Genomic DNA, 55856 nt, shown 5'->3' with positions numbered 1-55856 from the left:
GCCTTTTAAATAAGCAGCTTAATTTACTTATTTGAAGCATAGATATTGATACTGAAAGAATATTCATCAGCTATTAGCTTACTTCTATTCTAAGAGCTAAAGTGAGCTAAAGTAAAAATCATGTATTATAAGGAACCATCTTATAATGATGATATAATAAATATAAAATGTCTTAATAGAGCTTATATTATAATATAAATTAATATAATTTTATATGTTATAAAGTAATTTTAATGATTACACTTGTTACAACCAAAGAAAAGATATATAATACTTTTAAATAAGAATGTATGTTCGGAAAGATAAATGGAGAAAAAATGAGTGCTAGGAAAAACATCTTTGTTAAGCCGTTTGTTAAATGGGCAGGAGGGAAAAGACAATTACTTCCGGTTATAAAGAAAAATATGCCTTCAAAAATAAAAACATATTATGAACCATTTGTTGGTGGAGGGGCACTTTTTTTAGACCTTCAGAGGAAAAAAGTTGTAATTAATGATTTTAATGAAGAACTAATTAACGCATATAAAATAGTTAAAGATGATGTTTTAGAGTTGATAAGTTTACTTAATGATCATCAAAAAAATAACAGTAAGGAATATTATTATCAAATTAGAGAATGGGACAGAAATGGAGAACTTCAAAAGCGTTCCTCAGTAGAAAGAGCTGCTAGGTTTATTTATTTGAATAAAACTGGTTTTAATGGATTATTTAGAGTTAATTCACAAGGACAAATAAATGTGCCTTATGGAAGATATAAAAATCCTGCAATAGTTAATAAAGAAGTTTTAATGGCGGTTTCAAAATATTTAAGTAAAGCAGATGTGACGATTCTGAACGGTGATTATTACGAATCAATTAGAAACGCTAGCAAAGGTGACTTTATTTATTTTGACCCACCGTATGCTCCACAATCTGATGATAAACAGAGCTTTGTTGGATATACACTTAACGGGTTTAATAGTGATGAACAAATTCGTTTAAAAAATACTTTAGATGAATTAACTGAAAAAAGTGTAAAAGTCATGATATCTAATTCAAATGTACCTTTAATAAATAGCCTTTATGAAGCTTATAACATAAAAGTGGTAGAGGCAAACAGAAATATAAATTCAAATAAAGCTGGACGAGGTACAGTTGAAGAAGTGCTGATTATGAATTACTAATAAAGAGGGAAAATGGAAAGTAAAATAGATGAGGTTTGGGAAAAACTATTTGATGAATATAAGATTTTAGAAAAAATAGAAAAGCATGATTTTTTTTCTATATCTGCCAAAGAAATTAAAGCAAAAAGAGTTGAACCCAGGATAATGACAAAGTTTGATTCAAAAGACGTTTTACCTAAGATCTTTAAAAAGAATCATTTGACTATATTACCAAATTCTAGGGGAAGTTATCTAATAGGGAAATTTGATGCCTATAAAGATCTGGAATATAAGGAGATAAAACCTGCGATTGTCCATTTTCCAACTTGGATTAAAACATTCCCTTCGTTTCAGGTTTCATCAGAAGCTGTTGCTTTAAATGTTGCTCAAATGACTGGTATGATTGATTTAGTATTAAATAGTGACGGACTGGAGGAAGGACGAGCTGTAAGTACAATAACTGGTAGACTAGGATCGGGTAAGTTTCAATATCGTATTAATTTGCATTGTAAACCTAGAAAGATTTTTGAGTTTAAAGTAAATAATAGTCAAGTTGAAATTGATGGAGGATTTGAAAATCTTAATAAATTAGCGGTAATAGAGGCGAAAAATATTCTTCCAAATAGTTTTATAATTAGACAGCTTTATTATCCTTATAGAATATATCAAAATTTAGGATCCAACAAAGAAATAATCCCAATTTTTTTTACTCATGTTGATGATATATATACTTTTTATATTTACAATTTTAGCGAACCTATGAATTACTCGAGTATTTATTTGGTAAAGCAAATGAGTTTTATTATTGATGAAAATCTAAATATTAATATTGATGCAGTAAAGGAAATTAGTAACTCTAGCCCTAACAAAGATGATAATGATAGTACTCCTTTCCCACAAGCAGATAACTTCACTAGAATTTTAGATATTTTACAGAGAATAAAGAAACCTAAAACTAAGGAAGAGCTTGGTGATGAATATGATTTTGATCCGAGACAAGGTGATTATTATGGAAACGCACTAGTTTATTTGGGCTTTGCTAAAAAAGAAAGCTCTAAATATAAATTGACGGCTCTTGGAGAAAAAGTTGCTAATTTACCAAATTCAAATATAAGAAATAAAACTATAATCGAACAAATTTTATCAAATAAATGTTTCAATGAGGCATTCAAAGAAAGTATTAAATGTATGAATCTTGACCTATATGTAATACAAAAAGTTATGAGAAATATTTTTGACTCAAAATATTCTGGTGAAACTATAAAAAGAAGAAGTCGTACCGTTAAAAGCTGGCTCTCATGGATTATTAACATAGCAACTAGTGAAGATTAGATAATTGTTATTGAATATTTTGGGGAAATACTTTAATAAAAAATAATTAATAAGTTTAATCAAACTAATGATAAGTATAAGCTTTAAGAGACTAATTTATTAATCTTTTAAAATATAATCTAAGATCTGAAGTTAAATATAAAAAAATAATATTAATAATGAAGTGCTCCTAATAGTTAGACGTTGATCTAACTATTAAAAGCACTTTTTAATGACTAAATATAATAGAACATTAAAATTTTTGATCGTCATAAGCAAATGCTATCTATAATAAATCAGCGTATTTTTTATTCAAATCAGGTTTTTCAATAATTCAATTAAACTATCAGGTCAAGCTTAGGCAGATTATGCAAAACACCTCGCGAAAAGGTAATTGTTACCATAATGCACCAGCAGTGGCTTAAGAGCATAAAAATCTGTTCACTACCAGCAATGTTGTAAATACTGCGTTCTTTTTTACTGATTCAATTATATTATCAAACAATCAAAAATATATTACTCTGATCGAATATCGGAATCGTGCATTGGAACTTTTGTAATAATAAAATGTCTAGCTTTATAGCTGCAATTCAGCATTAAATTCCGAAGCTTTTATTTTATAATTTAAAAGTTTGTTTTTTTAACAAATTGGTTTTTGCTAACGATGTAGTATAGTTTCTTGTGAATTTATATTGCACCATCCTATGTGGTAATCTTTTTGTTTTTCTTCAATACCTTTCGACCTACGACCCTGACGTTTAACTTCTTCTTTTCTTTTTTGGTGTAAATGAACGCATTATACTTTAATTGCGCTTATTTCCAGATACACTTGTGGCTTTTACGAATTGATCATTTCCAAGATCATAATACTTTTTATTATTGATGACTTAGTACCGTAAGTAGTGATTAATATAATGGGGCACACCATATAAACATGATGGTAAAAGCAAAGCTGAGAATAAAAAATTTTTAATTTGTTATGATTTATTAAATTCTCCCTATTTTTTAAATAAATGCCTATATAGTGCTTTTTTAGCTAACTAAAAATTTTTGTTTTGGCAATTTTTTTAGCACTTGATACTCTATTTAGAATGGAAGTATAAAATAAAAGGAAGTTAATATGGTGATATGAAATTTAGTTTTAATTATGATTATTTTTGTAAATTAAAATTAATAAAAACAGAAAGAATACAAAGAAAAATATTATCTTTAAGTGAACATTTATACTAAGTCGTAGCTGAAATTTGGTATGATTTTATACCAATAACAAGGCATAGACTCGATACAAGTTTTGCAATTTTATTATCGTTAAGCTATAAAATTGCAGAACTTGTCTATATAAAATGATGAACTTAAAAATAATCTTTTTAAATTCAAATACATAACTATTCTAGCTTTTTTTCTGACCTCGATTTCTTTTTTGCACATAAACATATACCGGCCAACCGCTCAGTGTAAGCAGAATGCCAATAAGTGCCAGGACCGGTTGAGTTAATGTGGTTGTGATGACGATGAATAACGCTCCACAAATGGCTAATAAAGGTGGTAAAGGATACCACGGCATTTTATATGGTCGCAAAATATCTGGTTGCTTTTTACGTGAAATAAGAACACCTAAAAATAATAAGATTGAAAATATCCAGGAAACATAAACAAGCATGTTAGTTAATGAGTCAAACGTTCCGGAAAAGATCATTACTGTAGCGATTGCGCATTCAAAAATCATACTGTTTGTAGGAACAATGGTTTTACTATTCAACTTGCTAAAAAATTTAGCAGCAGGTAATTTGTTCTCTCTGCCCAAAACATACGGCATTCTGGAACCAAGAAGCAGGTGACCGTTGATCGCGCCAAATACAGAAACTAGAATTCCAGTGGCAACAAGCGTACCGCCCACACTACCAAAGAGTTTCTTTGCAGTAAGTAAGGCAGTTGTTTGATTACCCACAACTTTTGACCACGGAATAACCCTAACATAACTCCAATTAAGAAGAGTATAAAAAATAGTGACGCCAAAAAGTCCCCAAATGATAGCTTTCGCTAATGTCTTTGCCGGGTTCTTAATTTCACTAGCCAAATTACCAATACTTAGCCAGCCATCGTAAGCAAAAAGAACGGCAAGCAATGCTTGGCCAAAAGCCATTGCACCGGAAGAAGAAGTAATATGCGGTGCCGGCGCTCCCGCTAACTGATTGGGGCCCCTATAAAACAAAGCAAAGATAATAATGGCAGCAATCGGCAGTAACTTAATGACTAAAGTGATTTTTTGTACTTGACCACTTAATTTTGATCCTATCCAATTAATTAACAGAATAGTCAACATGACAATTAAAGCAATCACAGTAGTTGATAAGTCCTTAAAGTGCGGTATTTCCTTTAGTTGCGTAGCGAAAACAATCGAAAGGGCTGCAATATTAGCAGGGTAATAGATAATTATTAAGGACCAACCGAAAAGAAAAGCTACTTTAGGACCGTAAATTTCTTCCAAGTATCTGACTGGGCCACCATCTTTAGGATAAACTGACGCCAGCTCGGCTATAGTTAAGCCAGCCATCAGTGTGATAAAACCCGCAAGAGGCCACACGATTATACTTAGCCAAGCATTATGTGTTAATGCTGATACATTAGCGATTTTAAAAAAAGCGCCTCCGCCTATCATGGTGCCCATGACTGTGGCTAAAGCGGCGAAAAAGTTAAGTTGTCTTTTCATATTTTTACCTTGCTCATTTAAATATAAGAAATATTATATTCTTTCTCCGTTAAAATAAAAAGTTCAGTTAGGGTGGCTTAACTAATTTTAAATAAAAATTTGCTGAAAAAGTGCAATAGCCAGATGTGGTTGAAAGGCAGTTTGAATATGTTATTATTTGGTTTAAAAAGTCCAAAATTGTCTTTAAAGGAGTAAAAAAATGAATAGAGTCACTGTTATTGGCAGTATCAATTTAGATACCAATTTACGGGTAAGGAAAATGCCTAAACCGGGAGAAACGATTCACGCCACTGGTCATTATTCAGCAGCCGGGGGTAAGGGTGCCAATCAGGCAGTAGCGGCTGCCAGATCAGGTTGCAAAGTTAGTTTTATTGGTGGTGTTGGCAATGACGCACCAGGCAGTGAAATGCTTAATTTGCTCAAAAAAGAAGGCATCAACACCTCTGGCATCATTACTGCGCCTCATGAATCTACAGGTCAAGCTTTTATTACTGTTGATGATAATGGCCAAAATTCAATTACTATCTATGCTGGCGCTAATTATGCTTTTGGGCCCAATGAAGTTGTTCAAAACAAGGCTTTAATCGCCAATTCTGATTTTCTCATCGCCCAGTTTGAAACGCCACTAGAAGCAACAATTAAAGGGTTCGAAATTGCTCATGCAGAAGGTGTCACAACTATTTTAAATCCAGCACCAGCGCTGACTGAAATTCCAGCAGACTTGTTAAAATTGACCGACATTATTACTCCGAATGAAACTGAGGCCGAAACAATTACCGGCATCAAAGTAATTGATGAAAAAACCGCCCAAGAAGCAGCTGCAAAACTACACCAGCAAGGTGTAGCAACAGTTATTATTACCATTGGAGCCAAAGGTGCTTTTTATGATTACCAGGGACAATACGCATTAATACCAGCATTTAAAGTTAAGGCTATTGATACCACTGCTGCTGGAGATACATTTATTGGCGCTATGACTAGTGTCCTCAAACCGGATTTGACCAATTTAAAAGAAGCAATTCTTTTTGCAAATAAAGCCTCATCCCTGACAGTGCAAAAGTTTGGTGCCCAACCTGCAATCCCTTTTGCTAAAGATATTAAGCTCGTTAAGTGAGCGCAATTCTTTTGGTAAAAATTAAGTTTACAATATTTTACATATATACCTCTGTTATTGAAAGCCCTATTTCTATATAATATAAATGTAGTTTAGATTATGTTAACTGCTATGTTAGCAAGTTGATTTTTAAGAAGAAAGGCTCTTAATTATGACAACTAAGATTGGTATTATTGGTGATGGACACGTTGGTTGTACCGTTGCCCATGAGTTAATTATTTCGGGTTTGGTTGACGATTTGGTAATGATTGATGTTAACGAAGGTAAAGTTAAGGCAGATGCGATTGACTTTGAAGATGCAATGGCTAACTTGACTAATCACGTTAATATTATTGTTAACGATTATAGCGCATTGAAGGATGCTGATATCGTTATTAGTACTTTGGGCAAAATATCCTTGGAAACAAAAGGCGATCGTTTCCAAGAATTGGAATACAACAAGAAACAACTAGAGCCAATTACTGATTCAATTAAAAGCAGTGGCTTTAATGGCATTCTGATTGTCATCTCCAACCCAGTAGATGCAATTACAAGTCTTTACCAACAATTGACAGGTTTACCTAAAGAACATGTTTTAGGTACAGGTACACTACTTGATACTGCCAGAATGAAGAAAGTTGTTGCTAAAAAGTTCAATGTTGACCCTCGTTCAGTAAGTGGTTTTGCCTTGGGTGAGCATGGTGATTCACAATTTACAGCTTGGTCAACGGTTAAAGTATTTGAAAAGCCGTTAGCAGAATTAGTTAAGACAGAATCATGGAAACCTAGTGACCTTGAAGATGAAATTAAGTTTGGTGGACAAACTGTCTTTATGGGCAAGCATTACACTAATTATGGGGTTTCTGCCGCTGCTGTAAGAATTGTCCGTGCCGTTTTGACAGATTCCCGCACTGAATTGCCGGTTTCAAGTTTCCAAGATAAGTATGGTACATATATGTCTTATCCAGCCATTGTTGGGCGTGAAGGAATTGTTCACAAAATTGATTTACAGTTAACTGCCGAAGAAGAAGAATTGCTGCAAAAGTCTGCTGAAGCAATTAAGGAAAAATCCCAAGCCTAAATATCTGAAATATAAAAACACGCTTGTATGCTAATACCCCCAATTTGTTCAAAAATTGGGGGTATTATTGTGGTTAAATTAGCAACTGCATTATAAATTTATTGTCAAATCGTTACTAATTTTTTAATTAAATTCTGCTCTAAAAATACTGTTATATATTAAGCTAAAGCCTGAGCAGCTTGCTTATTTTTACTAGGTATATCTTCAAAGCCTAAAACTAAAGTCATAACAAAAGACACAGCTGCGGCAATAATCATCGCAATGATAGCGGTCCATAAATTACTTAAGTTATTAGGATTTGCTGGATTAATCCACATTGGTAGGGTAATTAGTCCCGGCGTCATAAAAACATAGGCGTTTAGTCCCTTAAAGCCGGCATATAGACCGCCACAAAATCCGCCAATCATACATGCATACATTGGTTTACGCAAACGGAGTGTAACACCATATAAACATGGTTCAGTGATACCAGCAAAAAGTGCTGTTAAACCTGCTGAAATTGCAGTACCTCTAAGTTCTGGATTCTTGGTCTTGAACGCAATGGCCAAAGTTGCAGATGCTTGGGTAATATTATGCATAAGCGTTAAAGCTCTAGTTAATGGATCTACACCGTTTTTATTAATTGCTTCGATACCAGCAATTGCCAGTGCTGAGTGCATACCAGTTGTAACTATCCAAGGATATACTAATGCTAATAAGGCCAATGACAAAGGTCCTAATTTGCCACTTAGGAAAAAGACAATTTTAGATAAAGCAAATGACACTGCTGTCATTGCCGGTCCTATAACCACTAATGTTAGCGGAACTATGATTAGAATGGTTAATAATGGTGACATAAACGGTTTAATGGAGTTCCACAAGTGTTTATCCAAGAAATGTTGGATATATGACATTATCCATATTGCCATAATTGCGGGAATAATGGTGCTGCCATAACTGATGGACATTACTGGTAGTCCGAAGATAGATAAAGGCTTACCGCTTGCTACCAATTTAATAAAAGTTGGATTTAATAATGCACAGCCAACTAGTGCTGCTAGATAAGGATTGGCTTTAAATTGTTTTGCTGCCGCTAAGGCGACAAATATTGGCAAAAAATAAAAGGCAGAGTCAAATATTAGCAGTAGAATTTGATAAGTCATATCTTTATCAGATACGAGATGTACCATTTTAGCAATCAAAATCAAACATTTTCCCATACCACCAGCAACTAGTACTGGTATTAAAGGAGTAATGCAACCTACAATAGCACCTAAGACTTTAGAAATTATATTTGTATGTTCTTTAGTTTTTGTTCTGGGTACTTCTTGAGTTTCGGAATTGGTGTCATTTTCATTTGCTATCAATTCTTGAAAAGCATTATAGACATCATCAACACGATTTCCAATGACTATTTGAATTTGGTCTCCCTGTTTAACAACACCTATCACTCCGGAAATTAATTTGATTTTTTCAATATTTATTAATTCTGGGTTTTTGGGAATTACTCGTAAGCGAGTTGCACAATGCCAAGTTTTTTCTATATTTTGTTTCCCGCCAACTAGTGGCAATAAAGCTTGAGCAATTTCTTTGCTATTCATGATCAATTCCTTCTTTCTCAAACAAATTTTTTCCTTGAGAATCAATTACTCGACGATACCAATAAAAGCTTTTCTTGGGCCAGCGTTGTTGGGTTCCTTTGCCTTTATTATCTCGATCGACATAAATAAAACCATATCTTTTAGCCATTTCTGCAGTGGAAGAACTGACAATATCAATCAGCCCCCATACTAAATAGCCCATTACTTCAATGTGATCTACATTAATTACTTTTTCTAGTTGGACAAGATGTTGTTGATGATAGCTAATCCGATAATCATCATTAATTTTTTTATCATCATTTACAACATCTCGTGCCCCAAGACCGTTTTCAACAATAAATAGGGGAACTTGAAAACGATTGTATAAATCTTGGCAAAGAATTCTTAATCCCAAAGGGTCTATTTGCCAACCCCAATCGCTTTGTTTCAGGTAGGGATTGCTTTTACCCTTAATTGTGTTACCTTCTACTTGGGCTACATCATTTTCTGTTCCAACTGTTACCGACATGTAATAGCTAAAGGCTAAGTAATCACAGGTGCCCGTAGCAATTGCTTTTAAGTCCTGATTAGTGATATCTAAATTTAAATCTTCTGTTAACATCCTATAAGTTGATTTAGGATAGTGTCCCTTTATTTGAACGTCTCCAGACAAGTAAGTATAATGTCTTAATTGTTGCGCCAACATGTCATCTTCCGGTTTACAAGAATAAGGATACGCAGTCAAGCCTGTAATCATACAGCCAAAATGTGCTTGGGGATCAATTTTTCTTCCGTATTCTACAATCTTTGCACTAGCAACATACTGATTGTGCATAGCTTGGTACTCATTCTTTTTGGTAATCAAGTTAGATGTTAATCCTGCGCTAACAAAAGGATGCCTTAGTACACTATCAATTTCATTAAATGGTATCCAATATTTTACCAAGTCATGAAATAAATCAATTGCTGTTGTCGCAAAATGGATAAAACTTGTCATAACTTCACGACTAGTCCAACCGTTATTTATAACTACTAGTTTAATTGGCATTTCATAATGTGATAATGTAACAACAGGTTCAATATTGTGATCTCGTAAATTTTTAAATAAGTTACGGTAATAACTAACAGCTTTATAATTAGGTTTAGACTCACTTCCAGTGGGAAATAATCTAGTCCAAGCAATTGATGTGCGAAAAGCATTAATGTGCATCTGGGAGAGTAAGTCAATGTCATTCTGATAGCTATGATAAAAATCAATCCCAGTCCTTTTAGGATAATTTTGATCATTATGATCTTTTAAAAACGCATTGATTTGTTCAACTGATAGATGATTCAGATCAGTAGCATTACATTGCATAATATCAGCGGTTGAAGGACCCTTTCCGTCTTCATTCCAAGCTCCTTCAGCTTGATTAGCAGAAATGGCACCGCCCCATAAAAATTTTTTAGGAAATAACTTTGTTCTTTCCATAGTAAAAACCTCTAAACTTTTCAAATATTTGTTAACGCTAACATCCTGGCTAAACTTTATCATTAAATTCAACCATGTGCAACGGCACAATAACTAAAAATATTTTGTGCAAAAAATCAATTAGGAGAAAAATATGCTTGACTTAGACACCCTGATCAAATTAAATTACCAAAAACTGACGCCACAAGAACGAAAGGTAGCTGATAAATTAATCAAGTATCCCAGGTTTGCTCTTGAAAAAAACATTGCAAAATTAGCATCGAGCATTAATGTCTCACGTAATACCATTACAAGGTTTTGCAAGGCACTGGGATTTAGCGGCTACACGGAATTTAAATATGAATATATCAAATTTATCAACCGCAGAATGCGGAATAAGGCCACTTCCAGTAATAATTTTATTCATGAGATAATCACTACGTATAAGGATAAAATCGGCGAAATTGAAACAAAAGGAAAACTAAAAGATAACGATATTAAGCAGTTAGCAAACAGTATTGTTGAACACAAACCACTTAAAATTATTGGCACTGGTAAATCCAGTCCGGTAGCGCAACAATTGAAATATAGTTTGCAAACACTGGGAATTTATGCCCAAATAATGGATTCGATCTATTATGCTAATGATTTTGGGTATTTATTTAATAATGATGATGTAGTTATAGTTTATACAGTGTCTGGTCACAGTATTTTAACTAATGCTGTTATGAGAGGTGCAATAGAGAAAAAGGCTAATGTCTACATGGTTACGACCAATGAAAACATTGATGTACCGTTAAACGCACTTTTCGTACTGCCTAACGTCGGTGCTGACAACTCTTTTTTGTTTAGCAACCACACCTTTTTCTACATTTTTAATGATATTTTGTGTAATTATGTTGATGTTTTGCTAAATAATGACAGTTTATAGATAGCAACAAAAATTTTATTCTGACAAAGCACAAAAGCGGTTTTTCGTCATTTGAAAAAGAGCTAAAAATCATGCTGTTAAAGCGTTAAGCACATCTTAAGATTATTTGAAAATGCTTAACGCTTTTTTTGTGTACAAACTTGAATATTGTGAAGGAATAGGCAATTCAAATAATTGACAAAAAGTAAGTAAACGCATAGCATTAGAGACATTGATAGTTGCTAACAAAAAGGAAGTGAAATAAAAAAGGGCGAGACCAAATACTAATAAGGAAAAGTAATGGTTATTCCTGATCAAACTAGTTGGGTCTTTGTCGTTCACTTGTCGCAATAGTGCTAGCAATTATGACATTTAATCTACGAAAAGATAGTTCGTAGATTTTTTATTTTTGTGACTGTGCTTGATGCTCTTTTTCTGAGATCAGGCCGTCTGCATAAAAGTGGGAGGTAAAAAATGAGTTGGCAGATAATTACACAGAGTTTGCCTATTTTTTTAAAAGCCTTTGAATTAACCCTTTGGCTATCGTGTGTAGGCATTGTGTGCTCAATCCTTGTTGGTATTATCACCAGCTTGGTGCAGTATTTTAAAGTGCCCATACTGGGTAGAGTTTTGACAGTTTACGTGGAGCTTGCACGCAATACTCCGCTCTTGATTCAATTGTTCTTTTTGTATTATGCCTTTCCGGTCATTGGCTTAAAAATGTCGGCCCAAGTTTGCGGTATCATCGGTCTGGTATTCTTGGGCGGAGCCTACATGGCTGAAGGTTTTACAGGTGGTTTTGCTGGGGTTAGTCCAAGTCAAATTGATGATGGCAAAGCATTAGGGATGAATGATTTGCAACTAGCACGCTACGTTGTTTTTCCACAAGGCTTTGCTTTGAGTATGCCAGCCCTAACGGCTAATATTATTTTTTTGATAAAAGAAACATCGATTTTTTCAGTCATTGCAATTCCTGAACTGACTAACACTGCTTTGGATTTGATCGGAATGTATTATCGCTCAAATGAATATCTTCTCGTGTTGGTCATTGCCTATGCCATTATTTTGGTGCCAGTAATCTTACTATTAAATTTTGTGGAAAGGAAAGTGCGTTATGGAACATTCGGCAATTAACGTCTTCTTTGCTGGTAATAATTTTGCGCGGATTCTGCAAGGTCTGTGGACTTCGGTCTGGATTGCTGCACTCAGTTTATTAATCGGTTTAGTACTGGGAACCTTGCTTGGCATTTTAAGAACACTGCCTAATAAAACAATTCGCTTTATTTTACGGGCTTACCTGGAATTTTTCCGTATTGTTCCTACTATTGTCTTGCTGTATCTGGTTTATTACATTTTGCCGCGGAGCTTGCATATCAATTGGCCGGCTAGTTGGATGGCAGTCTTAGCCTTTTCATTATGGGTGTCAGCTGAATTCAGTGATATTGTGCGCGGAGCTATTGAGTCAGTACCAGTTACGCAAAAAGAATCCGGTCAAGCATTGGGCTTGAGCGCTAATCAATTATTTCGTTATATCTTGCTACCGCAAGCAATGCAATTAGAATTACCAGCGACCATAAATTTAGCTACGCGGGTGATTAAAACCACATCGCTACTCATGCTGATCAGCATCATGGATGTGATTGCAATTGGGCAGCAGATTATTGAAGCCAACAACCAGCAGTATCCGAGTGCAGTTTTTTGGATTTACGGCTTGATTTTTATTTTGTACTTTGCAATTGATTATCCGTTGTCCCTTTGGGCTAAGCGCCTAGCTGCCAAGCAAAAGAGGTAAGGAAAAATGACAGAAGAAATTTTACGAGTTGAAAATTTGAACAAGTATTATGGTGATTGGCAGGCTCTGCATGATATTAACCTGACATTGCACAAGGGTGAGGTGCTGACTTTATTAGGTCCATCTGGTTCTGGTAAAAGTACACTAATCAGGTGTTTAAATGGACTTGAAACATTTAGCAGTGGTGCTATTTACTTTAAAGGCAAAAAAATAAATGGCTCTAGTAAAACTTGGCAAGCTTTGCGGCAAAAAATTGGCATGGTCTTTCAGAGTTACGACCTCTTTCCTAATTTAACTGTGATTGAGAACATCATGCTCGCTCCGGTCAAGGTGCAGAAACGTTCTGAAAAAAAGGTTAGGGCTGAAGCTATCAGCTTGCTAAAGCGGGTGGAACTAGACGAATACGTCGATACCTACCCCCGAGAATTGTCAGGTGGTCAAAAGCAGCGTATTGCAATTGTTCGCGCTCTAGCCCTTCACCCCGAAATCATGCTCTTTGATGAAGTGACTGCTTCACTGGATCCGGAAATGGTTCGTGGCGTTTTGCAGATCATGGCAGACTTGGCTAAAAAAGACCATATGACTATGATTATCGTCACTCATGAAATGAACTTTGCGCGGCAAATAGCGGACCAAGTGTTATTTTTAGAAGACGGTAAGATCTTAGAAAATACTTCTGGCAAAGAGTTTTTTGCACACCCACAAACTGATCGTGCCCGTGATTTTCTCACGAGTATGGATTTTTAAGGAGTAGAAAATGAAAAACAATAGAAATAGAAATATCATCATTGGAATTTTAGTAGTTTTAATCATAGCTGTGGCAGCATTTTTTGGTATCAAATCAGGAACAAGTAACAATACTAGTGCCAACGAAAGCAGTGTGAGCGCAATTAAAAAACGGGGAGTTTTACGAGTTGCCGTATTTGGCGATCTGCCACCTTATGGTTGGGTTGATGATCACGGCAATCGCGTGGGTTACGACGTTCACCTTGCACGTCAAATGGCTAAAGATATGGGCGTTAAAGTGAAATTTACCCAAGTTAATGCCAACAACCGCGTTGACACCCTGAATTCAAATAAGGCCGATATAATTTTAGCCAACTTCACTGTGACACCCGAGCGTAAACAAGTAGTTGATTTTGCTAAACCATACATGAAAGTATCGGTTGGTGTAGTTTCTCCTAAGAATTCCCCAATTACTAGCGCAAGTCAGTTAAAGGGTAAAAACTTAATTGTCAACAAGGGTACAACAGCAGAAAATTATTTCACCAAAAAAGGCGGCGTAGACTTGTTGAAATTTGATTCCAAAACGCAGCAATTTAATGCTTTTAAAAACAACCGCGCTGCTGCTTTAGCAGATGACAATTCTTATCTCTATGCTTGGGTAAAAAAGAACCCTAATTACACGGTTGGAATTAAAAACATTGGGCCTAATCAATTTATTTCACCCGCAGTTAAAAAAGGCAATAAGTCGCTTTTAAACTGGACTAATAAAGAAATTACTAAATTAACTAAGAAAAAGTTCTTTATTGCTGATTATAATAAGGAATTAAAACCTTATTTTGGTAAAGAGGTTAAACCTAGCGATATTGTTTTAAATTAATCCAGCTGCTATAATAAATAAGTCTTGAAATTTACCTTTAAAGATGATAAGGTATTAAACGTTAATCGATTAATCTATGACTTGCAATAGGAGTCATGGCAAAGGAGTAATAAATTATGAAACAAGGTATTCATCCAGATTACCAACAAGTAGTCTTTATGGATTCAGCTACAGGTGCAAAATTTGTCGCTGGTTCAACTTTAACATCAAAAGAGACAGTAGATTACGAAGGTAAGACTTACCCATTAATCCGTGTTGAAATTACTTCAGATTCACACCCATTCTATACTGGCAAGCAAAAGTTTGCTCAAGCCGACGGTCGAATCGAAAAGTTCAACAAGAAATATGGCATGAACAACAAGTAATATCTTCAATCTGGTGGAAGGCAGCCCCATTGGGGCTGCTTTTTTATGTGAAACTTAATTGATATACTACTTTATTAAGGAGTATAATTACTTCTTTAGCAAAAAAATTCTTTTTTGGCTAGGAGAGACAAGATGAAAATGCAACTGGCAGAAATAGCCAAAGCAATTAATTCAAAGTGTGAGGGTAACGAGCAAACTGTTATTACTTCTGTTGCCTTTGATTCAAGAGAGATCGCTGCGGGTGGCTTGTTTGTACCGCTAAAAGGTGAACGGGATGGTCATGACTTTATTAATAGTGCCATCAGTAATGGTGCTAGTGCGACATTATGGCAAAAAGGTCATCCGAACAAGCCTGATAATATCGCTGTCTTAGAAGTAGAAAATCCTCTCAAGAGTATGCAGCAATTGGCACAGTACTATTTAAATAAGGTAAATCCTACTGTTGTTGGCATTACCGGTTCAAATGGTAAAACAACTACTAAAGATATGACAGCAGCAGTTTTAGCTAAAAGGTTCAATGTCCATAAAACTGACGCTAACTTCAATAATGAAATTGGTGTACCCATGACTATCTTAGATATGAAACCAAATACAGAAATTCTGGTTTTAGAAATGGGTATGGATCATGCTGGGCAATTACACCAATTGAGTGAATTGACTCACCCTGATGTCACTGTTATTACCATGATTGGCGAGGCTCACATTGAATTTCTTGGTTCACGTGCTGGAATTGCAGATGCTAAAATGGAAATTACGGATTTTTTACGTGAAGACGGCGAATTAATATATAACGGTGATGAACCGCTTTTACGTGAAAGAGCTGCTAAAATAAAACAAGCAAAAGTTACATTTGGTTTTGCAAAAAATGATACAGTTTATGCAACAGGTTATCGCAGCTATAAGCACCATGCTACTTTTACAGTCAATAACTCTGAACGTAAATTTTCCATTCCAATGATTGGTAAACATAATGTTTCTAACGCGCTGTCTGCTATTTGTGTCGGACGTCATTTTGGTGAAAGCGATGAAGAAATTGCTTGCGCTTTAGAAAAATTTACCCCGACCGCAAACAGAATGGAATGGGAAAAAGGCGATGTAGGTGAGGACATTATGAGTGATGTCTACAATTCCAATCCTACTGCCGTGCGTGCTGTGATAACCAGTTTTGGGCAGATTCAGGTTCCTGCTGGAAGCCGTAGAATTGCCGTTTTGGGTGATATGCTGGAACTAGGGCCAAGATCAGCTGCACTTCATGCTGGGTTAGCAGATTGTTTAGACCCGCAGGTAATTAATGAAGTTTACCTGTTTGGTACAGAAATGAAACATCTGGCTGAAGCATTAAAAGGCAGTTACGATCCCGAAAATTTGCATTATTACACCCAAGACGAAATGCAACACATGATTGCAGATTTAAAAAATGATATTAAGCCAAACGACATAGTAGTCTTAAAAGGTTCGCACGGAATGCACCTTGAAAAAGTAGTTGAACGGCTTAGGTAAGGAGAATTTAGTGAAATTTTCAGAATTAGGTTTAAAAGATGAGCTTTTAAAAGCAATTAAGCGTTCAGGCTTTGAGGAAGCCACGCCAATCCAGGAACAAACAATTCCTTTGGCTTTAGCTGGTAGGGACGTGATTGGTCAAGCTCAAACCGGTACCGGTAAAACAGCAGCTTTCGCATTGCCGATTTTGCAGAATTTGGATAAACATAATAAGGTAATCCAAGCATTAATTATTGAACCAACAAGGGAACTTGCTATTCAAACTCAGGAAGAACTTTTTAGACTGGGGCGCGATGAAAATGCGCGTGTACAGGTTGTATATGGCGGTGCCGATATTGGTCGCCAAATTCGCTCTTTGAAAAATCATGTGCCGGCTATTTTAGTTGGTACGCCGGGACGTTTGCTCGATCACTTAAAACGCAAGACTATTAATTTAGAAAATGTTAATACCATTGTTTTAGATGAAGCTGATGAAATGCTGGACATGGGTTTTATCCAAGACATTGAAAGTATTTTAAGTTACGTTAAAAATCGCAAACAAACCTTGTTGTTTAGTGCCACGATGCCTAAGCCGATTTTGAACATCAGTGAAAAGTTCATGAACAATCCTGAAATTGTGCGCATTAAAACTAAGGAATTAACTGCTGATTTAATAGACCAATATTTTGTCCGTGCTAAGGATGCAGAAAAATTCGATATAATGTGCCGGTTGATTGATGTTGAAAGTCCTGATTTGGCAGTAGTCTTTGTCAGGACTAAACGTAGAGTTGATGAAGTCACAAGAGGACTGCAAGCACGTGGCTATAATGCTGCCGGTATTCACGGTGATTTGTCACAGGCTCGTAGAATTACTGTATTAAAAAGATTCCGTGCCGGTAAGTTGGATATCCTAGTTGCTACAGATGTGGCTGCCCGGGGATTAGATATTTCTGGTGTGACCCATGTTTACAACTATGATATTCCTCAAGATCCTGATTCTTATGTTCACCGTATCGGTCGTACTGGACGTGCTGGTCAAAATGGTTGCTCAATCACTTTTGTTACACCAAATGAAATTGGCTACATGAGAACAATTGAACAGCTGACTAAGAAGAAAATGACACCGCTGCGTCCACCATCTGATGATCAAGCGTTGCGCGGTCAACTTAAAGTCGCAAAGTCCAAGATTGAAGATATCATGAAAGAGGACTTATCTAAATATACTGATGATGCGGACGAGTTATTAGAAAATTATTCTGCGGTTGATTTAGTTTCTGCTTTTCTTAAAAACTTGTCTAAGGATTCTTCCAGTGTTGAAGTTAAGATTAGTTCCGAAAAACCATTGCCGTATAAGGGCAATGGTCGTGGTGGCAGAGGCCGTGGTCGTTATAATCGTGGTAAGAATAGTCGCGGCGGTTATCGTGGCAGCAGCCGCAGCCGTGGAAGTTATCGCGGCGGACATTCAAGGAGATCCGGCAATGGTCATAATTTTGTGATTAAGAACAAAAAAGATTAACGATTTTACTAAAAAAGGGTTGCAACAATTTACAACTCTTTTTTAATATTATAATTTCTATACTAAGAGGTAAATAAAATGATTGTTGGAGTCGGTATAGACGTTGTTGAAGTTGAACGGGTCAAAAAAATTGTCGCTAAAGGTGATAACTTCGCCCGCAAGGCTTTAACGCCAAACGAATTTGCACAGTATGAGAAACTAGCTGGAAAACGGAAAGTTGAATATTTAGGTGGCCGCTTTTCCCTTAAAGAATCTTTTGTAAAAGCTTTAGGCATAGGTTTTGGTAAAGGTGTAGGCTTACAGGATATTGAAACTTTGTGGGATGAATTGGGGCACCCAGTTACAACATCTAGCAAATTTACCGGCAAGATTTTTCCAAGTATCAGCCACGATCGTCATGAAATAGTAACATTAATTGTGTTGGAGAAGTAAAAATGGTTCCAGGATTCCATAGACCGGCAGCTGTATATGTTGATTTAGCTGCAATTAGACAAAATATTGAACAAGAAATTAAGCACCTGCAGCCTGGGCAGAAATTATTTGCCGTAGTAAAGGCTAATGCCTATGGTCATGGTGCAGTCAGAATTGCCCAAGAAGCTGTAAAAGCAGGAGCCAGCGGCTTTTGTGTTGCTATACTAGACGAAGCTTTAGAACTTAGGCGGGCAGGAATAATTGCGCCAATTTTAGTATTAGGCGTGACCCAACCTGAGTATGCGGCTCTTGCTGCAGCTAACGGTATTTCTTTGACTGTTCCCAGTTTAAAATGGCTCAAAGACGTACAAACTAACCTTGCAGGAAATAATTTACAGTTAAAAATTCATCTGGCAGTTGATTCAGGCATGGGGCGTATTGGTTTTAGCGAAGATAGTGAATTTAATGCAGCAAATGATTTTCTATTAAATAATCCCAATTTTGATGTTGAGGGGATGTTCACCCATTTTGCTTCAGCTGATAGTGCAGATGATACTTATTTTCAAGGTCAAGTTGACAGATTTACACACTTTAAAAAGTTACTTAAAGTAAAACCAAGATGGATTCACGTTGATAATACTGCTGCTAGTGTTTTTAATAAAAAAGTTCATAGCGATCTGGTACGCTTTGGTATTGGAATTTATGGTCTAAACCCTTCTTCAAACCCTACAAGTCCTGATTTACCAGTTCAAATTAAGTTGAAGCCGGCACTATCATTTGTGAGTGAATTAGTTCAGGTCCACACAATACATCAAGGACAGGGCGTCGGCTATGGTTCAACTTACATCGCTGATAAGGATCAAATTATTGGCACGGTACCAGTGGGCTATGCTGACGGCTTTATCCGTAAATTTCAAGGCTTCAAGATTAAAGTTGGTAACGAATTTTGTCCAATTGTTGGCAGGGTCTGCATGGATCAACTTATGGTGCTATTACCCTATGAAATGGCAGTGGGAACTAAAGTGGTTCTGATTTCTAATAATCCGGCAGCGCCTAATTCAATCAAAAAAGCTGCTGATTATGTTGACAGTATTCATTATGAAGTGGCTTGCCTACTTGATGACCGCTTGCCCCGCAAATATTATAATTAAAAAAACATTGCACTTCTTGCAATGTTTTTTATGTCTTTAATTAGTTATTTTCGTCTTGGTTAACGTAAACGCCAGGATTTTCATCACTCATTAATGTCATTCCTGCTTGCAGATCTTCAATTTCAGCAACCACATAGCCTTTGCGCTCAAGTCTTTTAACGATTTCTTTTAGTGTGTCCTCGCCTACACCGGCAGGCAAAGTAAATAAAATGCGTCTGACAGAATTATCACTTTTACCCGCTGTTGAAGCATCTAAACTCATAACACCGGCAATGGCAGAGAACTTACTAATGATTCTGGTCATTTTAGCTAAATTACCACGTGAATTATCAGTTAACACTGTTAAGACATAAGAACCGTTTTTAATGTTCCAAGCATCTGACAACATATCAAGTAATCTTGAGTGAGTTAGTATCCCATAAAACTTATTTTCTTCATCCAAAACCGAAATGTAGGGCAAATCTTTAATTGTGAAGAAAACTTTAAAAAATGGCGAATTAACTTTTATTGTTTTGGTAGCATTTTTTAATAAATAAGTTACCGGCAAGTTCATGTCATTACCCTGTGACTTATGGCGGTATATATGCATCTTGTAAATATTACCGCGGAAAATAGTACCAGTATCATCTAAAATTGGCACACATCTGAAGCCAGAATCCTCTAAAATTTTAAGTGCTTCTTCAAGAGTAGCGTGTTCGTTAACTGTAGTTAAATAATCTTTTTTAATAACTAAAGATTTGATAAGCATGAAACTGCCTCCGTAAAAAAATAAATCTCAATGATTATATCATAAAAAGAATAATGATTAAATAAAAATGAAAATAAAATCATCAATTAAATAAATTTTAGCACGTGCTACTTAATTTAAAAAGCTTATTTTATGCAATGAAATTAAAGTGTAATAGTCTTTGCCAAAATCAAGCGTTGTGATTGTGCTATCATTAAATACGACTAAAAATAAGGGGAATTTAGATGAAAATTATAGCAGGTCTGGGCAATCCAGGCAAAAAATATGACGGCACGAAACATAATACCGGTTTTATGGCTTTAAATTATTTTTTACAAAAAAATTCTTTAACTTTAGAACGGGAAAAGTTCGAAGGCAAATATACCAAGCAAAAAATTGCTGGCAATGATGTTATTTTGCTTGAGCCACAAACTTTTATGAACGATTCTGGTCGTTCGGTGGCGCAATTTGCCCGTTTCTTTAAGGTTAACCCGCAAGACATACTAATAATTCATGATGACATGGACATGCCTTTAAGTAAAATCCGTATCCGTGCAAATGGCAAGTCAGGCGGTCATAATGGTATTAAGAGTATTATTCGTGATTTAGGTACCAGTGATTTTAACCGCCTGAAAATTGGTATCAGACACCCAGATAACGTGACAGAAGCGAGTGTAGTTTCTTGGGTACTTTCACAGTTTAATACCGAACAACAAAAGTTAATGGACACTGCTTATGTCACGGCCAGTGAAGTTATTTCTGATTTCATAGCCGGAAAGAGCAGCCAATATTTGATGAACAAATACAATTAAAATGCGTTTAACAGAAATAATAGCCAAAGATCATGATCTGACAGATTTTATTAATAGAACGACTACAGTTAAAAATTCACTAATCACCGGTGCTAATGCCGGTGCTTTTGACATGCTCTTGTGCCAGATTGTAATGACACTGGCAAGACCGATAATTTTACTGGAAGAAAACGAGAATAAGGCTCAGAAAATCTATAGTGAATTAGTCCAGCTTTTGCCTGAAGAAAGCGTGCAGATTTTTCCAGTTGATGCTACAATTGCGACCCAAACTGCTGTTACCTCACCAGATGAGTTGAGCAGCCGTATTCAGGCTTTAAATTTTTTGCTGAGTGCAGAAAAGGGCGTGGTGGTCGTTACTCCCCAAGCTTTGCAATATAAATTATCTGCTCCAACAGACTACCAAGCAGCAAGACGTGAATTTAAGTCGGGAAAAGAATTCGATTTATCTGAATTAACAAGTTGGTTAGTTCAAGCGGGTTTTCGGCGAGAAAATTTGGTTGCGAAGCCGGGTGAATTCGCATTACGAGGAGATATTTTGGATATTTATCCTCTTGATCGTGAAAGTCCCGTGAGAATAGAATTCTTTGGTGATGAAATTGACACTATCAAGGAATTTGATCTTGCCAGTCAAAGAAGCCAAAAGCAAATTGATCACTTATTTGTATCTGCAGCTCAGGACCGTGTTTTTACTAAAAGCGACTTTGAGCGCGCTGCTAAGATGATCAGAAAAGCAGTGGCAGATGCTCCTGCACCTGAAAAAAATGTCAGTGAGCATTTTGCTGACGCTTTAGCTGAGTTAGATAATGGCTTTTTGCCCCAAAATTACGCTTTTTTAGTTGATTTTTTAATTGACAAGCCGCGCAGTTTACTTGACTACTTATCAAATACTGGTTTGGTAATGTTAGACGATTGGCCATTAATAAATCAAGCCGTTAAGACGGTGGATCAGCAGAATCAGGGCTTTATTGATGATGAGTTAAAGACTGGTGCGATGATTCCCGGACAGAGTTTGAGGAGCGATTTTCACAAGGTCTGGGGCAAAGATGAGCATAATCATATCTACTTTTCATTATTTCAACGCAGTATCGGTAGAATAAAACTGGGTCAGTTGTTTGACTGGCAAACTAGAGAACCCGAACAGTTCTTCAGTCAAATGCCCCTGATTAAGTCTGAAATCGAATCATTTCAAAAAAAGGGTCAGACCGTTATTTTGCAAGCTGACAATAATAAAAGAGCTAAGCAAATCAGTCAAACAATGGCTGAATTTGGTATGGATGTTCCAATAGTAAACCCTGGCGATTTAAGTGAAAAACAGACCCAAATTACAGTGGGCTTTTTTACTAGTGGTTTTACCTTACCTAATAATAATTTAGTTTATTTAACTGAACACGAGCTTTTTAATAAAGTAACTCATCACAATCGCAGAATTAGAACTTTAGAAAATGCGCAAAGATTGCGTAGTTATACGGAACTAAAACCGGGAGATTACGTTGTTCATGTTAATCATGGTATTGGTCGCTTTGAAGGGATCAAGACTTTAGAAAATAACGGGGTCAAACGCGACTACATTACCATTACCTATCAGCATGGCGATCAATTATTTGTTCCGGCTGACCAGTTGAAGTTGGTGCAAAAATATGTCGCTTCAGAAGGTAAAAGACCACACGTCAACAAACTCGGCGGCAGTGAATGGGCTAAGACTAAAAGTCGTGTACAGTCGAAAGTTGAAGATATTGCCGATGAATTAATTGATCTTTATGCTAAAAGAGAATCGGAAAAAGGGTTTGCCTTTTCAAAAGATGATGATTTACAGCGCCAATTTGAGGATGCTTTTCCTTATGTGGAAACGCCGGATCAGTTGCGGTCAATTAAAGAAATAAAACATGATATGGAGCAAGATAAACCCATGGACCGTTTACTAGTAGGGGATGTGGGTTTTGGCAAGACCGAAGTAGCGCTCAGGGCAGCTTTTAAAGCTATTGAAGATAATAAACAAGTAGCATTTTTGGTGCCTACTACTATTTTGGCGCAACAACATTATGAAACCATTCAGGACCGTTTTAAGAATTTTCCTGTTAACTATGCTGTCTTGTCCCGTTTTCAAACTCCAGCTGAAGCTAAAAAAATTACTGCAGGTTTAAAGACGGGTAAAATTGACTTAGTAGTTGGCACACACAGGTTATTGTCAAAAGATGTGCAATTCAAAGACTTGGGCTTGCTGATAGTTGACGAGGAGCAACGATTTGGGGTGAAGCATAAAGAAAGGCTAAAGGAATTAAAAGCTAATATTGATGTTCTTACATTGACCGCTACGCCTATTCCGCGGACTTTGCACATGTCTATGGTTGGTGTGCGCGACCTTTCAGTTATGGAGACGCCCCCTTCTAATAGGTACCCCATTCAAACTTATGTAATGGAGCAAATCCCAAGTGTGGTTAAAGATGCCTGCTTGCGGGAGATGGAACGCGGCGGTCAGGTGTTTTACCTGCATAATCGTGTGGGGGATATTGATGATGTGGTTACTGAACTAGAAAACTTAATTCCTACGGCAAGAATTGTCAGTGTGCATGGTCGGATGAGTAAGAACTTGATGGAAGATATTTTATATCGTTTCTTAAACCGTGAATTTGATATTTTAGTCACTACCACCATAATTGAAACAGGTATTGATATGCCCAACGTTAATACTATGATTGTTGAGAATGCTGATCATTATGGCTTGAGTCAACTTTACCAATTGCGTGGTCGGATTGGTCGCAGCGCCCGTTTAGCTTATGCTTATTTCTTATATCAACCTAACAAGGTGCTAACAGAAATTGGTGAAAAGCGTTTAGACGCAATACGTGATTTTACTGAACTGGGTTCCGGCTTTAAAATAGCGATGCGAGATTTAGCTATCCGCGGTGCCGGCAATATGTTAGGATCACAGCAACACGGCTTCATTGATAGTGTTGGTTACGATCTATATTCTCAAATGCTGGCTGATGCTATTAAAAATCGTAAGACTAAGAAGAAAGTCAAAAAGAGCAATACTGAAATTGATTTGGGTCTTGAAGCATATATTCCAGATAATTATATTGGTGACCAAGAGGAAAAAATTGAATTTTATAAGAAGATAAAATCCGCAAGTGCTGCTGACATAGTGCAAATTCAGGATGAATTGATTGATCGTTTTGGAAATTATCCAAAACCGGTTGAAAATTTATTGGCAATTTCCGCATTAAAATCCGAGGCTGATTTGGCCCAAGTACGCAATATTACCAAAATAAGTGCCAATCAGATAAAAATCGAATTTGCAAGAGCAGCTTCTGATGAACTAAAAGGACCAAATATTTTTAAAGCACTGGAACATGTTTCGTTTAAAGCTAAAATCAACTTGACTCCATCTAAGAGAATGGTTGTGTTGCTGGAATTGCCTACTAATATAAATAACCGGCAACTATTCAATAATTTAATTACTTTTATGACTGCAGCAAGTGATATTATTCAAAGATAAGGAGAAAATATGAGAATTGATAAATTTTTAAAAGTATCCCGCTTGGTTAAAAGACGCCCGGTGGCTAAGGAAATGGCGGATCAAGGTCGAATTAAAGTGAATGACCACGTAGTCAAATCCAGTTATGACGTCAAGATTGGAGACATCATTGAAGTAGGTTATGGGTCAAAACAAGTTAAAGCTAAGGTTTGTGCTATTAAAGAAACAACCAAAAAAGCCGAAGCCAGTGAACTATACGAATTGCAAAATTAGTCTTTTCTTTAATGACATTTTTAGGTGGTCTTGCTATAATTAAAATAGTATTGTTTTGGTAATAGAGGTCGAAATTATGAACGGTCCACGTATATATAATTCACTTAGCCCGGAAGAACAAATAGCACGACTAAGACGGAAACAGGAAAAAAGAGAAAAAGAAGTACACCGTGTGCGGCGTAATCGGATAATTGCAGCTTTTGTGGTGATTTTTGCCTTTTTAGGCGTGCAAATCGGTGTCACCCACGCACAAACTGACCGTATTAACGGGCAAGTAGAAGCTTCGAAAAAAACTCTTAAAAAAATAAATAATCAAAAGCAAACACTGATTGCTAAGAAAAATGATTTAAAGGATCCTGATTACGTGGCCAAGTTAGTCCGTTTTAAATTTCTTTATTCTAAACCTAACGAAACAATTTACAATTTACCTGAAGGAAAAAATAATAATTAATGAAATACCAAGTTGGTCAAAGACTTACAGGAACTATTAATAATATTAGTGATTTAGGCATTTTTGTTACGCTTCCACATCACGTTTCTGGATTGATTCACCATAGTGATTTTGGTAATGATTGGTTGCGCGAAAAAAATAATTTTAATATTGGTGAGCAAATTAGAGTGGTAATTATCCATAACTATAAAGGTAAAATAGCTCTCTCAAAAAAGCGGGTTAATGATCCAGAGATAATTGATCATACTAACCCTTTTTCTGACACAAAAAATGCAGATTTTGATTCGGTTCTATCTCAAACCATTAAAAATGCTAGGAGCGAAATTAAGAATTTAGAACATGAATTGATTAGTTATGCAGATAGATAATTTTTTTAAAAAGCACGCTTTACCACTAACTGGTAAAACTTTAGTTGTTGCAGTTAGTGGTGGACCTGATTCCTTGGCGCTACTCAATTTACTATATGAACTAAAAAGCCGCTATCAATTTAAGTTGATAGCGGCTCATTTGGATCACAAATTAAGATCTGATTCTTTTAAAGAAGAAAACGTGATTGCTAAGTATTGCCAAGGTAAGGATATCAAGGTAGTAAATGGGTATTGGCCGCCAAAAGAACACCCTAATGTTGGCTTCGAAGCCGCAGCGCGAAAATATCGTTACCATTTTTTAGTGCAAGTGCTGCAAGAAAATCACGGTGATTATTTACTGACTGCTCACCATGTGGATGATTTATTAGAAAACATTCTGCTGAAATTTATTCGCTCAGGAAATCCTGGTGAAATGAATAGTTTGCATGCGATTAGTTCAGTAAATGGTTTTACATTACTTAGACCACTTTTGACACAGAAAAAAGCTGATTTGCTTTTATACGATCAAAAAAAGGGAATACAGTATGTCATTGATCAAACAAATAATGATGATGATACGTTACGTAACAGGCTACGACATCACGTGGTTCCGTTATTAAAACAAGAAAATCCTCAAATTACTGAGAATGCTATTAGGTTTAACGAGCAAGTTAGTTTGTTGACAGAATTAGCAAGTCAAAATTTTGCACGAATTAAGCGACCTGAAAAGTATTTAGGTTTCGTGTACCGCTTAAGAAAAGATGAACTTAAAGAATTAACGCAAGGCGAACAAGCAGCCTTTTGGCAGAATTTTATTTGGGAGACATGGCACCAGCGGGTAAATAAATATTTAGCTAATTATACTTTACTCAGCTATCAGGATTACTTTTATTTATTCAAAGATTTACCTGCATTACCGACCCCCAAAAAAGTCTATTTAGATCATGAATTCGCTTTTGGTCAGCGGCATTTTTTCCTTTCATTAACAGAACATTTATCGCATCGTTTAATAGGCAAATTTTTTGCGCCAGCAAGCGCGAATTTTAGTGTTGGATCCATTAAAACCGGAACAAAGTTATTATTAAAAAACGGCGACCATGTTAAAAGCAAGAAAAAATTTGCTGAAAGTGGCATCCCTAATATATTGCGTCCTTATTGCTTAACGATATATGATAATAACAATGTTTTTTTCGTAGAACAAACATACTGTTACCAAAAAATTGCTGCTAAACAAAAATGTTATTTTTTGTATGAGGACAATTAATAAGAAATTTTAAAATATTAGAGCATAAATAGAATTTGTGATAAACTTTTATTCGTATATCTCTAGAAACTTTGCGGAGGTTTTTTATGAAAAATAACCGGAATCGGCTGTTTTCAAACGGCTTGTTCTATATACTTGTTTTCCTTTTATTAATAGGAGCAATTAACTGGGCAGTTGGCGGATCAGATAATTCAGGCAGCAATGAAAATATTAGCTACTCCGAATTTGTCAAAGATTTGCGCGACGGAAAAGTTAAAAACTTTAATGTTCAGCCTGCTAATGGCGTATACAGCGTTTCAGGAACTTATAAGGAAGCACAAGAAAGTAAAGCACAGTCAAAAAATACATTTGACTTTTTTAACGGTAGTTCAGGTTCAAAAGTTACTCGCTTTTCAACCACGATGTTACAAAATGATTCAAGTGTGTCCAAGGTTCAGGACTTAGCGCAGAAAAATGACGCTAAGATGACTACTCAAGGTGAGTCGCAATCAGGTAACTGGATTTCTACACTTGTGATGTTTGTGCCAACCATCCTCTTTATCGTTATGATATGGATGATGTTCAGCCAAAGTAGTGGTGGACGTGGTGGTAACGGCGGCATTATGAACTTCGGTCGGTCACATGTGAAGCCCGAAGATCCTAAGAAAAACAAGGTACGGTTCTCTGATGTAGCCGGAGAAGAAGAAGAAAAGCAGGAATTAGTTGAAGTCGTTGAATTTTTAAAGAATCCGGCTAAATTTACTAAATTGGGTGCTAAAATTCCTTCCGGCGTTTTGCTTGAAGGTCCTCCGGGTACTGGTAAAACTTTACTAGCTCGTGCTGTAGCGGGTGAAGCAAACGTACCATTTTTCTCAATTTCAGGTTCTGATTTCGTGGAAATGTTTGTTGGTGTTGGTGCCAGTCGTGTACGTGACTTGTTTACTAATGCTAAAAAGAATGCACCCAGCATTATCTTCATTGACGAAATTGATGCTATCGGTAGAAGACGTGGTGGTAATGCCAGCGGTGGCGGCAACGATGAGCGTGAGCAAACTTTAAACCAATTACTGGTAGAGATGGATGGTTTCGAAGGTAATGAAGGTGTTATTGTTATTGCCGCTACTAACCGCTCTGATGTTTTGGATCCGGCACTTCTTCGTCCTGGTCGTTTTGACCGTAAAGTTTTAGTAGGTACCCCAGATGTCCGCGGCCGTGAAGCAATTTTACGTGTTCATGCCAAAAACATGCCTTTAGCTGATGATGTCGATTTAAAAGAAATTGCAAGACAGACCCCTGGGTTTGTTGGGGCAGATTTGGCCAATTTACTTAATGAAGCGGCACTTCTTGCTGCTAGAAGAAACGGTAATGATATTACTGCGTCTGACTTGGATGAAGCTGAAGATCGTGTAATTGCTGGTCCTGCAAAGAGAAATAGCTTAATTTCTCAAAAAGAAAGACGTAGAGTAGCCTTTCACGAAGCCGGTCACTCTATTTGTGGTTTAGTTCTAAGTGATTCTCGAACAGTGCGCAAAGTTACGATCGTACCTCATGGCAGAACAGGTGGTTATAACTTGATGCTGCCAAAAGATGACCAGTTCTTGCTAACTAAGAAACAGTTGATGGAACAAATTGTTGGTCTAATGGGAGGACGTGCAGGAGAAGAAGTTGTAGTAGGTGACCAATCTACCGGAGCGTCTAACGACTTTGAACAAGCTACACAGATTGCTCATAGTATGGTTGTTAACTATGGTATGACGGATTCATTGGGAATGGTTGAACTTGAAAAAGAAGGCGAAACCAATCCTTACGGCTTTAAGCCATATAGTGAAGCTACTTCTGCTAAGATTGACGAGGCAGTTAAGAAGTTACTTGATGAGGCCCATGCTAAAGCAGTTGAAATAGTTAAAAATAATCGGGAAAAACACCGGATTATTGCCGAAGCTTTACTGAAATATGAAACTTTAGATGAAAAGCAGATTATGTCTCTTTATACTACTGGCAAAATGCCTGAAAAAACAGAGCAGGAATATCCAAGCGAATCTAAGGCTTCCACTTATGAAGAAGCTAAAGCTGCTGCAGAAAAGAAAGAAAGTCAATCTCAGAAAAAGAACATAATTAATTCAGATGAGGCTCAAAAAGAAAGAGATACTTCATTAGAATCACCTAAACAAAAAAATGAAGAAGCGGAAGAAACCAATCCTGAAAATCCAGAAAGAGCTGAATTTCCAAAGGAAACGGATCTTACTACTGAAGAAAAAACTTCTGCTGAAAAGCAACTTGAACCTGAAAATAAGGATTTAGGGCAAGAGCACAATTCTGAAAATAACGAGGATCATTCACAAGGTGAAGATGATCACTCACAAGACTGATAAAATTAATAGAGCCTACTTCAGGCTCTATTTTTTTAGGAGAATGAAATGAACGATTATTTAGTTAAAGCAATAGATAAAACTAAAAATTTACGCTTATTAACAATTACAGCTACGAACTTGGTTCAAGAAGCACAAACTCGTCATGATACATGGTCAGCTTCTTCTGCCGTGCTCGGACGAACCTTAGTTGCAGGAATTTTACTGGCTGGAGCTGAATTGACTGACAAGGAAGAACTGACCGTCAGACTTTTGGGTGATGGTTCTGTTGGTCCAACAGTTGTAACCGCCAAGTCTGATTTAACGGTAAAGGGCTATATTAAGAATCCCCATATTGCATTACCCCCAAAGAAGAATGGTCATATTGATGTGAAAAAAGCTGTTGGCAAAGGTTGGCTTGAAGTTACTAAGGATTTAGGATTGAAGAAGCCGTATACAGGACAAGTGCCAATTGTATCTGGTGAAATCGCTGAAGATATTGCCTATTATTTAACAAAATCTGAACAAATTCCGTCTGCTGTCGGCTTATCAGTTTTTGTAAATCCTAATAATACAATAGGTGAAGCCGGTGGATTTATGTTGCAGGCATTGCCTGGAGCTTCCGATAGTTTAATTACTGAAACTATCAATCGTATCAATGATTTACCTGCTCTTTCGAGCGCCTTTTTAGATGGCTTAACTCCTGAAAAACTTGCAGCTATGATTTTGGGGGATGATTGTAAAATCTTGGAAAAAGATGAAATTGCTTTTAAATGTGATTGCTCTAAAGAAAAATATGGTAATATTTTAGCAACTTTAAAGGACAGTCAGCTGAAAGCCATGATCAATGAAGACCATGGTGCTGAGTTGACATGCAACTTTTGCGGTAATAAATATCAATTTTCAGAAGAAGAATTAAAGGCAATTTTGTCCGCAAAATAAATGGTAAAGGACAGATAAATCTTGTTTTCTTTTGAGTGAAAAGGGAAAGTAAATTATGGCTTGGAAATATATACGAAAAATAATAACCAGAATTGGAATTGTCAAAGTTGCACTTTTTAGCGCATTTCTTTTTGCTGGTTATGTCGTGTATTTTGCCCAACCATATTTAATTACTAAATTATTTGAGCCAAAATTGAACCGTGATTTACAAATATTATTGGTATGCGCATTAGCTCTTTCGCTGATGATGGTGCCAATTATTAATAGCTGTAATAATTCGTTTATTCAGGCTGTTCGTAAATATTCAAAACAAATTTTGTGGGAGTCTGTGGTTAACAAACCTTTTAGATATTATTCAGACAAGCCGGTTGGTATGGTTCAAAGTTATATTAAAGATGTTTCGTTTGCCTGTCGCGAATTGGAACAAACCAGTTTGGCGGTTGTTGTGCAAATGACAGTAATGCTAATTATGTATTCAGTAACGCTCAGTTTGCAAAATTTGGTTGTCGGTATGTCATACTTGTTTTTCTTTTTAGGCTACATGATGGTCTCAGTTTGGATGGCCAAGCGAAATAGAAGTAACGTGGCAGCTTCACTAAAGAGTGCTTCTAAAGTCAATGAGTACATTATCGATTATTACCGTAACGTTGAAACGATTTTAGCAAGTGATTCTAAAAACTTTGAAGAGCACAATATGGCTGACATTTTAAATGAAGAACAAAAATCTTTTACCAATGTGCAAAAAATTACTAATATCGCCTCTTTGTTTCAGCAATTCTTAATTGTTGTTTTGTCGTGTATTATTGTGATTTTGGGACAAGTTTTGGCTGGAACAAAAGAAAACTTTTCACTTTCACTAGTTTTGGTTCTGTTATATTCTATTGTTAATTTGTCCGGTTTTGGTACCCAATATCTGGCTATTGAGGAGCTTTTAAATAGAATTCGGGCTGGATTAACTGAATTGGAATATGGAAAAGAAACACCTGCTCCTAATCTGCCTTTTAAACTTAATGGGACTAAGAACGCAATTTCTTTGAAATCAATCAGTTATGCTTATCAGAATAACCAACAAGTTTTTCACAACTTAGAGTTAGTTTTTCCAAAAAATAAGCTGACCGCTTTAGTAGGACCAAATGGTTCTGGTAAAAGTACACTATTAAAAATTTTGACGGGTTTTTATCAGCCACAGTCAGGACAAATTATTTTGCCTTTTGTTAGTCAACCAACTTTACTGTATTTGCCCCAAAGTGCTCAGCTATTTAATCGTTCGATTATAGAAAATATTTGTTATCCAAAACAACAAGTTACAACAGAACAGTTATTTACTTTAATTAAAGAAATTAACCTTGATACTTTGATTAAGTCTGCTGCTGATCTCACTGTCAAAACTCCGGGAGATTTCAAAAATAAGATTTCTGGTGGTGAAAAGCAAAAAATACTTTTTTTAAGAGCAATTGTCTCAAAACCACAAATATTGTTGTTGGATGAATTTACCAGTAATTTGGATGAGAAAACGATCATTCTTGTTTATCAGATGATAAGAAAGTATTTACCCTTGACTACTATTATTAGCGTGGTTCATCGCTATGACGAATTAAAATACTATGATGAGGTAGTTCAACTTGGTCAACCACATAATTTTAAAAATCAATTTTAATAATGAGCCTGCCCTATATTACTCATTTTTATTAGCTTTTCTTAGGAATTAGCCGATATGTCCATACCAACTTTGCTATAATGAAGAAGTTGGATAAAGATTTAAGGAGAATATTAATGCTAAATGTATTTATTGTGCGTCATGGTCAAACAGATACTAATAAAGTGGCAGCTATTAATGGTTCTGGCACTGATTTGCCTTTAAATAAATTAGGAAAACAACAAGTTGAAACATTAAGAGATAGTTTTGATATTAACAAGATTGATTATATCTATGCCAGTCCACTGACTAGGGCTCGTCAGACTGCAGAAATTTTAGCTCAGGGTAAGCTTGAGGTTAATGTCGATGAGCGTCTAAAGGAAATATATTTTGGTAATTGGGACGGTCAAAGTATTGAAGAAATACAAGAAAAATATCCCCAAGCATTCGATGAACTAGGGTATTTTAAAGAAAATTATGTCGATTATTGTACTGGTGAAAGTTATCAGCACCTGGCAGATCGTTTAATGGATTTCTGGCATGAATTGGTTAATAATCATGAACATGAATCAGTTTTATTGGTTTGCCACGGTATTGCATCCCGGACTTTAGTGCAAACTTTACTAGGAATTCCCAGTATGACGGAGATCAGTTTGATTCAAAATGCAGCTGTCATTAATTTAACTGTAGACGATCAGACTAAAAAAGTATTTTTGCGGTATTATAACAGGATTGCGCCTGGGAAATTTTTTATTGAGGATAAACATGGAACTGCTTAATCAAATAGCCTTACCTTTTTATTATGAAAAGGACTGTTGATTTTGCATAAATGATCCTTTTTGTTAAGATATTAGGGTGTTTGAAAGGGTGATTAAGTGGATAATAGCTGGAAAATTCGCGATTTAACGATTGCTAATCGAGTTGTTGTGGCGCCAATGGCTGGTGTATCAAATTCTGCGTTTAGAATGATTTGTAAGGAATTTGGTGCTGGTCTAGTCGTATGTGAAATGATTTCAGATCACGGTATCATTTATCGTAATAAAAAAACCATGTCTATGATGAAGGTGGATCCGCGTGAGCACCCGATGAGTATTCAGATTTTTGGTGGTACTGAAGAAACTTTGCTTGAAGCAGCGCAATATATCGATCAGCATACCGCAGCCGATATAATTGATATTAATATGGGTTGTCCTGTTCCTAAGGTTACTAAAACAGATGCGGGTTCTAAATGGCTTTTGGATTCTAATAAAATTTACCAGATGGTACATAAAGTTGTCCAAAATGTTGAAAAACCTGTTTCTGTTAAAATGCGTATTGGATGGGATCGTAAACATATTTTTGCGGTGGAAAACGCTTTGGCGGCCCAAGAAGCTGGTGCCAGCATGATTGCAATGCATGGTAGAACGCGTAAGCAGATGTATATGGGAGAAGCCGATTGGGAAACACTTCATGATGTTGCTCAAGTTCTTGATATTCCATTTGTGGCAAACGGTGATATTACGACACCAGAATTAGCCAAAAAAGCTCTAGCTGAAATTGGCTCTACCGCTGTGATGGTAGGGCGTGCAGCATTAGGTAATCCTTGGATTATCAAAGATATGGTACACTACTTAGAAACTGGTGAAAGACTAAAACCGCAAACAGTACGAGAGAAAGTTGGCACAGCTAAGCATCAACTTAAAGGTTTAGTTGACTTAAAAGGGGAAAAAATTGCTGTTCCCGAGTTTAGGCAACAAGCTGCTTACTATTTAAAGGGAGTTCCCCGTTCGGCTCGTACTCGTGCTAAAATAAATGAGGTTTGGACGGCACAAGAAGTTTATGATTTGCTCGATAACTTCGTTGACGATTATGAAAAGCGGCAAAAACAAAGAGCTGCTAGAAGTGAAACTAATTAATAATGGAGGAATTGTAATTGGCTAAAAGTGAAATGAATGACCAATTAATCGTTCGGCGCCAAAAATTAGACGAATTACGTGAAAATGGCATCGAACCTTTTGGAATGAGAAAGTTTGATCGACAGGATTTAGCGCGGTCTTTGAATGAAAAGTATGCTGAAGATGACAAAGATGAACTAAACGCGGAACTACCTAAGACTAAAATAGCCGGGAGAATGTTAGCTAAAAGAGGCAAAGGTAAAGTTGGCTTCGCTGATTTATATGATCGTACCGGTAAAATTCAGATTTACGTTCGTAAGGATATTGTGGGTGAAGACAACTATAAGATCTTTAAAAAGTCTGATATCGGCGACTTTTTAGGTATTGATGGTGAAGTTATGAAAACTGACACGGGTGAACTAACCATTCGTGCAACTCACGTTACTTTCTTATCAAAAGCTTTGCGTCCTTTACCTGAAAAGTATCACGGCTTAAAAGATGTTGAACAAATTTATCGTCAACGTTACCTTGACTTGATTACTAACAGAGAAAGCTATGAACGTTTTGTTAATCGGACAAAAATTATTCAAGCTATTCGTGATTATCTCAACAGCAAGGACTTCTTAGAAGTTGAAACTCCCGTTTTACATAATATTCCTGGTGGTGCAGAGGCACGGCCATTTATTACTCATCACAATGCTTTAGACATTGACTTATACATGAGAATAGCTTTGGAATTGCCATTGAAACGGTTAATTGTTGGTGATATGGAAAGAGTTTACGAAATTGGTCGGGTATTCAGAAATGAAGGACTTGACACTCACCATAATCCTGAATTTACTGAACTCGAAACTTACTGTGCATACTGGGACTTCCATGATGTCATGGACGAAGCAGAAGGCATTATTCGCGCAGCTGCTAAAGTCGTATCTGATGATGGTAAAATTACTTATCAAGGGACTAACATTGATTTGGGCAAGCCATTCCGCCGCGTTCACATGGTTGATATGATAAAGGAAAAGACTGGCGTTGATTTCTGGCAAGAAATGAGCGTGGCAGAAGCTACCAAAATTGCTGAAGACCATGACATCAAGGTTGAAAGCTTCTGGAAAGTTGGTCATATCATTAACGCTTTCTTTGAAAAATATTGCGAAGAAACAATTGTTGACCCTACATTTGTTTACGGTCATCCAGTTGAGATTTCACCATTGGCTAAGAAAAATGCAGATGATCCAAGATTTACTGATCGTTTTGAAATTTACATTATGGGTGAAGAATATGGCAACGCCTTTTCCGAATTAAATGACCCTGATGACCAGCGCGAACGTTTTGAAGCGCAAATGGCAGAACGTGAAGCTGGAAACGATGAAGCTGATATGATTGATGAAGATTATCTGCGTGCTATGGAATATGGTATGCCGCCAACAGGTGGATTGGGTATCGGAATTGACCGTCTTGTAATGCTTCTGACTGATGCGCCTGCAATTAGGGATGTTTTACTTTTCCCAACAATGCGTCCTGAACGAATTGAAGATATTGAACGCGAAGTCGAAGAAGACATGAAGAAAAAGAATAATTAAAAATAAGACCATTAATTTGGTCTTATTTTTGTTTAAATTGAAAATCCCATGTATTTGTTATAGTCAACGATTTTTTCAAGCAACTTATCTTGAATAGGCTTATTACCAGAAAAATAAAAATACCAGTTTTGCAGCAACTTAAACCAGGAACTTAACCGATACCAAATAATACGATTGTTTTGGGTAAGCTGGTCATAAATTTGCTTGTTAAAGCAATTTATCAAAGAATTAAAGTCACTAGCTGATATTTTGCCAAAATAAACACCTTGAAAAAAAGCAAATGCCAAACGTTGCTCCTCGTCGTCAACAAATGGCTTTTGCATATTTTGAAAAACTAACGGTATTATGGCAAATATCTTAGCGATATTGTCTACTTCAAAAAAGGGATGACTTAAAACTGATCTCAACAAATCGCTACCGTGTGCAATACTATGAGCCCAACCCTTTTGACTAACAAAACCGCGAAAGTCTTTTTTTTTTTTAAATAGGCAATTCCCCAGTTAAAAATGGTTTTGCGGTTAGTCATATTTAAAAATGGCTGTTTTTGATCGTCATCAAGAATGAGGGAAGCAAGTAATGCGCTAAACGTTCTAAAAAAGATTAGTTCATTTTGTGGTTGCTCGATACCTTTAAATAAATTTCTTGAACTAATAAAAGTTGTCACAATTTTTTCTTTTTGCTCAGGTATAAATGAATCCGCAGTAAAACCCCGGGCAAAAAGAGTATAAACAACGTCATCCCGCAAGTAAGGATCCAAATTGCCAATATTTTGTAACATGAAGTCAATTTGATTATCCGTAAAACTTAGTTTACTGGACTCTAACTGAACCATTTTTTCCAATTCTTCTTGCATTTTGTTTCCTTATGACTTTCTTCATCAATTATTTTTTTATAATCTAATACTGACAAGTGTTCTTTGTAAAGAAAAATTGCAGCTAAAAAGCGCGAAATTTAAAAAAGTTACGTGTATAAACTCTAAGCTGGCAAGCTTTCCCTTTAGAATGCTAATTTCAGCGATTTATTTTGGTAAAAAAGGTTGCAAATTGAAATTGGTTTGCTATAATAATATTTGTCTTGCGGAAGTAGTTCAGTGGTAGAACATCACCTTGCCATGGTGGGGGTCGCGGGTTCGAATCCCGTCTTCCGCTCTCAAGAAAAAGACTCACCGCTTTTGGTGAGTTTTTTTAATAAACGGGAAATAGCTCAGCTTGGTAGAGCGCTACGTTCGGGACGTAGAGGTCGCAGGTTCGAATCCTGTTTTCCCGATCATCGCTATCTCATGCTTATAATTTTAAATTTGCAAGTATGAGATTTTTTTATACTTTACCAAGGCAATAACAAATATTTCTTAGATATTTTAATTAACAATCGTTGTCATGAAAGAAAAGCCGGCTTTAAGGACTAAAAAAGCTAATTGAGTTTTAAAACTGAAAATAATATACTAATAAAAATAAATTATTAAAATTTGGTGATATATTTTTTAGGAGAATTTTTAACTATGAGCCGCATTGAACAAAGCCTGATCTATGGCATTTCGTTTTTTATTTTCGGATTCTGTTATAGTCTATTTATTGATCAAAAAATTGTTTTTCCCAATAGAGTCATCCAGGATTTAATTAGAATGATTGCTTATGTACTTTTTGCATTATTAGTTGGTAAAATCATCTCCCATTTTAAAACCAAATAGTCAAGTTACCGTGGTTCATTTTAGGAGCATACTAAATAAAGAAGAATGTTAATTCGCAAGAAGCGCTTGTCTTTGATATAATGATTGCAAAGTTTTTTGACATGACACTTACATTTGGCCTCAAACAGAATATTTTACAAATTCTCAAAAAGGTTTATAGTGTATACACGTCATTTTTAAAGGTGGTGCTATGATGAAAAAATCTTATACGACTAGTGCAAACCAAGTATTAGAAATTGCACGAGAGCAAGCACAGAATTTTCATCATCGTTTGATTGGTACTGAACATGTACTGCTCGCGATGGTAATTGAATCTGATGGTGAAGCTGGCAAAAATTTGCGGGCTTGGGGTGCAACACCGAAGGCAATTCGTGAGGAAATTGAACGTTATACGGGATACGGCTCAGCTGGCAAAACCAGTTTTATGCAAATGTCTCCTCGTTTAAGTATGGTTTTAGCGTATGCTGGCACTTTGGCAGAACGTGAAGGCTCTTCTAAAATTAAAACTTGCCATATTCTATTGGGTTTGGTTTTAAATGAACAAATTCTGGCATCAGTTATTTTGCGTAACTTAAATATCGATCTTGATGGTTTACGTAATGATATTCTTCATAGTTTAGGTGAAAATGAGCAAGATATGGATGAAAACGAGCAAGACGATAATAGTTGGTCAAGCTTTAATGGTTCTGAAGAAAGCACGAACAGAAACTCAAGCACGCCCACTCTTGATCAAGTATCGGTTAACTTGAATGAACGTGCTGAAAACGGTGAAATTGATCCGGTTATTGGCCGCGATCGCGAAGTTGCCCGTGTAATCGAAATTCTATCTCGGCGTAACAAAAATAACCCAGTTTTAATTGGCGAACCGGGAGTTGGTAAGACAGCAGTGGCAGAAGCTATTGCGACTGCCATTGTCGCTAAAAAAGTGCCACATGATTTGCTCAAAAAACAGGTTATTTCACTTGATTTAGGTGGTCTGGTTGCCGGCACCAAATACCGCGGTGAATTTGAAGATCGAATGAAGAAAATCATTAAGGAAATTACCGTCAACGGCAATATCATACTATTTGTAGATGAAATGCATACCCTTATTGGTGCAGGTGGAGCTGAAGGCTCAATTGATGCAGCCAACATTTTGAAACCATCCCTAGCTCGAGGTGATATTCAAATGATTGGTGCTACCACTTTTGATGAATATCAAAAATATGTTGAAAAAGATCAGGCTTTGGCACGTCGTTTCCAAATTGTCAGGTTAAATGAACCTTCTAGAAGTGAAACTTTGGCAATCTTAAACGGATTAAAGCCTAAATATGAAAAGTTCCATCATGTAAAAATTTCAACTTCAGCTTTGGAAAATGCAGTTGATCTTTCTAGTCGCTACATTTCAGATAGGTATTTACCTGATAAGGCTATTGACTTGATTGATGAGGCTAGTGCGGCAGTTAAGATTAAGTCTGGTAAAGGTTCAAATAATCAGTTATTGCAGATAAATGATCAAATTGAAAAAGTAATCAGTGAGAAAAATCGTGCTGCCGTTAACCAGAACTTTGCCAAAGCTGCTCAGCTGCAAGAAAGACAAAACAGCTTGCAGAGAAGACAAGATGAGCTAACTGCTAAACTTGATCAGGCAACTAGCAAGGATGCTGTGGTTCAGCCTGAAGATGTGGCTAAAGTAGTTTCTAACTGGACGGGCGTTCCGGTTACACAAATGAATAGGGACGAAACTAAACAGCTGGCCAACCTTGAAACTGATTTACATAAACGCATAATTGGTCAAGATAAAGCAGTTACTGCTGTTAGCCGGGCAGTGCGCCGCAGCCGCAGCGGAATCAAAGATGAAAATAGACCAATCGGTTCTTTCTTATTCTTGGGCCCAACGGGTGTTGGTAAAACTGAATTGGCAAAAGCTATTGCTGCAGCTATCTTTGGTTCGGAAAACAATTTAATCAGAATTGATATGTCTGAATATATGGATCAGATTGCCAATAGTAAATTGATTGGCTCGGCACCAGGATATGTTGGCTATGATGAAGGTGGTCAATTAACTGAACAAGTTCGCCGCCACCCATACTCAGTTGTATTATTGGATGAAGTTGAAAAAGCCCATCCAGACGTATTTAACTTATTGCTGCAAGTTCTTGAAGATGGTTTCTTAACAGATTCAAAGGGCCGCAAAGTAGACTTTAAAAACACTATTATTATCATGACTTCCAACTTAGGCTCACGTTCATTGTTTGAGACACAAGCTGTTGGTTTTAATGCCGATAATACCAGTCAGGTTAAAATGCGTCAGGATCGAGTACGGCAGGCTTTAAAACAATTCTTTAGACCGGAATTTCTTAACAGAATTGATGAGACAATTATTTTTGATGAGCTCAATCAAAAACAATTGCGTCAGATTGTAACGCTCTTAACGCGCAGATTAATCAATCGTTTGCATAAGCAAGGCGTACAGCTAAAGATTTCCCGTGCTGCTTTAGATAAGATTGCTAAAGATGGATACAATCCTGAGATGGGGGCTCGTCCACTGCGTCGTGCAATTCAAAAAGATATCGAAGATGAGATTGCCTCTATGCTTATTAAGGGTGACCTTCAAGCAGGAGACACATTAAAGATTGGTTGCAGTCGCAATCATTTGAAATTTGATGTAATTAAAGAAGATAAAAATAATTTAGTAGGCGCAAAGTAAAATAATTGACACACTACTAATAGTTTGCTATAGTAGTGCGTGATAAAAAAGCTGATTTTCAGGATTTTGCTGATCTATTGTCCAGCAAAATAATAAAGGACAAAAACGACGATTGTTGTTTTTGTCTTTTTTATGCATAAAATTCCGGCTTTTTGAATTTGTAATCAAAATGTAATATTAGCTTTCTCTGACAGAAAGGGTGTTTTCTCCTTGTTAAACGGACACGTAGTGAATTTTGGCAAACATCGGACAAGACGCAGTTTTTCCCGCATTAAAGAAGTGTTGGACCTGCCTAACTTGACAGATGTGCAGACCGAATCATACCAATGGTTTTTGGATGAGGGTATTAAAGATGTCTTTGACGATATCATGCCAATTAGTGACTTTTCAGGTAAGCTTTCCCTCGAATATTTAGGTTATAAGCTGCAAAAACCTAAATATACCGTCGATGAAGCACGTGATCACGATGCGACTTATGCCGCACCAATGCACGTAACTTTAAAATTAACTAATCAAAAAACCGGTGAAATTAAAACCCAAGATGTTTTCTTTGGTGATTTACCGTTAATGACCGAATCTGGTTCATTTATTATCAATGGTGCCGAAAGAGTTATCGTTTCTCAGTTAGTTAGATCACCTAGTGTTTATTATTCGGGTGATTATGACAAGAATGGTCGCCAAATTTTTGGTACTACGGTAATTCCTAACCGTGGTGCTTGGCTTGAATATGAAACTGATGCTAAAAATGTATCTTATGTGCGTGTTGACCGCACCCGTAAGCTTCCTCTGACTGTTTTAGTCAGAGCTCTTGGTATCGGCTCAGATGATGAAATTTTAGATGTTTTTGGTCAAAGTGATACATTGCAATTTACTTTGGATAAAGACGTCCATAAGAATCCGGCTGATTCCCGTGTGGCTGAAGCATTAAAGGATATTTATGAACGTTTACGTCCCGGTGAGCCAAAAACGACCGATTCTTCACGTTCACTTCTTTATGCACGTTTCTTTGACCCACGTCGCTATGATTTAGCGCCGGTTGGTCGTTATAAAGTTAACAAGAAATTATCATTAAAGAGCCGCTTATATGGTCAGACTTTAGCAGAAACTTTAGCAGATCCGGATACAGGCGAGATTATTGCTAAAAAGGGTACTGTTGTTACCCACGAAGTAATGGACTCTTTAGAAAAATACCTTGATCGTGATGACTTTAAGATGGTGACCTATCAGCCATCTAAAGAGGGCGTTTTACCTGATCCTATTAATGTGCAGGAAATTAAGGTTTACTCAAAAGTTAACCCAGAGCGTGTTGTCAAGATGATTTCTAACGGTCACATTGACAAGAAAGTTAAGTATCTGACACCTGCTGATGTTTTAGCATCAATTAACTATTTCTTCTTATTGCAAGATGAAATTGGTAATACTGATGATATTGATCACTTGGGTAATCGCCGCATTCGTCGTGTTGGGGAATTATTGCAAAATCAATTTAGAATTGGTTTGGCGCGCATGGAGCGTGTTGTAAGGGAAAGAATGTCAATTCAAGACCCTTCAACTGTGACACCGCAGCAATTAATTAATATCAGACCAATTGTCGCCAGCATCAAAGAATTCTTTGGTTCATCACAATTGTCACAGTTTATGGATCAACATAACCCGTTGGGCGAGCTAACTCACAAGCGTCGTATGTCAGCTTTGGGGCCTGGTGGTTTAACTCGTGACCGTGCCGGTTATGAAGTGCGTGACGTTCACTATACTCAATACGGCCGTTTGTGCCCGATTGAAACTCCTGAAGGTCCTAACATTGGTTTAATTAACTCCTTGGCTACTTATGCGATTATCAATAAGTACGGTTTTATTGAAACCCCTTATCGTCGCGTTTCTTGGACTACTCATAAGGTTACTGACAAAATTGATTACCTGACTGCTGATGTTGAGGATAATTATATTATTGCGGGTGCCAATACTCCTCTTAATCCAGATGGTTCATTTAAGGATGATCTGGTTTTAGCAAGACACAAGGAAGATAACGTCGAAGTTAGTCCAGATAAAATTGATTACATGGACGTTATTCCTAAGCAGGTTGTTTCTGTTGCTTCAGCATGTATTCCATTTTTGGAAAACGATGACTCTAACCGTGCTTTGATGGGTGCTAACCAGCAAAGACAAGCTGCACCTTTAATTAATCCGCATAGCTGCCTTGTAGGTACGGGAATGGAATACCGCGCAGCTCATGATTCAGGTGCCGCAGTTTTAGCTAAAGCAGCTGGTAAAGTTGAATATGTTGATGCCAATACAATTAGAGTAAGACGTGCTGACAGTACCTTGGATAAATATGTCCTTGAAAAGTATCGTCGCTCAAATAACTCTAAATCATATAACCAAACGCCAAACGTTAAGCTGGGTGATCAGGTTGAAAAGGGCGAGGTCATCGCTAATGGTCCGACAATGGATCACGGCGAACTAGCTTTAGGTCAAAACCCTGTAATCGCCTTTATGACTTGGAACATGTATAACTATGAAGATGCTATCATGCTTTCTGAACGTCTGGTTAAGGATGATGTCTATACTTCAATCAGTATTGAAGACTATGAATCTGAAGCTCGTGATACTAAGCTTGGCCCGGAAGAAATTACTCGTGAACTACCTAATGTGGGTGAAGATGCTCTAAAAGATCTTGATGGTCAAGGTATCGTTCGTGTTGGTGCCGAAGTTCATGACGGAGATATTTTGGTTGGTAAAGTAACACCTAAAGGAGTTACTGAATTATCAGCTGAAGAAAGACTTCTCCACGCTATTTTTGGTGAAAAGGCGCGTGAAGTACGTGATACTTCATTACGTGTTCCTCATGGCGGTGGCGGAATTGTCCGCGATGTCAAAGTTTATACACGTGAAAATGGCGATGAACTTTCTCCTGGAGTTAATACCTTAGTCCGCGTTTATATCGCACAAAAGAGAAAGATTCAAGTCGGAGATAAGATGTCCGGTCGTCACGGTAACAAGGGTACTGTTGCTGCAGTTGTTCCTGAAGAAGATATGCCATACTTACCAGATGGTACACCAGTAGATATTTGTTTAAACCCAATGGGTGTCCCTTCACGTATGAATATTGGACAGCTTTTGGAACTACACTTAGGTCGTGCCGCAGCTAATTTAGGTATTCATGTGGCAACACCAGTATTTGATGGTGCCAATGAAGATGATGTTTGGGACACAGTTCATAAAGCTGGTATTGATAAAGATGGTAAAACCGTTCTTTACGATGGCCGCACAGGTGAACCATTCCATAACCGTGTTTCAGTTGGTATCATGCATTATCTGAAATTGACTCACATGGTTGATGATAAGATTCACGCACGTTCAATTGGGCCTTACTCTTTAGTAACGCAACAACCTCTTGGTGGTAAAGCACAGTTTGGTGGTCAGCGTTTCGGTGAAATGGAAGTTTGGGCTCTTGAAGCTTACGGTGCAGCATATACTTTACAAGAAATATTGACTTACAAGTCAGATGATGTTGTTGGTCGTGTTAAAGCTTATGAAGCAATTGTTAAGGGTGAAAGAATTCCAAAACCGGGTGTTCCGGAATCATTCCGCGTTCTTGTTAAGGAACTGCAATCTCTTGGTTTAGATATTCGTGTTCTTGACATGAATCATAAGGAAATTGAACTTCGTGATATGGATGATGATTCAAATGAACATTTGAATATTGATACCTTATCCAAGATGGCTGAAGAACAACAAAAGAAGAAGTTAGCCGAAGAAACCGCAAATTCTGAGGATGAAGAAGCAGAGCCAGAAGAAACTAATGCTCCTGTAGATCAATCCGATGATGATAACAAGATTTCTCAATAAGTAGGAGGTTAAACTTTTGATCGACGTAAATAAATTTGAAAGCATGCAGATTGGCCTTGCATCTCCGAACAAAATTCGCAGCTGGTCATACGGTGAAGTTAAAAAGCCTGAGACTATTAATTACCGTACGTTAAAGCCGGAAAAAGATGGTCTGTTTGATGAACGCATTTTTGGGCCAACAAAGGACTGGTCATGTGCATGTGGTAAATACAAAGGTGTGAGATACCGCGGCATTGTTTGTGACCGCTGTGGTGTTGAAGTTACCTCCTCTAAAGTCAGAAGAGAACGCATGGGTCATATTGAGTTGGCTGCGCCAGTTACTCACATTTGGTACTTCAAAGGAATTCCTTCAAGAATGGGACTCATTTTAGATATTTCTCCCAGACTCCTTGAAGAAGTTATCTACTTTGCTGCGTACATCGTAATTGATCCTGGCGATACTGACCTCGAGTTTAAACAGCTTTTAACCGAAGCTGAATATCGTGAACAAAAGGCAAAATACGGCAATCGTTTTATTGCTAAAATGGGTGCCGAAGCAATTCGCGATTTACTGCAAAAAGTAGATTTAAATAAAGAAGTTGCCAGTTTAAAGAAAGAATTGGAAACTGCTACTGGTCAAAAACGGACACGTGCAATAAGAAGACTCGACATTTTAGATGCATTTAAGGATTCTGGCAACAAGCCAGAATGGATGGTTATTGATGCAGTACCTGTTATTCCACCAGACTTGCGCCCAATGGTTCAACTTGAAGGTGGACGGTTTGCGACCTCTGACCTCAACGATTTATACAGAAGAGTCATTAACCGTAACAATCGTTTAAAGAGACTGTTAGATTTAAATGCACCAAATATCATTGTGCAAAACGAAAAACGAATGCTGCAAGAAGCAGTTGATGCGCTAATTGATAACGGTCGTCGCGGTCGTTCAGTTGTGGGCCCGGGCAACAGACCACTTAAATCACTTTCACACATGCTTAAGGGTAAGCAAGGTCGTTTCCGTCAAAACTTACTAGGTAAGCGTGTTGATTACTCAGGTCGTTCTGTTATCGATGTTTCACCAAAATTGAAATTTTATCAATGTGGTGTGCCCAGACCAATGGCTTTAGAGTTATTTAAACCATTTGTAATGCACGAATTGGTTCAGCGTAAGATCGCTACTAATATTAAGAGTGCCAAGCGTAAGATTGATCGTGAAGATGATGATGTCTGGGATGTACTAGAAGATGTGATCAAGGAAAGAACGGTATTATTAAACCGTGCTCCTACATTGCACCGTTTGAGTATTCAGGCTTTTGAGCCGGTCTTAGTACCTGGAAAATCAATTCGTTTGCACCCACTTGCTTGTGAAGCCTACAATGCCGACTTCGATGGTGACCAGATGGCTATTCACGTGCCGCTTTCCGACGAAGCTGTTGCAGAATCACGTATGTTAATGCTGGCAGCTCATCATATTCTTGCTCCTAAGGACGGTAAACCTATTGTTACTCCTTCTCAGGATATAGTTTTGGGTAACTACTGGTTGACCCAAGCTGAAAAGGGTCGTGAAGGTGAAGGTATGATTTTCAATTCACCGGACGAAGCTACTGTAGCTTATACCAATGGTGATATTCACTATCACACTATCATTGGGATGTCTGCCGATTCAATGCCAAAGAAAGCATGGCCTAAGGGTTATGAGCATGGTATTTTCATCACAACGTATGGACGTATTATTTTTAACCAAATCTTCCCTGAAGATTACTTCTACGTTAACGAGCCTACAGAAGAAAATTTGAATAATCCACTTGCTGCTAAGTATTTCTTGGAACCAGGAGAGGATATTCATGAAAAGATTGACACCGTAGCTGGTGATCTAATTTCAACTCCGTTTAAGAAGTCATTCTTATCTGATTCTATTGCTACTATTTACAAGTATTACAAAGTTCAGAGAACTTCTGAGTACCTTGATGATTTGAAGACCTTGGGCTACACCAGCTCAACAACTTCAGGAATTACTATTGGTATGACTGATGTTCCTGAAATTCAGGATAAAGATGAAAAGGTAGCAAAAGCGCACAAGCAGGTTGACGTTGTTTCTAAGCAATTTAGACGAGGACTGATCACTGAGCAAGAGCGTCATGACAGAGTAATTAGTATTTGGAATGATTGTAAGGATCAGGTACAAAACGAAATTGCCCAGATTTATGATCCACGTAATCCTATTACCATCATGGCCGACTCTGGTGCCCGTGGTAACATTTCTAACTTTACCCAACTTGCAGGTATGCGTGGCTTAATGGCGACTCCAAACGGTGGATTGTTCGAAATCCCAGTTACTTCCAACTTCAAGGAAGGATTATCTGTACTGGAATTATTCATGTCCACTCACGGTGCTCGTAAGGGAATGACTGATACTGCTTTGAAGACGGCTCAATCTGGCTACTTAACCCGTCGTTTGGTTGACGTTGCCCAAGACGTTATTATCCGTGATGATGATTGTGGTACCGACCGTGGTATTGACGTTCATGCAATCATGGAAGGTGACGAATTAATTGAGCCACTTTATGACCGTCTATTAGGTCGCTTTACAGCAGAAACAGTTAAGGATCCAAAGACCGGTGAAGCTATTGTTGGCCGTAACGTTATGATGGACGAGAATTTGGCACACCAAATTTGTGATGCTGGTGTAACTAATGTCAAGATAAGATCTATTTTAACTTGTGATACGCCACACGGTGTTTGCCGTAAATGTTATGGTATGAACTTAGCTACTGGTGAGGAAGTTGAAGTTGGTGAAGCAGTTGGTACAGTTGCTGCTCAATCAATTGGTGAGCCTGGTACCCAGCTTACTTTACGTACTTTCCACAACGGTGGTGTTGCCGGCGCTGAAGATATCACACAAGGTCTTCCTCGTGTGCAAGAATTATTTGAAGCACGTAATCCTAAAGGTCGTGCAGTAATTTCAGAAGTCGACGGAGTGATTGATTCAATTCAAGAAAACCCTGCAGAACATACTCGTGAAATTACTGTTAAAGGTAGAATTGATACCAGAAGTTATAGCGTACCTTATACAGCATCTGTAGCAGTAGCTGAAGGTGATGAGGTCAGTCGTGGTGACAAATTGACTCTGGGTTCAATTGATCCTAAGGAGTTAATCCAAGTTACTGATACTTTAACTACTGAAGAATATATTCTAGTAGAAGTTCAAAAAGCTTATAGAATGCAAGGTGTTGATATTTCTGATAAGCACGTCGAGGTTCTAACCAGACAGATGCTGCAGAAAGTCCGCGTCCTTGATCCTGGTGAAACTGATCTTTTACCAGGTGAAATTATGGATATTGGTCAATTTAAAGACCGCAATACATCTGTAATTATTTCTGGTGGTATTCCTGCAACTGCGCAAAGCGTAATTTTGGGTATCACTAAGGCAGCCCTTGAAACTAATAGTTTCTTGTCTGCTGCTTCCTTCCAAGAAACTACTCGTGTTCTGACAGATGCTTCTATTAGAGGCAAGAATGATCCGCTACTTGGATTAAAGGAAAATGTTATTATTGGTAAGATTATTCCAGCTGGTACAGGTCTTCCGATTTATCGTGATATGGAACCTGAGTCAGATGTAAAGAAACCTAAATCTGTTTATTCAATTGCTGATATTGAAAAAAAGATGAAGGAAGCTGACCAAGCTAAGGAATCATAAAATAATTTAAATAAAAACTGTCCTGTTAGTATTTTACTTAACAGGGCAGTTTTTTTATCTAATTTTTCCAAAAAAGCTGAAGTCATCCAGTAGACTGATATTACCTAAAAAAGAAAATTAAGTAACTGACTTTAAGCTTTTTATAAAAAAACTGCTGGCTTGCCAGTGATAATAGTATGCGCGTATTTTTTAGCTGCTTAGTAATTGAATCGTCAATCCCAAAAAGATAAACGGGACAAAAGCAATTGGCTCGCTTTCTTCTACCTGAATTGAAATAAACTTAATTAGTATTAATATTGAAGCTAATAAAAGTGTAAAATTGGCAAATTCAGGTTGGAAATAAAAAGAGAGAATTAGGTAGATTAGTAAATCGCCGCTACCCAGTTTTTGCCGATATATTTCATAGATAAAGAGAATTAAAATGGGCAATAATTGAAAATAGTCAACAATAGTGTATTGCGGCACGGTTTTACTACCTTGAAGTAAAGCCAAGATCAATGCGGGCAGAATTAGTATCACGTCAAATGCCTGCTTTTGATAATCGCTAATAGCAGCTAACAGTAGACAAAAAATTACAACCGCTGTCAGAATATTGTTCTTATCGGCGAAGTTGATAGTACAATAGGCGCTGCCACCGATAAATTCAATTACCCAGTATTCAATTGGAATTGCAGAATGACAATAGCGACAGCGCCCTTTTAAAAATAAATAGGAAATTAATGGAATTTCATCAAGCAAGCATAACTCACAGCCGCAATAGTTACATTTAGAGCGTGAAAAGATAAAATCCTCTTTGCCAAGACGGTCTACAACAACACACGCATGTGAAGCTAAACAAGTTCCTATTAAAAAACTACAGATATTAAAAAGCCAGTCCATTTTTGCCTCCTATATACAAGTACGCAAGATGGGTCTTTTTTCTTGAGAAAAATGATTTGCAATTTTTTGATAAACGAGTACAATAGTCATTGTGTATTTTGAAGAATTCTCTAGGAGTTAAAAAAGAAACTCCTGGGTGTGTGAACAAAATAATCATTTTTTAGGAGGAAAATTTAATGCCAACCATTAACCAATTGGTAAGAAAAGGCCGTCATTCAAAGACGACAAAATCAAAATCACCAGCTTTAAGCTACGGTTACAATAGTATGAAAAAGGAGCTTATAGCAAATCCTGCTCCTCAAATGCGTGGAGTAGCAACTCGTGTGGGCACTATGACACCAAAGAAACCAAACTCAGCTTTACGTAAGTATGCTCGTGTACGTCTTTCAAACTTAATTGAAGTTACTGCATACATCCCAGGCGAAGGCCACAACTTGCAGGAACACTCCGTTGTCTTAATCCGTGGTGGTCGTGTTAAGGACCTTCCTGGTGTTCGTTACCATATTATTCGTGGTGCTCTTGATACTGCCGGTGTTGACGGCAGAAAGCAAGGTCGCTCTAAGTACGGTGCCAAGAAAGATTAAGGAGGAGTTAAATAATGCCTAGAAAAGGACATGTAGCTAAAAGAGATATTTTAGCAGATCCAGTATACAATTCAAAGCTTGTAACTAAGTTAATCAACCACTTGATGATTGATGGTAAAAGAGCTAAGGCATCTTCAATCCTTTATGATGCTTTTGACATTGTTAAAGAAAAGACTGGCAAGGAGCCACTTGATGTTTTTGAAGAAGCAATGAACAACATTATGCCAGTTTTGGAAGTTAGAGCACGCCGTATTGGTGGTTCAAACTACCAAATTCCAGTTGAGGTTCGCCCAGAAAGAAAAACCACTTTAGGGTTAAGATGGTTAGTTTCATACGCTCGTTTACGTAATGAACATACTATGGATGAACGCTTAGCTAATGAAATTATTGATGCCTCAAACAACACTGGTTCAGCAGTTAAGAAGCGTGAAGATGTTCACCGTATGGCTGAAGCCAACCGTGCATTTGCACATTATCGTTTCTAATTTTTAAGGAGAGGAAAAATCTATGGCTAATAAGCGTGAATTTCCATTAGAAAAAACACGTAATATTGGTATTATGGCCCACATTGATGCGGGTAAAACTACCACAACAGAGCGTATTCTTTATTACACTGGAAAAATCCATAAAATTGGTGAAACCCATGAGGGTGACTCACAAATGGATTGGATGGATGAAGAAAAAGAACGTGGTATCACCATTACTTCTGCAGCTACTACTGCACAATGGCATGACTACAGAATAAACATTATTGATACCCCAGGACACGTTGACTTCACTATTGAAGTTGAACGTTCACTTCGTGTACTTGATGGGGCTGTAACTGTTCTTGATGCTCAAGCTGGTGTTGAGCCTCAAACTGAAAACGTTTGGCGCCAAGCTGAAACTTACGGTGTTCCTCGAATTGTTTTTGTAAACAAGATGGACAAGATTGGTGCGGATTTTGACAAATCTGTTACTTCTTTGCATGAACGTTTAAACGCCAACGCTTTGGCTGTCCAAATGCCAATCGGCTCTGCCGAAAGCTTTGAAGGAGTTATTGACTTACTCAATATGGTAGCCGATGTTTATGATGAAGATAAACTTGGCTCTAAATGGGATACTATTCCAGTTCCAGACGAATACAAAGAAGAAGCTGAAAAGCGTCGAGCTGAATTAATTGAACAAGTAGCTGATGTTGATGATGACATCATGGAAAAATACCTTAACGGTGATGAAATTTCCGTTGATGAATTAAAGGCTGCTATTCGTAAAGCTACACTGGAATTGAAGGTTTTCCCAGTATTTGCCGGTTCAGCATTCAAGAACAAGGGTGTACAAATGATGCTTGATGGTGTTGTTGACTACTTGCCATCACCATTAGATGTTAAGCCTTATGTTGCTCATGATCCAAAGACTGGCGAAGAAGTTGAATTAGTAGCAGGGGATGACAAACCATTCTCAGCTTTAGCATTTAAGATTGCTACTGACCCATTTGTTGGTCGTTTGACTTATATTCGTGTTTATACTGGTTCCCTAGAATCAGGTTCATACGTTTTGAACGCTTCCAAGAACAGCCGTGAACGTGTTGGTCGTTTGTTGCAAATGCATGCTAACTCCAGAAGTGAGATTCCTGAAGTCTTTTCTGGTGATATTGCGGGTGCTATTGGTTTGAAGAACACCACAACTGGTGATTCATTGACTGATCCTGATCACGCCTTAATTTTGGAAAGTTTGGAAGTTCCAGATCCAGTTATTCAAGTTTCAATTGAGCCAGAATCAAAAGCTGACCGTGACAAACTTGATGTTGCTTTGCAAAAATTGACTGAAGAGGACCCAACTTTTAGAGCAGAAACAAACGCTGAAACCGGTCAAACTTTGATTTCCGGAATGGGTGAATTACACCTGCAAATAATGGTTGAACGTATGAAGCGTGAGTTCCACGTTGAAGCTAAAATTGGTGAACCGCAAGTTGCTTACCGTGAAACCTTCACTAAGCCTGCTAAAGCACAAGGTAAATTCGTGCGTCAATCAGGTGGTAAAGGTCAATATGGTGACGTTTGGATTGAATTTACACCAAATGAAAGAGGAAAAGGTTACGAATTTGAAGATGCCATTGTTGGTGGTGTCGTACCTCGTGAATTTATCCCTGCTGTAGATGCTGGTTTGCAAGAGTCAATGAAGAACGGTATTCTTGCCGGTTACCCATTGATCGATGTTAAAGCTAAGCTTTATGATGGTAGTTACCACGAAGTCGACTCATCTGAAGCTGCCTTCAAAGTTGCTGCATCATTAGCATTGAGAAATGCTGCTCCTAAGGCTGGTGCTGTTATTCTTGAGCCTATTATGAAAGTTCAGGTAATTACGCCTGAAGAATATTTAGGTGACGTTATGGGTTCAATTACTGCACGTCGTGGTACTATGGACAACATGCAGGATCGTTCAGGTGCTAAAGTATTGAATTCAATGGTTCCACTTGCTGAAATGTTTGGTTATGCTACAACCTTGCGTTCTTCAACTCAAGGTCGTGGTACATTCACAATGGTCTTTGATCACTACTCACCAACACCTAAATCTATTCAAGAAGATATTATTAAAAAACGCGGCGGTAACGCTGACTAATTAGAAAAAGAGCTATTGGCAAGTCCAATAGCTCTTTTTTATATGTTTATTAGGCAATAAATTTGTTTTTTACTTATGCTCAGGAATAGGCAAATAACTTGCTAAGATTTATTTGAGGTAGTATTTTAAACAGCGCTAATAATTTAGCAGTCAAATTTTATGTAAAAACAATACTAATTTTTGCATTATATTAAGAAATTTTATCCTATAATCCTTGATATTTCAGCTTAAAACAGGTATACTATTTTTTGTGCGTCTAGGGCATATTCTGCCCTAAAACGCATTTTGTTGTAAAGCATTGATGCAAAAGGTTGCGGCACACCAGGCTGCATTGCCACAGAGGTAGTGCCGGGAATTTTTGCGGAAGCTAGTCATCTTTTAAAGAAGACGTTGAGGAGGTAATTTAATGGCAAGTCAATCAATTCGTATTAGACTTAAGTCTTACGAACATGGTATTCTCGATGAATCAGCTGCTAAGATCGTAGCTACAGCTAAGAGGACTGGAGCCGAAATTTCAGGTCCAGTTCCATTGCCAACAGAAAGGGTATTGTTCACTGTTTTGCGTTCACCACATAAGAACAAGGATTCACGTGAACAATTCGAAATGCGCACACATAAGCGTTTAATCGATATTTTAAACCCAACACCTAAAACTGTTGACTCTTTAATGAAGCTTGATTTACCAAGCGGTGTTGACATCGAAATTAAACTTTAATTTTTAAAAAAGAAAGAGGTGTAATCATGACCAAAGGAATCTTAGGAAGAAAAGTTGGTATGACTCAAATCTTCACTAAAGATGGTATCCTTGTGCCCGTAACAGTTGTTGAAGCAACTCCTAACGTTGTTATGCAAGTTAAGACTGTTGAATCAGACGGTTACGAAGCAGTTCAATTAGGATATCAAGATAAGCGTGAAGTTTTGAGCAACAAACCGGAAAAAGGTCATGCTGCAAAAGCAAAGACTTCGCCTAAGCGCTTCATACGTGAAATCCGCGGAGTTGAGCTTAAGGACTACGAAGTCGGCTCAGAAGTTACTGTGGACACATTTAAGGAAGGTGACGTTGTTGACGTCACTGGTACTACAAGAGGTCATGGATACCAAGGTAACATCAAACGTTGGGGCCAATCACGTGGACCAGAAACTCATGGTTCAAGATACCACAGAATTCCTGGCTCAATGGGTTCCATCATTAACCGTGTACCTAAAGGCAAGCGCTTGCCAGGTCACATGGGAATGAAGAAAGTTACCATTGAAAACTTAGTAATTGAAAAAGTTGTAGCAGATAAGAATGTATTATTAATTAAGGGTAACGTACCTGGTGCTAAGAATTCATTGCTTACTGTTAGATCTGCTGTTAAGAATAATAAATAGGAAGGAGGACTAGAATGGCTAATTTTAAAGTTATTGATCAAAAAGGCAAAGATGCTGGTGAAGTTACTTTAAATGATGAAGTATTTGGTATTAAACCAAATGAGAGCGTTGTTTTCGACGCAATTATCAGACAAAGAGCTGGCAAGCGTCAAGGAACCTCAAAGGTTAAGAATAGATCCGCTGTTCGTGGTGGTGGTAAAAAGCCTTGGAAGCAAAAGGGTACAGGTCGTGCTCGTCAAGGTTCTATCCGTTCACCACAATGGCGTGGCGGTGGTGTAGTCTTCGGACCAACTCCTCGCTCATACGCTTACTCAATGCCGAGAAAGCAACGGCGCTTGGCTATCAAGTCAGTTCTTTCCCAAAAATTGCTTGATGAAGATTTGATTGTTTTAGACCAGTTAACAATGTCTGCTCCTAAAACAAAAGAATTCAAGTCATTATTGGACAGCTTAAAGATTGAAGGTAAGGTTCTGGTTGTTTCTGAAGACAAGAACGTACAGCTTTCAGCTAAAAACTTGCCAAACGTTAAAGTGATTACTGCTAATGGCTTGAACGTTGAAGATGTTGTCGATTATGACAAGTTAGTTTTGACTAAAGAAGCTATTGAAAAGATTGAAAAGAATGTTGAGGGGGCTTCGACGAAATGAGTGCACATGATATCATTTTAAGACCTGTCATTACTGAAAAGTCAACGAACTTAATGGATGATAAGAAGTACACTTTCAACGTGCTTTTAACTGCAACCAAGACTCAAGTTCGTGACGCCGTTGAAGAAATTTTTGATGTTAAGGTTAAGAAAGTTAATATCATGAATGTTCGTGGTAAGGACAAGCGTGTTGGCCGTTATACTGGTAAAACAGCTCGTACTCGTAAGGCAATTGTCACTTTAACTGAAGATTCAAACGACATCAAAATTTTCAAAGACGATAACGAAAATAAAGAAGAAAATAAGTAATAGGAGGTCAGTCAATTGGCTATTAAAATTTATAAGCCAACCACAAATGGTCGCCGTAATATGACTACTTCTGACTTTGCGGAAATTACTAAGAGCAAGCCAGAACGTACATTACTTGAGTCACAATCACATACAGCAGGTCGTAACTCTTATGGTCATATTACCAGTAGACACCGTGGTGGTGGACATAAGCAAAAATACCGTATCATCGATTTCAAGCGTAACAAAGACAACGCAAAGGCTGTTGTTAAGGCTATCGAGTACGATCCAAATAGAACTGCTAATATTGCACTTCTTCATTATACTGATGGTATCAAAACTTATATTTTGGCACCAAAGGGCTTGAATGTTGGTGATGTAGTTGAATCTGGTGCAAATGCTGATATTAAGCCAGGTAATGCCTTACCATTAAAGAATATCCCAACTGGTACTTCAATTCACAACATTGAATTAAGACCAGGAAAAGGTGGTCAGCTCGTAAGAAGTGCTGGAGCCAGTGCTCAAGTTTTAGGTAGCGACGGTAAGTACACTTTAGTTAAATTACAAAGTGGTGAAGTTCGTAAGATTTTATCAGTTTGTCGTGCAACTATCGGTGTTGTGGGTAATGAACAACATTCATTAATCCAATTAGGTAAAGCCGGCCGCAGCCGCTGGTTAGGCAGACGCCCACAATCTCGTGGTTCCGTAATGAACCCTAACGATCACCCACATGGTGGTGGTGAAGGTAAGGCTCCAGTAGGTCGTCCACAACCAATGACTCCATGGGGTAAGAAAGCTCGCGGTATTAAGACTAGAAATAGTAAGAGAGCCAGCGAGAAGTTAATTGTACGTCACCGTAAAGGCAGCAAATAGTAAAAGGAGGGTAAATTAATGAGCCGTAGTATTAAAAAAGGGCCTTTTGCTGATGCATCTTTGTTAAAGAAGGTTGATGCACAGGCTGATACAGATAAAAAGCAGGTTATTAAGACTTGGTCACGTCGTTCAACTATTTTTCCTTCCTTTGTTGGTTTGACTATAGCTGTTTACGATGGTAGAAAGCATGTTCCAGTTTATATTACCGAGGACATGGTTGGTCATAAGTTAGGTGAATTTGTTCCAACGAGAACTTTCCGTGGACACAAGACATCTGACGATAAGGCTACTTCAAAATAAAGAAAGGAGAAACACTTAAATGGCAGAACAAATTAGTTCAGCTAGGGCAGAAGCAAGAACAGTTCGCATTGCTCCCAGAAAAGCACGTTTGGTCGTTGATTTGATTCGTGGCAAAGACGTAGCTGAAGCATTGGCAATCTTGCAATTTACGCCTAGAGCTGCTTCCCCAATCGTTGAAAAAGTTTTACGCTCAGCAATTGCAAATGCAGAACACAATTACGATCTTGAAAGTGCCAATCTTTACGTATCAGAAGCATATGTAAACGAAGGAGCTACTTTGAAGAGATTTAGACCACGTGCCAAAGGTATGGCTTCTCCTATTAACAAGAGAACTAGTCACGTAGTTGTAGTAGTGTCAGAAAAGAACGATTAAGGGAGGTATATTAATGGGTCAGAAAATTAACCCAAATGGTTTTCGTCTCGGCGTGATTCGTGACTGGGAATCAAAATGGTATGCTGACAGAGGATACAAAGAAACCTTAAATGAAGATCTGCGCATCAGAAAATTCATCGATAAGAAATTGAAGAATGCCTCTGTTTCTACTGTTGAAATTGAACGTGCAGCCAATAGAATCAACGTATCAATCAATACTTCTAAACCAGGTATGGTAATTGGTAAAGGTGGTTCTGAAGTTGAAGCATTAAGAAAAGAATTAAATGCTTTGACTAAGAAGCAAGTACACGTTAATATTGTTGAAATCAAAAAGCCAGATCTTGATGCTAAATTAGTAGCCGAAAGTATTGCAAGTCAACTTGAAGCCCGTATTGCTTTTAGACGTGCTACTCGTCAAGCTACTCAAAGAACAATGCGTGCCGGTGCTAAAGGAATCAGAGTGCAAACTTCTGGTCGTTTAAACGGTGCTGACATGGCAAGAAGAGAGTGGCACACAGAAGGTCGTGTACCGCTACAAACTTTAAGAGCTGACATTGATTATGCTTGGGTAAATGCCTTCACCACTTACGGTGAAATTGGTGTTCAAGTATGGATTAACCGGGGTGAAATCTTACCTTCTAAAAGTAAGAAGCCCGAAAAAGCTGCGAAGGGAGGAAACAAATAATGCCTCTAGTACCAAAAAGGGTAAAGCACCGTCGTGAATTTCGTGGTAAAATGCGTGGCGCTGCTAAGGGTGGT

The 55856-nt window shown here is 37.3% G+C and carries 48 protein-coding genes, 2 tRNA genes and 1 pseudogene (1 of these 51 only partly in view); 44 read left to right on the top strand and 7 right to left on the bottom strand.

Annotated features, from left to right (window positions below; genetic code table 11):
- Window positions 1-317 precede the first annotated feature (317 nt).
- Together JF73_RS06725 and JF73_RS06720 are read left to right on the top strand one after the other, a co-directional pair.
- Window positions 318-1163, top strand: coding sequence for a DNA adenine methylase (locus tag JF73_RS06725; RefSeq protein WP_046327519.1), 846 nt, complete (start codon window positions 318-320; stop codon window positions 1161-1163).
- A 12-nt stretch (window positions 1164-1175) separates the two neighbouring features.
- On the top strand, window positions 1176-2474 hold the full coding sequence (locus JF73_RS06720) for a type II restriction enzyme (RefSeq protein ID WP_046327518.1): 1299 nt from the start codon (window positions 1176-1178) through the stop codon (window positions 2472-2474).
- Window positions 2475-3256: 782 nt separating this feature from the next.
- Here the strand turns inward: JF73_RS06720 and JF73_RS09970 are convergent.
- A complete protein-coding gene (locus tag JF73_RS09970) occupies window positions 3257-3337 on the bottom strand; it encodes a hypothetical protein (RefSeq protein ID WP_179853390.1) in 81 nt (26 codons plus the stop codon).
- Window positions 3338-3843: 506 nt separating this feature from the next.
- Window positions 3844-5163, bottom strand: a complete 1320-nt coding sequence (locus tag JF73_RS06715) for an APC family permease (RefSeq protein WP_046327517.1) — start codon at window positions 5161-5163, stop codon at window positions 3844-3846.
- A gap of 199 nt (window positions 5164-5362) precedes the next feature.
- On the opposite strand from JF73_RS06715, the gene rbsK reads away from it, so the two are divergent.
- The gene (gene rbsK / locus JF73_RS06710) at window positions 5363-6277 is read left to right on the top strand and encodes a ribokinase (protein ID WP_046327516.1); all 915 of its coding nucleotides are present in this window, start codon (window positions 5363-5365) and stop codon (window positions 6275-6277) included.
- A gap of 151 nt (window positions 6278-6428) precedes the next feature.
- The gene (locus tag JF73_RS06705; RefSeq protein ID WP_046327515.1) at window positions 6429-7337 is read left to right on the top strand and encodes an L-lactate dehydrogenase; all 909 of its coding nucleotides are present in this window, start codon (window positions 6429-6431) and stop codon (window positions 7335-7337) included.
- Window positions 7338-7495: 158 nt separating this feature from the next.
- On the opposite strand, the gene JF73_RS06700 is transcribed toward JF73_RS06705, so the two are convergent.
- Window positions 7496-8917: a PTS transporter subunit EIIC gene (locus JF73_RS06700; protein WP_046327514.1), complete on the bottom strand. Its 1422-nt coding sequence runs from the start codon at window positions 8915-8917 to the stop codon at window positions 7496-7498.
- A complete protein-coding gene (locus JF73_RS06695; protein ID WP_046327513.1) occupies window positions 8910-10367 on the bottom strand; it encodes a glycoside hydrolase family 1 protein in 1458 nt (485 codons plus the stop codon). The genes JF73_RS06700 and JF73_RS06695 overlap by 8 nt, the downstream gene beginning before the upstream one ends.
- A gap of 133 nt (window positions 10368-10500) precedes the next feature.
- Here JF73_RS06695 and JF73_RS06690 point away from each other — a divergent pair, with 133 nt between their 5' ends.
- The 10 genes from JF73_RS06690 to alr all read left to right on the top strand — a co-directional run bounded on the left by JF73_RS06690 (window position 10501) and on the right by alr (window position 19573).
- Window positions 10501-11277 carry a MurR/RpiR family transcriptional regulator gene (locus JF73_RS06690; protein ID WP_046327512.1) on the top strand — a complete coding sequence of 259 codons (777 nt, stop codon included), beginning with the start codon at window positions 10501-10503 and terminating at the stop codon, window positions 11275-11277.
- 453 nt (window positions 11278-11730) lie between these two features.
- Window positions 11731-12390 carry an amino acid ABC transporter permease gene (locus JF73_RS06685; protein ID WP_046327511.1) on the top strand — a complete coding sequence of 220 codons (660 nt, stop codon included), beginning with the start codon at window positions 11731-11733 and terminating at the stop codon, window positions 12388-12390.
- Entirely contained in the window at window positions 12371-13048 is a 678-nt protein-coding gene (locus tag JF73_RS06680; RefSeq protein WP_046327510.1) for an amino acid ABC transporter permease, read from the top strand. The genes JF73_RS06685 and JF73_RS06680 overlap by 20 nt, the downstream gene beginning before the upstream one ends.
- Window positions 13049-13054: 6 nt before the next feature.
- The gene (locus JF73_RS06675) at window positions 13055-13795 is read left to right on the top strand and encodes an amino acid ABC transporter ATP-binding protein (RefSeq protein ID WP_046327509.1); all 741 of its coding nucleotides are present in this window, start codon (window positions 13055-13057) and stop codon (window positions 13793-13795) included.
- Between the two features lie 10 nt (window positions 13796-13805).
- Entirely contained in the window at window positions 13806-14651 is an 846-nt protein-coding gene (locus tag JF73_RS06670; protein ID WP_046327508.1) for a transporter substrate-binding domain-containing protein, read from the top strand.
- Between the two features lie 116 nt (window positions 14652-14767).
- On the top strand, window positions 14768-15016 hold the full coding sequence (locus JF73_RS06665; protein ID WP_038523835.1) for a type B 50S ribosomal protein L31: 249 nt from the start codon (window positions 14768-14770) through the stop codon (window positions 15014-15016).
- Between the two features lie 132 nt (window positions 15017-15148).
- Entirely contained in the window at window positions 15149-16516 is a 1368-nt protein-coding gene (locus tag JF73_RS06660) for a UDP-N-acetylmuramoyl-tripeptide--D-alanyl-D-alanine ligase (protein WP_046327507.1), read from the top strand.
- 10 nt (window positions 16517-16526) lie between these two features.
- The gene (gene cshA, locus JF73_RS06655; RefSeq protein WP_046327506.1) at window positions 16527-18011 is read left to right on the top strand and encodes a degradosome RNA helicase CshA; all 1485 of its coding nucleotides are present in this window, start codon (window positions 16527-16529) and stop codon (window positions 18009-18011) included.
- 78 nt (window positions 18012-18089) lie between these two features.
- Window positions 18090-18443 (top strand): holo-ACP synthase, encoded by a 354-nt coding sequence (acpS, locus tag JF73_RS06650; protein WP_046327505.1) that lies wholly within the window; start codon window positions 18090-18092, stop codon window positions 18441-18443.
- Window positions 18444-18445: 2 nt separating this feature from the next.
- Window positions 18446-19573: an alanine racemase gene (gene alr / locus JF73_RS06645; RefSeq protein WP_046327504.1), complete on the top strand. Its 1128-nt coding sequence runs from the start codon at window positions 18446-18448 to the stop codon at window positions 19571-19573.
- A gap of 40 nt (window positions 19574-19613) precedes the next feature.
- Here the strand turns inward: alr and cbpA are convergent, their stop codons facing one another.
- Entirely contained in the window at window positions 19614-20321 is a 708-nt protein-coding gene (cbpA, locus tag JF73_RS06640) for a cyclic di-AMP binding protein CbpA (protein WP_046327503.1), read from the bottom strand.
- Between the two features lie 224 nt (window positions 20322-20545).
- Here cbpA and pth point away from each other — a divergent pair, with 224 nt between their 5' ends.
- The 12 genes from pth to lysS all read left to right on the top strand — a co-directional run bounded on the left by pth (window position 20546) and on the right by lysS (window position 35281).
- Window positions 20546-21112, top strand: coding sequence for an aminoacyl-tRNA hydrolase (pth, locus tag JF73_RS06635; protein ID WP_046327502.1), 567 nt, complete (start codon window positions 20546-20548; stop codon window positions 21110-21112).
- Between the two features lies 1 nt (window position 21113).
- Complete coding sequence (gene mfd, locus JF73_RS06630; protein ID WP_046327501.1) at window positions 21114-24608, top strand: transcription-repair coupling factor; 3495 nt, start codon at window positions 21114-21116, stop codon at window positions 24606-24608.
- A 9-nt stretch (window positions 24609-24617) separates the two neighbouring features.
- Window positions 24618-24860 carry an RNA-binding S4 domain-containing protein gene (locus JF73_RS06625; protein WP_038523812.1) on the top strand — a complete coding sequence of 81 codons (243 nt, stop codon included), beginning with the start codon at window positions 24618-24620 and terminating at the stop codon, window positions 24858-24860.
- 73 nt (window positions 24861-24933) lie between these two features.
- On the top strand, window positions 24934-25311 hold the full coding sequence (locus tag JF73_RS06620; protein ID WP_046327851.1) for an FtsB family cell division protein: 378 nt from the start codon (window positions 24934-24936) through the stop codon (window positions 25309-25311).
- Window positions 25311-25679, top strand: coding sequence for a S1 RNA-binding domain-containing protein (locus tag JF73_RS06615; protein WP_046327500.1), 369 nt, complete (start codon window positions 25311-25313; stop codon window positions 25677-25679). The genes JF73_RS06620 and JF73_RS06615 overlap by 1 nt, the downstream gene beginning before the upstream one ends.
- A complete protein-coding gene (gene tilS / locus JF73_RS06610; RefSeq protein WP_046327499.1) occupies window positions 25666-26922 on the top strand; it encodes a tRNA lysidine(34) synthetase TilS in 1257 nt (418 codons plus the stop codon). The genes JF73_RS06615 and tilS overlap by 14 nt, the downstream gene beginning before the upstream one ends.
- 86 nt (window positions 26923-27008) lie before the next feature.
- Window positions 27009-29270, top strand: coding sequence for an ATP-dependent zinc metalloprotease FtsH (gene ftsH, locus JF73_RS06605; RefSeq protein ID WP_046327498.1), 2262 nt, complete (start codon window positions 27009-27011; stop codon window positions 29268-29270).
- Window positions 29271-29318: 48 nt separating this feature from the next.
- A complete protein-coding gene (gene hslO, locus JF73_RS06600; RefSeq protein WP_046327497.1) occupies window positions 29319-30191 on the top strand; it encodes an Hsp33 family molecular chaperone HslO in 873 nt (290 codons plus the stop codon).
- A 55-nt stretch (window positions 30192-30246) separates the two neighbouring features.
- A complete protein-coding gene (locus JF73_RS06595) occupies window positions 30247-31848 on the top strand; it encodes an ATP-binding cassette domain-containing protein (RefSeq protein WP_046327496.1) in 1602 nt (533 codons plus the stop codon).
- 116 nt (window positions 31849-31964) lie between these two features.
- Window positions 31965-32606: a histidine phosphatase family protein gene (locus JF73_RS06590; protein ID WP_046327495.1), complete on the top strand. Its 642-nt coding sequence runs from the start codon at window positions 31965-31967 to the stop codon at window positions 32604-32606.
- Window positions 32607-32702: 96 nt separating this feature from the next.
- Window positions 32703-33722, top strand: a complete 1020-nt coding sequence (dusB, locus tag JF73_RS06585) for a tRNA dihydrouridine synthase DusB (protein ID WP_046327494.1) — start codon at window positions 32703-32705, stop codon at window positions 33720-33722.
- Between the two features lie 17 nt (window positions 33723-33739).
- The gene (gene lysS, locus JF73_RS06580; RefSeq protein WP_046327493.1) at window positions 33740-35281 is read left to right on the top strand and encodes a lysine--tRNA ligase; all 1542 of its coding nucleotides are present in this window, start codon (window positions 33740-33742) and stop codon (window positions 35279-35281) included.
- Window positions 35282-35313: 32 nt separating this feature from the next.
- On the opposite strand, the pseudogene JF73_RS09850 reads toward lysS, so the two are convergent.
- Window positions 35314-36059: pseudogene (locus JF73_RS09850) on the bottom strand (DUF2785 domain-containing protein).
- A gap of 298 nt (window positions 36060-36357) precedes the next feature.
- Here JF73_RS09850 and JF73_RS06565 point away from each other — a divergent pair.
- The 6 genes from JF73_RS06565 (at window position 36358) to rpoC (ending at window position 47182) form a co-directional block, all read left to right on the top strand.
- Window positions 36358-36429 (top strand) — tRNA-Gly (locus tag JF73_RS06565).
- Between the two features lie 44 nt (window positions 36430-36473).
- Window positions 36474-36547 (top strand) — tRNA-Pro (locus JF73_RS06560).
- A gap of 232 nt (window positions 36548-36779) precedes the next feature.
- A complete protein-coding gene (locus tag JF73_RS06555) occupies window positions 36780-36968 on the top strand; it encodes a hypothetical protein (protein WP_046327491.1) in 189 nt (62 codons plus the stop codon).
- Window positions 36969-37161: 193 nt separating this feature from the next.
- Complete coding sequence (locus JF73_RS06550; protein ID WP_046327490.1) at window positions 37162-39657, top strand: ATP-dependent Clp protease ATP-binding subunit; 2496 nt, start codon at window positions 37162-37164, stop codon at window positions 39655-39657.
- A 210-nt stretch (window positions 39658-39867) separates the two neighbouring features.
- On the top strand, window positions 39868-43506 hold the full coding sequence (gene rpoB / locus JF73_RS06545; protein ID WP_046327489.1) for a DNA-directed RNA polymerase subunit beta: 3639 nt from the start codon (window positions 39868-39870) through the stop codon (window positions 43504-43506).
- Window positions 43507-43522: 16 nt separating this feature from the next.
- Complete coding sequence (gene rpoC, locus JF73_RS06540) at window positions 43523-47182, top strand: DNA-directed RNA polymerase subunit beta' (RefSeq protein WP_046327488.1); 3660 nt, start codon at window positions 43523-43525, stop codon at window positions 47180-47182.
- 189 nt (window positions 47183-47371) lie between these two features.
- On the opposite strand, the gene JF73_RS06535 is transcribed toward rpoC, so the two are convergent.
- Window positions 47372-48061, bottom strand: a complete 690-nt coding sequence (locus JF73_RS06535; RefSeq protein WP_046327487.1) for a prepilin peptidase — start codon at window positions 48059-48061, stop codon at window positions 47372-47374.
- 176 nt (window positions 48062-48237) lie between these two features.
- Between JF73_RS06535 and rpsL the strand changes: the two genes are divergently transcribed.
- The 12 genes from rpsL to rplP form a co-directional block, all read left to right on the top strand.
- The gene (gene rpsL / locus JF73_RS06530; protein ID WP_038523774.1) at window positions 48238-48645 is read left to right on the top strand and encodes a 30S ribosomal protein S12; all 408 of its coding nucleotides are present in this window, start codon (window positions 48238-48240) and stop codon (window positions 48643-48645) included.
- A gap of 14 nt (window positions 48646-48659) precedes the next feature.
- Window positions 48660-49130, top strand: coding sequence for a 30S ribosomal protein S7 (gene rpsG, locus JF73_RS06525; RefSeq protein WP_038523771.1), 471 nt, complete (start codon window positions 48660-48662; stop codon window positions 49128-49130).
- A gap of 22 nt (window positions 49131-49152) precedes the next feature.
- Window positions 49153-51246, top strand: coding sequence for an elongation factor G (fusA, locus tag JF73_RS06520; RefSeq protein ID WP_038523769.1), 2094 nt, complete (start codon window positions 49153-49155; stop codon window positions 51244-51246).
- 406 nt (window positions 51247-51652) lie between these two features.
- Entirely contained in the window at window positions 51653-51961 is a 309-nt protein-coding gene (gene rpsJ / locus JF73_RS06515; RefSeq protein ID WP_046327486.1) for a 30S ribosomal protein S10, read from the top strand.
- Window positions 51962-51987: 26 nt separating this feature from the next.
- Entirely contained in the window at window positions 51988-52617 is a 630-nt protein-coding gene (gene rplC, locus JF73_RS06510; protein WP_034980468.1) for a 50S ribosomal protein L3, read from the top strand.
- Window positions 52618-52631: 14 nt separating this feature from the next.
- The gene (gene rplD, locus JF73_RS06505; RefSeq protein WP_046327485.1) at window positions 52632-53264 is read left to right on the top strand and encodes a 50S ribosomal protein L4; all 633 of its coding nucleotides are present in this window, start codon (window positions 52632-52634) and stop codon (window positions 53262-53264) included.
- Window positions 53261-53572: a 50S ribosomal protein L23 gene (gene rplW, locus JF73_RS06500; protein ID WP_038523761.1), complete on the top strand. Its 312-nt coding sequence runs from the start codon at window positions 53261-53263 to the stop codon at window positions 53570-53572. The genes rplD and rplW overlap by 4 nt, the downstream gene beginning before the upstream one ends.
- A gap of 15 nt (window positions 53573-53587) precedes the next feature.
- Window positions 53588-54424: a 50S ribosomal protein L2 gene (rplB, locus tag JF73_RS06495; RefSeq protein WP_038523758.1), complete on the top strand. Its 837-nt coding sequence runs from the start codon at window positions 53588-53590 to the stop codon at window positions 54422-54424.
- Window positions 54425-54442: 18 nt separating this feature from the next.
- Entirely contained in the window at window positions 54443-54724 is a 282-nt protein-coding gene (rpsS, locus tag JF73_RS06490) for a 30S ribosomal protein S19 (protein WP_038523755.1), read from the top strand.
- A 19-nt stretch (window positions 54725-54743) separates the two neighbouring features.
- A complete protein-coding gene (gene rplV / locus JF73_RS06485; RefSeq protein WP_038523752.1) occupies window positions 54744-55097 on the top strand; it encodes a 50S ribosomal protein L22 in 354 nt (117 codons plus the stop codon).
- Window positions 55098-55110: 13 nt separating this feature from the next.
- Window positions 55111-55782 (top strand): 30S ribosomal protein S3, encoded by a 672-nt coding sequence (gene rpsC / locus JF73_RS06480; RefSeq protein WP_038523750.1) that lies wholly within the window; start codon window positions 55111-55113, stop codon window positions 55780-55782.
- Window positions 55782-55856, top strand: the 5' end (the start) of a protein-coding gene (gene rplP / locus JF73_RS06475; protein ID WP_038523747.1) for a 50S ribosomal protein L16. Its footprint extends 366 nt past the window's final position; 75 of the gene's 441 nt are visible here — the first part of the coding sequence; it begins with the start codon at window positions 55782-55784; its stop codon lies beyond the right edge, outside the window. The genes rpsC and rplP overlap by 1 nt, the downstream gene beginning before the upstream one ends.

The sequence above is a fragment of the Lactobacillus helsingborgensis genome (assembly GCF_000970855.1).
Lineage (GTDB): Bacteria > Bacillota > Bacilli > Lactobacillales > Lactobacillaceae > Lactobacillus > Lactobacillus helsingborgensis.
Note: the sequence above shows the minus strand (reverse complement) of the source record. Positions and strands in the feature narration are given on the sequence as shown.

What these genes read in the sequence shown, in the direction of transcription:
- JF73_RS06725 (WP_046327519.1), top strand. Translation starts at nt 318, where the DNA reads ATGAGTGCTAGGAAAAACATCTTTGTTAAGCCGTTTGTTAAATGGGCA.
- JF73_RS06720 (WP_046327518.1), top strand. Translation starts at nt 1,176, where the DNA reads ATGGAAAGTAAAATAGATGAGGTTTGGGAAAAACTATTTGATGAATAT.
- JF73_RS06715 (WP_046327517.1), bottom strand. Translation starts at nt 5,163, where the DNA reads ATGAAAAGACAACTTAACTTTTTCGCCGCTTTAGCCACAGTCATGGGC.
- rbsK (WP_046327516.1), top strand. Translation starts at nt 5,363, where the DNA reads ATGAATAGAGTCACTGTTATTGGCAGTATCAATTTAGATACCAATTTA.
- JF73_RS06705 (WP_046327515.1), top strand. Translation starts at nt 6,429, where the DNA reads ATGACAACTAAGATTGGTATTATTGGTGATGGACACGTTGGTTGTACC.
- JF73_RS06700 (WP_046327514.1), bottom strand. Translation starts at nt 8,917, where the DNA reads ATGAATAGCAAAGAAATTGCTCAAGCTTTATTGCCACTAGTTGGCGGG.
- JF73_RS06695 (WP_046327513.1), bottom strand. Translation starts at nt 10,367, where the DNA reads ATGGAAAGAACAAAGTTATTTCCTAAAAAATTTTTATGGGGCGGTGCC.
- JF73_RS06690 (WP_046327512.1), top strand. Translation starts at nt 10,501, where the DNA reads ATGCTTGACTTAGACACCCTGATCAAATTAAATTACCAAAAACTGACG.
- JF73_RS06685 (WP_046327511.1), top strand. Translation starts at nt 11,731, where the DNA reads ATGAGTTGGCAGATAATTACACAGAGTTTGCCTATTTTTTTAAAAGCC.
- JF73_RS06680 (WP_046327510.1), top strand. Translation starts at nt 12,371, where the DNA reads ATGGAACATTCGGCAATTAACGTCTTCTTTGCTGGTAATAATTTTGCG.
- JF73_RS06675 (WP_046327509.1), top strand. Translation starts at nt 13,055, where the DNA reads ATGACAGAAGAAATTTTACGAGTTGAAAATTTGAACAAGTATTATGGT.
- JF73_RS06670 (WP_046327508.1), top strand. Translation starts at nt 13,806, where the DNA reads ATGAAAAACAATAGAAATAGAAATATCATCATTGGAATTTTAGTAGTT.
- JF73_RS06665 (WP_038523835.1), top strand. Translation starts at nt 14,768, where the DNA reads ATGAAACAAGGTATTCATCCAGATTACCAACAAGTAGTCTTTATGGAT.
- JF73_RS06660 (WP_046327507.1), top strand. Translation starts at nt 15,149, where the DNA reads ATGAAAATGCAACTGGCAGAAATAGCCAAAGCAATTAATTCAAAGTGT.
- acpS (WP_046327505.1), top strand. Translation starts at nt 18,090, where the DNA reads ATGATTGTTGGAGTCGGTATAGACGTTGTTGAAGTTGAACGGGTCAAA.
- alr (WP_046327504.1), top strand. Translation starts at nt 18,446, where the DNA reads ATGGTTCCAGGATTCCATAGACCGGCAGCTGTATATGTTGATTTAGCT.
- cbpA (WP_046327503.1), bottom strand. Translation starts at nt 20,321, where the DNA reads ATGCTTATCAAATCTTTAGTTATTAAAAAAGATTATTTAACTACAGTT.
- pth (WP_046327502.1), top strand. Translation starts at nt 20,546, where the DNA reads ATGAAAATTATAGCAGGTCTGGGCAATCCAGGCAAAAAATATGACGGC.
- mfd (WP_046327501.1), top strand. Translation starts at nt 21,114, where the DNA reads ATGCGTTTAACAGAAATAATAGCCAAAGATCATGATCTGACAGATTTT.
- JF73_RS06625 (WP_038523812.1), top strand. Translation starts at nt 24,618, where the DNA reads ATGAGAATTGATAAATTTTTAAAAGTATCCCGCTTGGTTAAAAGACGC.
- JF73_RS06615 (WP_046327500.1), top strand. Translation starts at nt 25,311, where the DNA reads ATGAAATACCAAGTTGGTCAAAGACTTACAGGAACTATTAATAATATT.
- tilS (WP_046327499.1), top strand. Translation starts at nt 25,666, where the DNA reads ATGCAGATAGATAATTTTTTTAAAAAGCACGCTTTACCACTAACTGGT.
- ftsH (WP_046327498.1), top strand. Translation starts at nt 27,009, where the DNA reads ATGAAAAATAACCGGAATCGGCTGTTTTCAAACGGCTTGTTCTATATA.
- hslO (WP_046327497.1), top strand. Translation starts at nt 29,319, where the DNA reads ATGAACGATTATTTAGTTAAAGCAATAGATAAAACTAAAAATTTACGC.
- JF73_RS06595 (WP_046327496.1), top strand. Translation starts at nt 30,247, where the DNA reads ATGGCTTGGAAATATATACGAAAAATAATAACCAGAATTGGAATTGTC.
- JF73_RS06590 (WP_046327495.1), top strand. Translation starts at nt 31,965, where the DNA reads ATGCTAAATGTATTTATTGTGCGTCATGGTCAAACAGATACTAATAAA.
- JF73_RS06555 (WP_046327491.1), top strand. Translation starts at nt 36,780, where the DNA reads ATGAGCCGCATTGAACAAAGCCTGATCTATGGCATTTCGTTTTTTATT.
- JF73_RS06550 (WP_046327490.1), top strand. Translation starts at nt 37,162, where the DNA reads ATGAAAAAATCTTATACGACTAGTGCAAACCAAGTATTAGAAATTGCA.
- JF73_RS06535 (WP_046327487.1), bottom strand. Translation starts at nt 48,061, where the DNA reads ATGGACTGGCTTTTTAATATCTGTAGTTTTTTAATAGGAACTTGTTTA.
- rpsL (WP_038523774.1), top strand. Translation starts at nt 48,238, where the DNA reads ATGCCAACCATTAACCAATTGGTAAGAAAAGGCCGTCATTCAAAGACG.
- rpsG (WP_038523771.1), top strand. Translation starts at nt 48,660, where the DNA reads ATGCCTAGAAAAGGACATGTAGCTAAAAGAGATATTTTAGCAGATCCA.
- fusA (WP_038523769.1), top strand. Translation starts at nt 49,153, where the DNA reads ATGGCTAATAAGCGTGAATTTCCATTAGAAAAAACACGTAATATTGGT.
- rpsJ (WP_046327486.1), top strand. Translation starts at nt 51,653, where the DNA reads ATGGCAAGTCAATCAATTCGTATTAGACTTAAGTCTTACGAACATGGT.
- rplC (WP_034980468.1), top strand. Translation starts at nt 51,988, where the DNA reads ATGACCAAAGGAATCTTAGGAAGAAAAGTTGGTATGACTCAAATCTTC.
- rplD (WP_046327485.1), top strand. Translation starts at nt 52,632, where the DNA reads ATGGCTAATTTTAAAGTTATTGATCAAAAAGGCAAAGATGCTGGTGAA.
- rplW (WP_038523761.1), top strand. Translation starts at nt 53,261, where the DNA reads ATGAGTGCACATGATATCATTTTAAGACCTGTCATTACTGAAAAGTCA.
- rpsS (WP_038523755.1), top strand. Translation starts at nt 54,443, where the DNA reads ATGAGCCGTAGTATTAAAAAAGGGCCTTTTGCTGATGCATCTTTGTTA.
- rplV (WP_038523752.1), top strand. Translation starts at nt 54,744, where the DNA reads ATGGCAGAACAAATTAGTTCAGCTAGGGCAGAAGCAAGAACAGTTCGC.
- rpsC (WP_038523750.1), top strand. Translation starts at nt 55,111, where the DNA reads ATGGGTCAGAAAATTAACCCAAATGGTTTTCGTCTCGGCGTGATTCGT.